Genomic DNA, 41,620 nt, shown 5'->3' with positions numbered 1-41,620 from the left:
GCTGTGAAGCCACCCGCCGAGGCCGCGTCGTGGTGTGCGGCTGCCCTATCGCCCGCGGGCCACCCGGAAGGAGCGGATGACGGTCTGGTCGACGGTGCTGCCCGCGGTGTCCGCCCCGGTGAGGCGGACCGAGACGTAACCGCCGCCCGCGGGCGGCGTCAGCTTGACGAAGCCCAGGTCGCCCACGCGCCGGACCTCGAGGGTCCTCCAGTTCCGGCCGTCGTCGAAGGAGACCCGGACGCCCAGCGACCGGGTGGCCGCCTTGCCGCCGCGCTCGGCCGCCACGGTGAAGAGGTAGGTGCGGCCGCCCGTGACCGTGCGGGAGGGGCCCACCGGGCCGCCGAGCCGGACGTTCATGAGCGGGAGGTCGGCCGCTTCCGCCCCGGCCGGGCGTGCGGAGACGAAGGTCCAGGTGGCGGACGCCTTGCTGCCGAGGTCCGACCAGCCGACCTTTCGGGTGCCGGACGAGGTCAGGGTGTAGGTGCCCTTCTCGTGCGGGACCACCGTCTGCAGCCGGCCCAGGGACCCAAGGGAGGCGATCGGCACCCCGTCGCGGTACAGGGTCGACGAGCCCGTGGTGTCCCGGGCCTCGCCGGAGTGGGTCGCGGTGTCCTCGGCGGCCGTGGAGAACAGGCCCGGCGTGAGGGACATCCGGTCCTCCAGGCGCAGGGCGTCCACCGACCGGGCGCGCAGCGGTGCCTGGTTCCAGACCGAGTCCTTGGTCACGAGCGACGAGAAAACCATATTTGATCAAGGTTGCCCAGCCGTCCGCACCACCGAGTGCGCGACGCCTTCCCTGGCCCCATGGGGTGACCCGAGGCGTTTGACCCGGCAGGCAGGCGCACCTTAGGGGTGTTTGACCCATGCACGGAACCCGGGCCGGCTGGCAGCGTGGCGGATGCAGGAGGGGCGGTCGGGCCCCCGCGGAACCCGTCGGCAGGACAGCCGGCCGGTGCCGCCCGAGCGCGGCTCTCCCGTCCCCCGGTGGGGCGTTCGCACGACCGGTGCGAACGCCGTGTCACTCGTTCACCCCGCACAAAAGGCGCAGCAGATGGAAACAGCAACAGGGGCCAACGGGCCGGACCGCGGGTCCGAGGGCCTGACCCGGCGGAGGTTCGTGGTCATGGCGGGTTCCGCCGCCGTGGCGGTCGGTGTCGGCGCGAGCACCGCCGCGGCGGCCACGGGGCCCGCCTCCGGGCCGAACGGCAAGGTCAAGGCGGCGGGCGGGATCTCCCCGCTCAACCGGGCCGAGGCGCCCAAGGGCATGTGGCTCGCGGGTGACACCCACGTCCACGACGACCACTCGTCGGACGGCAGCGGGCCCCGCCAGACGTCCCACCAGGCCCTCCCCGGCAACCTTCCGGTCGGCGACCAGATCGCGCAGGGCGAGAAGGCCGGTCTCGACTTCATGCCCCTGACCGACCACCGGACGTACGACCAGGTCTGGGACCCCCAGTGGAAGTCCTCCGAACTGCTTCTGATCCCGGGTGAGGAGGCGAACGGCTCGCCCCACGCCATCGTGCTGGGCAACGTGGACGTGATCGTGGACGGGGCCAACCCGCCCGGTTCCGCGGCCTTCCGGCACGTGCAGCAGTCGGTCTGGGACGCCCATGCGCAGGGTGCGGTGTGGTCGCAGGCCCACCCTGACGACGGTGAGTACACGCTGGCCGCCGGCCCGAACGCCAACGCCAGCGTCCAGGGCGCGGACCTCGTCGAGGTGCTCAACGTCTCCACCGGCCCGGACGAGCAGGTCGAGTACGCGGAGAACCGCTGGAACGCCGGTTTCCGTTTCGGGGTGGCGGCGGCGAGCGACTGCCATTTCCGCGAGCTGTGGGACATTGACGCACCCGGGACGCCCACCACCCACGTCTTCGCGGCCGAGCGCTCGGTCCTCGGCATCCTGGACGGGTTCCGCAGCGGGCGCACGACGGTCGCGCAGAACACCTCGGGGCCGTTCCTGACGATCGAGGCGGACGCCGACGGTGACGGCGTGTTCGAAGCCATCGGCGGCGACGAGGTGGTTCTGACCGACCGCAAGCCGCCGAAGAAGGCCACGCTGCGCGTCAGGGTGAAGGGCGGCAAGGGAACCACCGTCCACGTGTACGCGGCCCCCGGCCGTTCGGCGGGACCCCTCGCGAGCTACCGGCCGCAGCGGGCCGACGAGACGTACGAACTGCCGCTCGTGCTCAAGGGCACGGACCACGGCTGGTTCCGGGCCGAGGCCCGTTCCCCCGGCAGCCCGTCCGGTTCCGACGCCGACCCGAACCTGCCGGACCAGCTGCGGGGCGCCACCTCGCCGATCTTCGTCTCCGTCGGCGCTCCGGCCGCCCCCCGGCCCGAGATCCCGCTCCCGGCCGCCGACACCGCCGTCGACGGGGCGCAGCTCGTCACCGGCGATCCGGGCACGTTCACCGGCTTCTCCGATGTCGCGGTCGTCGGCGACATCACGCACGTCGTGGCGGAGGTGCACGAGGACCACGCGAGCAAGGTGGTCTACCGCCGTCTCAACGGCAAGGGCAAGGTCACCAAGTCCGTCACCCTTTCCGGCCGTTCGGCCACCGCGCGGTTCCCGCGCATAGCCGCCACGTCACGCGACGTATGGGTGGTCTGGCAGGACGAGCAGGGCAAGGAGCAGCCGCACCGTCCGGTGATCCTGCTGGCCCACAGTGCCAACGGCGGCAGCTCCTTCAAGGCCCCGGACAAGATCAGCAAGGGCAAGGGGCGCGCCGTCCACCCGGCGCTGGCAATCGTGGACGACACGCACCCCCTGGTCGCCTGGTCCGACAACAGCGGTGGCGCGTTCGACGTGTACGCCCGGATCGTCGGCATCGACAGGGCCGCGGTGAACATCTCCGCGGCGGGCAAGACGACCGATCCTGGTGTTCCCGGGGACGCGCGCTCCCCGCGCCACCCCGCCTCGCTGTTCCCGGCGATCGCCGTCCACGACGGCCGGCACGCCGTGATCACCTGGCAGGACGACCGCTTCGACCCGGACCCGCTGTGGACCGGTCACACCCCGCCCGCCGGTCAGCCGGCCGGCGGCGGCACGGATCCCGACAACTGGCAGGTCCTGGCGTCGGTGCGCAGGGCGCCGGGCCGTGCCTGGAGCAACCCGGTCCAGGTCAGCAGGGTCAGCGACCGCTCCGACCGGCACCCGGGCCTGACCGTGGACGAGGACGGCACCTTCGTCGCTATCTGGGAGAGCGGTGCGCTGCAGAGCTCCGGCGCCAACCTCCAGCTACGGGCCGGCCGCTCCACCGACGGCGGAACCACCTGGACGGCGTTCGAGAACGTGGCCCTCGACGCCGACGCGATGAGCCAGCGCGCCAGGCTCGGCGTCGACCCCGATGGCACGGTCCGGGCCGTCTGGTACGACTCCCGCTCGGCCGACTGGCGGTGGAAGGTCCTCACCGCCACCCTCGACCGCGCGAAGGGCTGGTCGCAGGCCACCCAGGTGAGCCATCGGGGCAACAACACCTGGCCCGCACTCCACCGCGGCGTCGTGGTGTTCACCAGCGACCGCGGTGCGACCCGTACTCAGCGCGACGAGACCCAGCAGATCTTCCGGGCGAAGCTCGTCTGAAAGAGCCGGCAACGTCCGGCACGCCCCACGCCTCACGCGCCCCGCACCCGGGACGGCCTGCTGGATGCGTGGGAACGCCCGCACAGCCGTCGGGCCCGCGCAGGCTCACATCCGGGATCTCAGGACGTCGACCTCGCAGCCCGGCGCGAACGGGTCGAAGCCGTGGTCGATCAGCCAGCGAACCACCAGCAGGCTCCGCACCGACCACCAAGCGTGGATCACTCCGAGGTCGACGTCGGTGCCGTAGCCGGCGATGACGTCGGCGAGGTGCTCCTCGTGTCCGAGCGTGAAGGTGGCGAGGTCGTACAGGGCGTCGCCCCGGCCCGCCTCGGACCAGTCGATGATGCCGGTCACTTCGTCGCCGTCGACGAAGACGTGCGCGATCTGCAGGTCGCCGTGCGTGAACGCCGGAGTCCACGGGCGGAGCGCGGCCTCGGCGACCTGGCGGTTGCGGGTGACCAGGTCGGCAGGGAGGACGCCACCGGCCACGAGCAACTCGCACTCCTCGTCGAGTTCCGCCGTCAGCGCGACGACGCTCCGCCCGGCCCGGCCGTGCCGGGGCGGCAGCGGCGCTTCGTGCAGCTTGCGGATGGCGGCGCCCGCCGCGGCCCACGCCGCCGGTGGCCCGGTCGACGGCCCGCCGAGGCGCCCGAGCGTCGCCCCCGGGACCGCGGCGATCGCGAGCACCGGCGGCTCGCGCCACAGGACCTCCGGCGTGGGGACCGGCGCGAGGGACATCGCCTCGATCTCGACGTCGATGCGGGCCTGATCGGCGTCCACCTTCAGGAACACGTCGCCGACGCGCAGCGTCGCGCGCTCGGAATGGGCGACGACGACCTCGACCTCATCCATGGGCGACCAGTATCCCGGGGATGATTGCGCACGTCGCCGGGTTTGCCGCGTGCGACCACGCGGCCGGCCACGTCCCGCTGCCCGGCGGCCTTGTGCACGAGATCGACCGCTGACGAGGTCAAGCCCGCCGTTTTCGTCAGGAGTTCCCACCCGACGGATCGTCGACCTTGAGCGCTTCGCCCGTGTTGCTGATGAAGACGACCAGCAACTGCGCCGGCTCCGTCCGGCTGGCGTTCTCCGACAGGACGTGGTGCGCGCCCGGCGGCTCGACCCAGTAGTCGCCCTGGCGATAGGTGTGAACCGGCTGGCCCGCGAGCTGGCTGCGCACGGTGCCCTTGAGTACGTAGGCGTAGACGAAGGCCTCCCCGTGCCGATGCGGGGGCGTACTGCCATCCGGCGGATAGTCGACGATCGCCGAGGTGAACGACTTGCCCTTGAGGTTCGGAAGCGCCTGCTCGAACTGGACGGACAGCTTGTCGGGCGGCCGGGTGGACGGCTGAGAGGAGACCGCGGCGGCCGGCGCCTCGCCGCCGGCGTCCTTTGCCGCGGGAGCGCACGCGGCGACCGCCGCCATGGTGAGGCCAAGAGCGAGAAGGCTTCGACGGAACGCCATTCGGGTCATGGCGGCGATCTCCTGTCCTGTTCGCGTTCTCCAAGGTGCGCCGCACAATGCGGCCGGAACGTCACGGAAGGCTTCCGGCCTGCGAATTCATCCCGCGACCGGACCCCTCGAGGATCCTAAAGCGGAATCGATCGGTCCGCTCGGGCTGCTGATGCCTGCGGGAAAGGCCCGTGCGCCGGCAAGGGCCTCTTTTGGCCCGCCGACCCCGCGGAGCGCGCCAAGACCACGTGGCGCCGCAGGCTCTAGCCGGTCAAGCCGTTGTCCCGCGCCCGGGCGGACACGGCCCGTTCGGAGCAGCCGGCCGGCGTCGCCCTGCTCGGACGGTGACATGGCAGCGTGACGCCGAGCCCCCGGCACGCACTGCCGACGTGGCCGGGTACACCGAACCCCCGGGGGTGGGCCCCGGGGGCTTGAGCGCGGCCTGTTCGCCGCCCCGCGTCAGACGGTGCTGACGACCTCGTCGTAGGCCAGCCGCGGGTTGCGGGCGAACCACGCGTCCGTCCCCGGGTTGCCGATGTTGACGACGGCGAGGACGGAGCGGTTGCCCTCAGGGAAGAACTCCTTGTTGATCGCGTCGGCGTCGAAGCCGGTCATCGGGCCCGCGGCGAGGCCGGCGGCGCGGACGCCGATGATGAAGTAGCCCACCTGAAGCGCGGCGTTGAGGGCGGCGGACCGCTCGCGGACGGTGCGGTCCGCGAAGAACATGTCCTTGGCCTGCGGGAAGTGCGGGAAGACGGCCGGCAGTTGCTCGTGGAACTCGTTGTCGGCCGCGAGCAGGGCGACCAGCGGCGCGGTCTCGGTCTTCTTCCTGTTGCCCTCGGACATGTGCTGCACCAGACGCGCGCGGGCCTCGTCGGAACGGACCAGGACCATCCGCAGCGGCTGCTGGTTCATCGAGGTCGGGCCGTACTTGACCAGGTCGTAGATCTCCTGGACCTGCTCGTCCGTGACCGGGGAGTCGGTGAAGGTGTTGGCGGTGCGTGCCTCACGGAAGAGCAGGTCCTGTGCGGCGGGGTCGAGCACGAGCGTCATGGCGGTTCCTCGGGTCGGTACGGTCGGTTCGGGTGAAGGGGGAGACGGGGGTGACGGGCGCCGGCCGGTCCCGGCCCACCGGAACTGGGCGCTCGCGCCGAGCAGGTACACCCCGGTGGCGGTGGCCCCCACCAGCGCCCACAGCAGGTGACCGGACAGGGCATGCGCCAGCAGCGCGCCGAGCACGGCGCCGAGGGCGGCCGTGGGCAGGTGAAGTGCCGCCCACACGGGCCCGGCCGGTGGTGCCGTGCGGGCCAGTGGCCGCCGCGGCCCGCCGTGGGCGGCGGCCCCGACCCCCACGTAGGTGAGCGTGGCGCCGGTGAGCAGCGCCAGCGCCTCCGTGGCGGACGGGGTGCCCCGTGCGGACACGGTGACGGCGGTCGCCGTCCACAGGGCCAGGGTGTAGCCGTGCGGTGCCGCGCCGGCCGCCACGAGGCCCTGGAGAGAGCCGCGGTATCCGCGTGCGGTCGTCATGGTCACCCACTCCCGGAACTGAGTGGGGCGGCCACCGGACCGGTGGCCTGCCCCCTCACCAGCATCGGCAGGGGGCCGTGGGCGGGCATCGCCCATTCAAGGGATCTCGGCGGCCCGCTTCGTCAGGCGCGACCGGTGCCGGCGCGGGTCCGTTCCATCACCAACCGGGTCAGTTCCACACGGGTGTTGATGCCGAGCTTGGTGAAGACGTGCTTCAGATGGGTGTTGACCGTGTGGACGGACACGTAGAGGCGGTCGGCTATGGCCCGGTTGGTGAGACCCTCCGCGACGAGCGGGACCACCTTCAGCTCGGACTCGGTCAGGCTCTCCCAGCCGGAGGTGGCGGCCGCGCGGCGGGGCGCGCCGGAGGCGCGCACTCCGAGGTCCCGCAGCAGACGGCGGACGCGCTCGTGGTCGTGGACGGCCCCGCTCGCGGCGGTGAGGCGTGCCGCTTCCTCCAGCGCCGCCACCGCCTCGTCGGTTCCACCGGTGCGATCCCGCGTCGCGGCGAGGACCGCGCCCAGGTCCTCGTGGGCCGCTGCCAGTGCCGGCAGGCGTCCCCCGAGTCGCCGCCCGGCGACGGCTGCCCGCAGTGCCGCGGGGTCGTCGTGGAGGAGCCCATCGATGTGGTCCCGTACGGCGAGGACGACATCCTGGCCGCCGTTGTCCTCGGCGACGGCGCGTACGACCTCGGCCACCGCCTCGGCCGTCGCCCGGTCCCCGCCGCGAAGTGCCGTGCGGGCCAGCGCCGGCCAGTGGCCGGGGGGCAGGGACAGCAGCCAGGCCTTGCGGTCGCCGGCGTGGAAGGTGCCGAGTGCCTCGGCCGCGGCCGCCCCGCGGCCCTGGGCGGTCAGCACGCGGGCGTGGGCGAGCGCCGTCCACGCGCCGTAGGGTGTGCCGCCGGGCGTGGCCGCCGCCGCTGCCCGCAGATGGGCCACGGCCTGGGTGACGTCGCCGCGGGCGGTGTCGACCAGTGCCAGGACGGCCCGGGCGAGGGGCACCGCGCGGGCCGTCTCCAGCTCCGCGGCGACGGTGAGGCATGCCTCGGCCTCCACGGCCGCGTCGTCTAGGGCGCCGCCCTCCAGCAATGCGACGGCCCGGCAGGCGTGCCAGTGGGGCAGTGACCAGCCGAGACCGAGGGACTCGGCGGCGCGCTGGCCCTCGCGCAGGACGCGCGCCGTCTCCTCCAGCCGGTCGGTGGACAGCAGGACGATGGCCAGCCACAGCGCGGGGATGCGCGGCGGCCGCAACCGCAGGCCGTCGGCGGTCGTGGCGGCCCGGCCGTCGGCGTGCTCGGCGAGTTCGAGGGCATGGGTCAGCCGCCCGCGGTAGAAGGCGGTCTGCGACCGGAAGACCATCGCGCTGACGACGACGGCCGGATCGGCGCTGCGGTAGGCCGCCTCGACCAGCCCGGTGTCGGTCTGCTCGGCGGCCGCGATCTCGCGGCGGTGGATGTGGGCCGTCGCCTTCGCCTTGAGCAGCCGTACGCGCAGGTCCTCGGGCAGGTCCGGCAATTCAAGTGCCCGCCCCAGATGGGTCATCGCCGCCGCGTCGTCGCCCGCCGCCTGGTGGATCTCGCCGCCGACCAGTCGCAGCGCGGCCTCCTGGGCGGGTGCCAGGCCGTCGGAGATGGTGGCGTCGACCAGCTCGAGCGCCTCGTGGACCCGTCGCGTCCAGCCGAGCAGTTCGGCTGCGTGGGTGAGCAGTTCGACGCGCCGCGGGTCATGGGCGGGGAGCAGGTCCGCCGCCTGGCGCGCGAGGTCGGCGGCCGACCCGGGAACGGTCCGCGACAGCTCCCGGACGGCGGTGGTCAGCGTGTGCACCGAGGCGTCGTCGATCGTCCCGCCGGCGAGTACGAGGTGCCAGGCGACCTCCGCCCGGTCCCCGCCGCCCTCGCGCAGCGCGTCCGCCGCCTCCCGGTGCAGGGCCACGCGGACGGGCAGCGGAAGGTCGTCGTGGACGGCCTGCCGGATGAGGTCGTGCCGGAAGGCGAACCGGCGGCCCTCGCCGACCAGCAGCTGCGCGCCCATGACGCTGTCCACGGCGGACAGCAGGGCGCCGACCGGCTTCCCGAGCATCCGCGCCACGGTGCCGAGGTCGAACGCGCGGCCCAGTACCGAGCCGATCCGCAGCAGCTGCCGGGCGTCCTCGGGAAGCCGGTCCAGCCGCTCCCGGACGCTGCGCCGGAAGCCGGCGGGCACCTCCTGGGTCAGCGGGGCCGCCGAACCGCCCTGGATCGCGACCGCGTCGGCGTCGCGCAGCGAGCGCAGGAGCTCGATCGCCAGGAAGGGGTTGCCCGCGCTGCCGTCCAGCAGCCGGGACATGGCGGGCGTCGGGGCCGCCCCGAGGACGTCCGCCGCCAACTGGCGCAGGGCCGCCGCCGGCAGCGGCCCGAGGGCCAGCGTGCGCGCCCCCCGATCACGCAGCGTCCGGCTCATCCGGGTCACTTCGGCCCGTTCGGCGCCGGAGCGTACGGCGATCGCCCACAGGACCCGGGACGCGGCCAGCCTCCCGGGCAGCGCCCGCAGGGCGAACAAGGTGGCCGGGTCCGCCCATTGGGCGTCGTCGACGAGGACCGCCACCGGGGCGCGCTGCGAGCGTTCCTCCAGGGCGTCGGTCATGCCGTCCAGCAGCCACAGCCGCCGGTCGCCCGCGGCGTCGGGGACCCGGCCGGCGGCGGTGCCGTGCCCGTGCACCGCGGAGTACAGCGCGGCCAGCGGGGCGTACTGGTCGAGCTCGTCGGCCCGCACCCACAGCACGTCGAAGCCGGCCGCGCCGGCCAGCTCTCCCAGGTGGGCCAGCAGTCCGCTTTTGCCGGTTCCGGACGCGCCCTCCACGAGCACGCACGTGCCCTCCCCGCGGAGCACCCCGTCCAGGGCCGCGCGCAGGGCGGTGATCTCGTCGTCGCGGCCCCGCAGGCGGGGGGAGCGCGTCGTCCGGGAGTCCGCATCGTGCATGCCGCAATCGTGCCGCACGGGCCCCGCCCCCTCAACGGCGGACCAGCTGTGACCGGCGGTTTCACCCGGGGTGAAGTCCCTCGGCGGGGCCCGCTCTCACCCCGTCGGGGCGCAGGCTCCGTCCCGTCCAGATCGCGTGTCCCGGAAAGGAGCACGACGTGCGTACAGGCAAGGAATACCTGGCGGCGCTCGACGACGGCCGGAAGCTGTGGGTGGGCGACGAACTCGTCGACAACGTCGCCACGCACCCGAAGACCAGGGCGTACGCCCGGCGGATCGCGGAGTTCTACGACCTCCACCACCGCCCGGACCTGCAGGACGCCATGACGTTCGTGGACGAGGACGGCGTCCGCCGGTCCATGACGTGGTTCCGGCACCGCAGCAAGGGCGACCTGAAGCGCAAGCGGCGCTACATCGAGACCGTCCTGCGCGAGCTCGGCGGCGGCGCCACCCCGCGCACCCCCGACGTCAACAACTACGTCCTGCTGACGTACGTCGACGACCCGGAGCCGTGGAGCAGCCAGGCCGTGGGCACCGGAGGCCGGGACCTCACCGAGGGGATCCGCGGCTTCTGGGAGCTGGTGCGGGACGGCGACCTCAACACGACGCCGGCGTTCGTGGACCCGCAGACCGACCGCTCCCGCGAGTCCGCGCAGGCGGACTCGCCCGCGCTGCGGGTCGTGGCCACCTCGGACGAGGGCATCACCGTGCGGGGCGTGAAGGCGATCGGCACCGGGGCGGCCTTCGGGGACTGGATCCACGTCGGCGTCTTCTACCGCCCGGGCATCCAGCCGGAGCAGGTCATCTTCGGCGCGGTCCCGCCCAACGCGCCCGGCGTCACCATCATCTGCCGGGAGAGCAACGTCCGCGACGGCGAGGACGTCGAGCACCCGCTCGCCTCGCAGGGCGACGAGCTGGACAGCGTCATCATCTTCGAGGACGTGCTGATCCCCTGGGACCGGGTGTTCCACATCGGCAACCCGCAGCACGCCGCGCTGTACCCGCAGCGCGTCTTCGACTGGCTGCACTACCAGGCGCTGGTACGGCAGATGGTGCGCGCCGAGCTGATGCTGGGGCTCACCCTGCTGATCACCGAGCACATCGGCACGTACCAGCTGCCCCCGGTGCAGGCGCGGATCTCGCAGTTCGCGGGGTTCCACCAGACGCTGAAGGCCCATGTGATCGCCTGCGAGGAGGAGGGCTTCACCACCCCGGGCGGCCTGTACAAGCCGAACGTCCTGATGTTCGACTACGGCCGGGCGTACTACCTGGAGAACATCGCCCGCATGGTCAACGAGGTGATCGACCTGGCCGGCCGCGCCTCCCTGATCTTCCCCACCGAGGGCCAGTGGCAGCGCCCGGAGCTGCGGCCCTGGCTGGAGGCACTGCAGACCGGCCCGGTCGGCAGGCCGCACGACCGGCTCAAGATCAGCCGGGTCATCCGCGACCTGTTCCTGTCCGACTGGGGCGACCGCATCAGCACCTTCGAGAACTTCAACGGCACACCGCTGCTGGCCATCCGCACGCTCACCATGAAGCGCGCCGAACTGTCCCCGAGCGGGCCGGTCGCCGATCTCGCCCGGAAGGTGTGCGGTATCGAGAACGCCGCCGAGGAGCAGGACACCGCGTACACGGCCCAGGCGGACTACGCCCGCCGGCAGGACGCCTCGTAGGCGGTGCCGGGCCCGGGACGCAGCATGCCGCACTCCCGGGCCCGGGCCACCGCGCCGCTGCGGCTGTGCGTGCCGAGCTTCCGGAAGACCGCACTGACCTGCGTCTTCACCGTGTTGCGGGACACGTGCAGTTCGGCGGCGATCTCCCGCAGCGTCAGCGGGCCGCACAGCGCGCGCAGGATGCGGCGTTCCCCGGGGGACAGGTCCTGCGCCCGCGGCTGCGTCGGCGGCAGCCGGTCGGCCGGGGCGGTCCGTTCCGTGCGCAGGCGCTCGAGCAGAGAGCCGAGCACCTCCGGAACGGCACCGCCTTCCTCCGGCGCGGGCAGGGACACGCTGCCGCACAGGCCGCGCGGCAGGCCCGAGGCGATGACGCCCGCCAGGGCCCGCAGGGGCGGTTCCCCGCCGTGGACGGTCGCCGCGAGCGCCCTCGTGGCGACGGACAGGGCCTCGGCGGCCCCGGTGCGGTCGAGGTCGTCCAACAGCAGTGCCGCCCGGCACAGATGGGCGGGTGCGGCGGCGAAGTGGCCGGTCAGCTGCTCGGCACGGGCTTCGTCCAGCGCCTGCTCCACCAGGGTGCGCGCCCGTCCCGTCCGCCCGGCCAGGTGGGCGCACCAGGCCCGTGAGCCCAGGGCGCGGACCAGCACCAGGGTGTGCCGCGCGCCGTGGGCGTCGCGGACGGCCTCGGCCAGGCGGGCGTCCGCCTCCTGCGTACGCCCCTGCCACAGCAGGGCGGTGCCCTGGGCGACACAGGCCAGCGCCCGCCAGGCGGTCAGCGCGGAAGGACCGTGGACGTCCTGGCCGTCGAGCGGGGCCGGGCCCTCCCCGCGCAGACAGCGGACGAGGGCATGGGCCACCGCCGCCGCCTGCGCGACCGTTCCCCCTTCCCCCACGGTGCCCGGCCACGACGGCCGGGCCTTCGCCACGTCGAGCCAGCGCTCCGCGGCCTCGGGGTCGCCCCCGCACAGCGCGGTCATCGCGGCCACGACGCACAGCCGGGCGTCGGCACGGACCGCGCGGGCGGGCAGCATGCCGAGCCACCGTGCGACGTCCGCGGTCCGGCCCGCGGCGAGCGTCTCCTCCCAGGCACCGAGGACGGCCATGACCGCGCCGGGGCAGTCGCCGGCCTGCACGAAGTGCCGTACGGCGGAGGCCGTGCGCTGCTGCTCGCGGTACCAGAGCGCGGCCGCGTGGTGCAGCGCCGCGGCCCCGCCGGGCTGCTCGGCGGCCAGCACCCCGGTCAGCACGGGACGCAGGGCCCGGTGGTGCCGGTAGGCCCCCTCAGCGGTGGGGGAGGGCACCAGCAGCCGGACGGTGCGCGCGAGTTCCCGCAGCAGCACTCCGGCCCGGTCGCTGCCGGTGACGGCACGGCAGGCCTCCGGGCTCAGTTCGTCCAGGACGCTGGTCCGCAGCAGGAAGCCGCGCTGCTCGGTGGTGAGCCGGTCGAGGACCTCGGTGCCGAGGTAGTCGGCGACGGCGCGGGCCCCGTCGCCGACCGGTGCACCGGCTTCGGACGCGGTGCGCGTGCGTCCCAGGACGCACAGGCCCGCCGCCCACCCCTCGGTCAGGTGGTGCAGTTCGCGCAGCGTCCGCTCGTCCGGCGCGCCGCCGGACCTGCTCGCCAGCAGGGCGTCCGCCTCCTGGCGGGTGAAGCGCAGTTCGTCCGCGCCGAGGTCGGCCGCGAGCCCCCGGGCGCGCAGCGCGGGCACCGGCGCCCCGGGGAGGTGACGGGTGGCCAGCACGGCGCGCGTGCCGTCGGGCAGCGCGGCCAGGAAGTCCCCCAGGCAGCGCAGGGCCGACCGGTCGGTGAGCAGGTCCACCCCGTCCAGTACCAGGGTGAGCGGCGATCCCTCCGCCAGCGCCCCCAGGATGCGGGGCAGCAGGTCCTCGACCCAGAACTCCAGCGTCCACGCCCCCGCGGGCGGGGGAGTGGGCAGCCCGGGCCGGAACGGTCGCAGCGCCGCGAGGATCCCGGCCCACAGCCGGGCCGGGGTGTTGTCGTACGCGTCCACCTCCAGCCATGCCACCCGGCCGCCACCGGCCGGCCGGGCACGGGCCCAGTCGGCGAGCAGCACGCTCTTCCCGGCGCCCGGCGGCGCCGAGACGACGACCACGGGTTCGTTCGCGGCGTCGAGGCGGCGCAGCAGGCGCGGCCGCGGCACGAACTGCCGTGGCAGCGCGGGCGGGTGGAGCTTGTGTGCGGCAATGGTGTGCACGGAGCCTCCCGGCGGGGCCGTTCTGTCGGGGGTCCCCCGGTGCCCGGCGGGCACGACACGGCACCGGGCACCGGGGGGACTCGAGGGGTGGTGGCTAGCTCAGGACGCCGAATCCGCCCGCGAAGTAGAGCAGCGGACGGGCCTGGCTCTTGTGCCCGAAGTGCCGGACGTCGCCGACGAAGATGGTGTGGTCGCCGCCGGGCAGGGCCTGGGCGACGTCGCAGACCACCGTGGCGATCGCGTCCCCGAGCACCGGTACGCCGTGTTCCTCGTCGACGGCCACGCCGGAGAAGCGGTCCGGCACGGGAGCGGCGAAGGTACGGGCCAGGTGCTCGCAGTCCTCGCCGAGGACGTTCACGGCGAAGCGCCCGTGCTCGGCGATCGCCGTGCGGGTGAACAGGTGGTTGCCGATGCACACGATGAGCTGCAGCGGGTCCAGGGACAGCGCGGAGACCGCGCTGGCGGTCATGCCCACGGGGGCGCTTGCGGTCCGGGTGGTGATGACGCTGACCCCGGTCGCCAGGCGTCCCATCGTGGCGCGGAAGGCGGCGGTCATGTCGAGGGTTTCAGTCATGGGAGACCTCCGGGAAGGAGTGAGCCGAGCCCTGGTGGACGTGGTGCACTGTGCGCCGCCGGCTGTTAATGCCGGGGAAACCGCACCGTGGCCGGGGGTTCACGCCTCATCGGCGCAGCCGCTCGACCAGGCGTCTCATCTCCTCGGACGGGCGCACGCCGAGGTCGGCCATGGCCCGCAGGTAACCCCGGTACAGCTCGAGGAGTCCGTCGTCGTCCCCGGCCGCCTCGGCGCCTGCCAGCGCCAGCCGCCACGCCTGCTCACGGAACGGATCACGCTCCAGCGCCGCCCCCGCCAGCTCCCGGGTCTCGCGGATCCGGCCCAGGCGCAGGGCGACGGCGCCGGCGTCGACCTGCGCCTGCGTGAACGCCGCCGCCAGCTCCTCGCGCCGGGCGTCGAGCCACGCAGTGGAAACGCCCTCGAAGTACGGGCCGCCGCCTGCCGTCCGCAGCGCCTCCAGCAGGGTGTGGAGCCGGTGTTCGCCGTCCTGCCTGCCGGCCTCGGCCAGCAGGTGCTCGAAGGAGCCCGAGGACCCCGAGACGGACGCCTCGGGCGTCAAACGGTGGACGTCACCCTCCTGCAGGAGCGCGACCCCCTCGGGCAGCACCTCGCGCAGCCGGTACACCGCCTGCCGCAGGTAGCTGCGCCCGGCGGCGTCGCTCCGGCCGGGGAACAAGGAGTCCAGCAGCACGGCGCGTCGCGCGGTCGCGGCCGGTCTGTTCAGCAGGAACGCCAGTAGTTCGGTGCTCTTGGCCAGGCGCGGCCGGACCTCCCGCCCGTCCACGGACAGCCGGACCGCCCCGAACTCCTCCAGGACCAGCCGTGGAGCGGCGGGCGTGGTCAGCGCCGCCCGGCCCGAGGAGAGCGCCGCCACCAGTTCGTGCCACGGCGAGGAGTGCGAGGGCTCGGCGTCGGCCCTGCGCACGGCGACTGCGGGGACGTCGTCCAGCGCCTGCAGCAGCAGATGGCGGCCGCCCTGGGCCGATGCGACACCCAGGGCGAGGTCCGCCGCGGCGTCCGCGGCACCCGCGTCACCGGCGCGCCACATCGCCTCGCTCAAGTAGACGGCCGCCGTGGGCAGTTCCAGCAGCCGGTCACCCGCGGTCATGGCGGCGACCGCGGCGTCCAGACGATGGGCCGCTTCCTCGTTCCGGCCCGCCAGGAGGAGTTGCAGCCCGGTCCAGGTACCGGCCAGTTCCGCGGTGAAGGCGTAGTGGCCACTGCCGCGCCGGGCGGCCTCGGTCAGCGCCCGGGTGGCCCGCGCCAGGTCACGGTCGAGCCGCAGGGCCAGCTTGGCCTCCAGCAGCAGGCTGAGGATCTCGTACACGCGTGAGCCGGTCGCCGCTATGGCGGGGCGTCCGGCCGCCAGCGCCGCCCAGGCCTCCTCGCGCCGTCCGAGGTCGGCCATCAGCTCCGCGTCGTCGATGGCCGCCAGCCACACCGGACGGGGTCCGTCCCCGAGCGACGCGCACATCTCGCCGGCCCGGGAGATGCGTCCCGTCGCGCGGAGCGCCGCGACGGTCCAGGGGGCCCCGGTCGCCCGGCGCCAGGCACCGGGCGGAGCGGGTTCGTCCTCCAGCTCGGCGAGGCGGCCGCCCATGTACGCGATCCGCATCAGCATGACCTCGACCGGGCCCGTGGCCTCGGCCCGCAGGTCCGGGAGCGGCGTGAGGGGGTCGCCGTCCGCCAGGGACATCAGGGCCGCGGCGATGTCGCGGTGGCGGCCGGGGGGCATGACGCGCAGCATCCGCCGGGCCTCGTCGGTCCGGCCCGCGTGCCAGAAGCACCACACCAGCAGCGCCAGGTCCTCGCTGCCGCCGGGCTGCCCGGGCAACCGGCCCCACCAGGACGGTCCGTGCTGCTCGGCCAGCCGCAGCCCGCGCCAGCACTGCTCGCGGCCGAACGCGACACGCAGCGCGGCGGAGGCGAGCCCCGGGGCCGGCGGACCGGGCACCGGCCGCATCCGGTCGAGCCAGCTCTCCGCGGTGGCCAGGTCCATCCGGTCGAGGACACCGGGCAGGACCTGTTCGGCGGCGCGCCGTGCCGCCGCCGACTCCCCGGCCATGAGCAGCTCCGTCACGGCGTCCTCATGACGGCCGGCCGTCTCCAGCAACCGTGCGTGGCGACGGCGCAGTTCGCGCCGGGCGGTCCCGTCCATGGCGTCCGCGCGCTTGCGCAGGTACCGGCGGAACCGTGGCAGCGCCCGTACGCGCGTGCCGTCGCGGGACCAGGCGAGTGGCAGGCGGCGGTGGCGCAGGGCGGCCATCGCCCGGTCCGGGCCGGACAGCCCGAGCGCGTTGGCGGACTCGGCGGTCACCTCGTCCAGCACACTGGTGGCGACCAGCAGCGCCACCTCGTCCTCGGTGAGCTGCCGCAGCAGGTCGGCGCAGAGGAGGTCGAGCCTGCCCGGCGCCGCCGCGGGATCGGTCGCCCACCAGTCGTGCAGGACACCGGTGACCCAGCCCTCCGTCGCCCGCACCCGGAACCGCGCCTGCCCTTCGAGCCCGGCGGGGCGCAGCGCCCGGGCGGCCTCGGAGACGTCGAAGGCGAGGTCGCTGTCGTCGAGGAAGGCCACACGATGCATGTCGCCGAGGCCGGCGATGCCCTGCGGCGGTTCCGTCCGGGTGACGAGCACCAGCCGCAGCCCCGGGGGCGGTTGCACGACGAGTGCCGTGAGCGCGTTCTCGGCGGCCGGCCGCCCCGCGATGTGCTCCAGGCCGTCGACCACCAGCACCGGCGGCCCCGTACCGGCGGTGGTCACCGCCTGCGCCAGCCGGTCGCGCAGCCCTTCGGCGGCGATGTCACCGGAGGCGAGACCGCCCAGCGGGATCCAGGCGGCCGGGCCCGGCAGGGCCCGTGCCGCCTGGAGCACCGCGGAGGTCTTGCCCGCCCCGGCGGAGGCCGCGACGACCAGCACCGGGTGCCCGGCGAGCGCCTGCAGGACACGGCGGGTCACCCGCGGCCGCGGGACGACGTGCGCCGGCAGGTCCGGCAGGTCCGGCAGGGCCGGGAGCCGCCCGTCAGGAAGGCCGCGGGTCATGAGCCGACCGTCCCGGCTCGAGCACGAAGGTGTGACGCAGCAGGGTGTACGGCTCGTCGGTCCGCGTGCCGTACGGGCCGGTGCCGGCCGGGTGGCTCGCGTACTCCGTCACCAGCGACTGCTTGACGCCGAAGACCGGGTCCCGGTCCAGGTGGAGGTCGTCGGCGGGGAAGAGCATCGTGGTCACGCGCTGGAAGCCCTCGGCGGCGATCACGACGTGCAGATGCGCGGGCCGCATCACGGACCTGCCGGTGGCCCGCATCATCTCGCCCACGGGCCCGTCGTCCGGGATCGGGTAGCTCGACGGGCGGATGGAGCGGAAGCGGAAACGCCCCTCGGAGTCGGTGCGCAGCAGGGCGCGCATGGCGGGGTCCGACAGGCCCGGGACGTCCACGTCGTAGTGGCCGTCCGCGTCGCTGTGCCAGACGTCGATCCCGGCGTTCGCGACCGGCGTGCCGTGGACGTCGGTGACCAGGCCCTCGAAGAAGAAGGGCGTGCCGGGCAGCCCCTCGGAGATGTCCGCGCCGTCGGCCGCCTGCGGACGGTCGTCGCGGAAGAACGGGCCGAGGACGCTGTTCTGCGTCGATCCCGCCGCCCGCCGGTTGCCGAGCGCGTCGACCAGCATCGTGATCCCCAGCACGTCGGAGAGCAGGATGAACTCCTGCCGCGTCGGGGTGCACTTCTGCCCCGTGCGGGTGAGGAAGTCCACGCCGCGCGCCCACTCCTCCTCGGTGAGGCCGGTCTCGCGGACGAAGTCGTGCGCGTGGCGGACCAGGGCCTCGAGGATGTCGGCGAGGCGGGTGTCCTTCGCGTCGCGGACCGTGGAGATGACGGCCTCGGTGATGGTGGTGTCGGTGAGGTCACGCATGACGGGCTCCCGTCGGGTCGTCGGAATGGCCGGAGGCGGCCCGGAGCGGCGGTTCGCCGGCCCAGGCACGGCGGAGCAGGTCGCGTACGGCGTCCCGGTCGACCGGCCGGGGGTTCCAGTAGCCGTCCCGGACGATCAGGTCGGCGGCCTCGGCGATGCCCGGCTCGGGCATCCCCAGGTCGCGCAGCGCCCGGGGGGCACCGATGCCGCCCGCGAAGTCGAAGACCGCGCCGGCGGGGTCGGGTCCGGGCAGCGCCCGGGCGATCCTTGCCATCGCCGCCCCGGCCGCCGGAGCGTTGTACGCGATGACGTGGGGCAGCACGACGGCGTGGGTCTCCGCGTGCGGCAGGTCGAAGGAGCCGCCCAGGACATGGCACACCTTGTGGTGCAGCGCCATGCCGACCGTGCCCAGGCAGGTCCCGGCCAGCCAGGCGCCGTAGAGCGCCGTGGCACGGGCCTCGGTGTCGGCGGGATGCCGGGAGATCGCCGGCAGCGCCTTGGCCAGGGCGTCGAGCGCCTCACCGGCGGTGAGGAAGGCGAGGGGGTCGCGGTCCTGGGCGTAGAGCGACTCCACGGCGTGGGCCATGGCGTTGAGCCCGCTGACCGTGGCGACGTACGGCGGCAGGGTGAGGGTCAGGTCGACGTCGTAGACGACCGTGTTGAGCAGGATCCCGGGCAGCCGCCGGGTGGTCTTCACACCGCCCTGGGTCTCGCCCAGGATCGGCGTCATCTCCGAACCGGCGTACGTGGTGGGAAGAGCGACGTGCGGCAGCCCGGTGCGCAGCGCGACGGCCTTGCCGAGGCCGATCGTCGAGCCGCCGCCGACCGAGACCAGGCAGTCCGCGCCGGCGGCCCGCGTCGCGTCGACCGCGTCCTCGGTGACCGCGACGGGTGTGTGCGCTGCCGCCCGGTCGAAGACGCCCACGGTGAGCGCGCCGAGAATCCCGCCCACCTCACCGGCCTGCTCGGTCTGCCCGGGGGTGCACAGCACCAGGGCCCGGCCGCGACCCAGTTCGACGACCTCGCCGGCCAGCCCCCCGCGCGTTCCGCTGCCGAAGACCACTTTCGTGATCTGTCCTCTGTGCACGAACGACTTCATGGCTGCCCCTCGCATGTTCCTTTACCGGAAATGGAGTCTCATCGTCCGTGCGGTGAGGCGTCAATGAATGCTTCACGCGATTGTGCGCGGGCCGGTGCGATTACCGCGTTCATGTGACGGACGCTCCGCCGCCCTTGCCCGCGGACGTGAACGGATATCACCCATATTGGTGATGCGCGCAGCGTGATGACCGTCACCGTCTTCCGGCAGGATGCGCAATTCGCGGAATGATTGGACGACGCGGCTCTTCGCGGAAGCCGGGACGGAAAGTGATTGCGGAATCCACGAATTCACGCGCGACCGCCCGCACCGCGATTCTTCATCAGGCACGGCAGGTCATCGATCGGGTGAGGGTCTGTGGCCGGAGGCCGCCGGAGGAGGCGCGGTGCGCACACGTGTACCGGACAGAGGCACGTCAGCTGCGCAACCTCGACCGGCGTCCGTCCAGCAGTCGCCGTGCCGGGCCGGCGCGCACACAGGCCCCGGCCACGACGCAGACGGCGGCCGCACCGTAGGAACACGTCTGCAGCGGGATGCCGGGCAGGAGTCCGCCCCCGAGATAGAGGACGGTTCCGGCGAGTGTGACCGCCAGCCACTCCCAGCGGCCGTCGAGCGCGACGAGGCCGACGACGAGCAGTGAATACCAGGGGTAGTTGGGCGAGACCAGCAGCAGTGCCCATCCGGTCACCAGCAGGGCTCCCCGCCACGGGCGGGCCGGGTCGCCGCGCCACCACACGTACAGGGCCAGCAGCGCGAGCAGTGCGACCGCGGTCGCACCTGCCGCGGTGTCCGGCAGCAGCAGGCGCAGCAGGGCGAAACGGTGCACGTCACCGGGTTCGTAGCCCTCTTCGCGCAGATAGCCGGGCAGGTAGCCCAGGACGTCCGTGCCGGACGCGGCGACGTACGGAACGTAGGCGAGCGCGACCACGGCGGCCGTCGCCGACACCGTGCGCAGGATACGGGCCGGACTTCGCTCCCCGGACAGCACGCCGGGCAGCGTCAGCAGGGGCAGCAGCTTCACGGCGACAGCGGCACCGAGGAGTGCTCCGCGCCGGGCGCCGGCGGTGGCGGTACCGAGGGCGAGCACGGTCAGCAGGACACCGAGGGTGTCGATGTGGGCGTTGTCGACCGCTTCGAAGGGGACGGCCGGGCACCACGCCCACAGCGCGGTGCGGGCCGGGGCCCGGTGAGGGTCACCGCGCCGGCGCAGCACCACGAGCAGGGCAAGGGTCGTTCCGAACGCCAGTACGGCACCGGCTGCTTGGAGCGGCTTGTGGCGGCTTCCGGGAGGGGAGAGGACATGGACGGTCACGAACCAGCCCTGGGCGACGGGCGGGTAGACGGTCGGGACGGTGGGGCGGTTGATACGGGTGCACAGGCCGCCGTCCGTCCGGGTGGTTCCCCAGCCGTGGCAGGAACCCGCTGCGGGGAAGAGCCAGGGGTCGCGCAGCCGGGCGAGTTCGGGTGCGGCGGGGGGATGGGCGTACGGGGAGATCCCGGCGGCCTGGACACGGCCGTCCCAGGCGTAGCGGAACATGTCGGTGCTGGTGCGGGGCGGCGCGGTGAGCCCGGCGAGCGCCACGGCGGCGGCGCCGGCGAGCACCAGTCCGGTGGCGGCCCGTGCCGGGACCTTGCGGACGGCCCGGACCGCGGCGGCGAACAGCATCCAGGCGACGGCGCCTCCGGCCAGGAGACGACCCGGGGCGCTTTGGCTGTCGCCCGCGCGCAGGGTGCCGATGACGACGGCGGTCAGAGCGGCGAGGAGGACCGCGACGACGACGGTGCGGATGCGGGCCGGTGCGCTGTGCACGGATGCCGGCGGCCGGCCGGACGGCGGCAGGGACCCGTGCTGTGCCGCAGCAGTGTCGCTCATGTTCGTCCGGGCCCTCCGGAGGCCGTGGGGTACGCGTCGCGGTGCCCGGACCGCGGGCGGTGCAGTTCCACGAACGGCCGGCCCGCGGTGGTCCACCGGCCGGCCGGGACCCACCCCGTCGCCTGGGCGGTGTGCAGCAGGACGGTGGTGCCGAGGCGGGCCCAGGGAAAGGGGCGGCCGTGCCGGCCCTGGCCGTCCTCGACCCGGACGGTGAGGCGCTCCTCCTCGTCGCGCGGCTCGGCCTCCGCCAGGAGGCGTCCCCCGGGCGCGACGAGGGAGCGCAGGCGGGTGAGGAGGGCGAACGGGTCGCCGCCGATGCCGACGTTGCCGTCCATCAGCAGGACGCTGCCCCAGCGACCTTCCCCCGGAAGGCGGTCGAATACGGAACGGTGCACGGCGGAGCCCCCCTGTTGCCGGGTCCGGGCCACCGCGGCCGGGCTCACGTCCACACCGAGAGCCCGAACGCCCCGGGCGGCGAGGGCGCAGACCAGACGTCCCGGTCCGCAACCCACGTCGAGGACCGGGCCGGTGCAGCGGTTCAGGACGACGGTGTCGGCGGGGTCGGGGGCGGCGCACCAGCGCTCGACGTCCAGTGGCAGCAGTTCTCCCTCCCCTCCGGCGCCGTCCGGTCGCGTCGGTGGTGACAGGCGGCGCAGGAAGAGCGGGCCCCGTCCGGTCCGCAGGGCGTGTGCGTAGGGGTCGTCGGACCACGGCTCGCCCGGCTGCGCGGGGAGGCGGGCGGACGGGCCCGCCGTCCGGGTCTTCCACGGGACCGCGGTCCGCGGCGTCCGCTCGGCGAGGACGGGATCCGAACCGCCCACCGGGCCGCTCACCGGCCCGCACCCGCGAGCGAGTTCAGCACGGTGGCGAAGCGCGAGGCGGGCGGGCAGCAGGCGGCGACCGCGGCGGCGTCGGCGGCCGTGTCCACATCACGCAGCACCGGCAGGTCGCCCACGCTGAGTCCCGCTTCGACGAGTCGGCACCGCTGCGTCGCACCGGTGTGGTCGGTGGACATGGGCACGCCGCGTACGAGCGCCGCGGCGCACCCCGGATCGGCGAACCCCAGCGCCCAGAAGCCGCCGTCCTCGGCCGGGCCGAACCAGGCGTCGTGGCCGTCGCGGCCGGCCGCCGCGACGTGATCCACGGTCAGTTGCGGGGTGTCCATGCCGAGCAGGAGGGCCGGTCCGCCGTCGCAGCCGGCGAAGGCGGCCGCGATCCGCTCGTCCAGACCGCCGCCTTCCTGGCGCACGACGTCGAAACCGGCCGGCAGCCATGGCCCGGGGTCACCGTCGAGTACCAGGACGCGGCGTCGAGCAGGGGCCTTGAGCACCGTGTGCAGCGTGTCGGCGAGGGCCGCTCCTGCGAGTGCGGCGGCTTCCCGTGGCGTGTAGGGAGGGGTGAGCCGCGTCTTGACCCGCCCGGGGACGGGTTCCTTCGCGATGACCAGCAGCGTGACCGGTCCCGGGGCCGGACGACGGGCGCTCATCGCTGCGGGCCGTGGACGGTCGCCGCGGACACCGGGCGGGCGGCGGGCGGCTCGGTCAGGACGGAACGCATGTCGCGTACCGCATGCCAGGTGCCGCGCCACGTGCCGGTGACCTTGGAGCGGCCCGTGCGCGGCCGGTACGGCACGTCCGTCTCCCTCACCCGCCAGCCGGCGTCGGCGGCGCGGACCACCATCTGCAGCGGGTAGCCGGAGCGGCGGTCCGTCAGATGCAGGGCGAGCAGCGACTCGCGGCGGGCGGCGCGCATCGGCCCGAGGTCGTGCAGCCGCAGACCGGTGCGCCGGCGGACCATGCGCGCCAGCTCCAGGTTGGCCAGCCGGGCGTGCAGGGGCCAGGCGCCGCGCGTGACGGGCCTGCGGCGCCCCAGGACAAGGTCGGCCACGCCGTCGAGGACCGGTCCGGCGACGGCGGGCAGCAGCGTGGGGTCGAGGGAGGCGTCGCAGTCGCAGAAGCAGACGACGTCCGCCGTCGCGGCGGTGAGCCCGGCGTGACAGGCGGCACCGAAACCGCGCCGTGGTTCACGGACCACGTGCGCCCCGAGGGCACCGGCGATGTCCGCCGAGCCGTCGGTGGACCCGTTGTCGACGACGATCGCGCGCCAGCCCGGGGGGATGCGGTCCAGCACCCACGGCAGGGCCCCGGCCTCGTCGAGGCAGGGGAGGACCACGTCCACAGGGGCGGAAGGAGAGGGAGTTGTCTCGATCACCCCACTCACCCTACGGGCACAAAACTCGCATAAGGGATCTGCTCGTCTTACGGATCCCTGACGTCCCCCACCACTCACGCCGTCGGCCGGAGGCCGGGTGCGAGACTCGACGACGTGAAACACGTACTCGTCGTGGACGACGACGCCACCGTGTCCGAGGTCGTCGTCGGCTACCTGAACCGGGCGGGCTTCGACGCGGAGGTGGCCTGCGACGGCCCCTCCGCCGTTGCGCGGGCCGCCGTCCGGGCACCCGACCTGGTGGTGCTGGATCTGATGCTGCCCGGCATGGACGGCCTCGAGGTCTGCCGCCGCATCAGGGACAACGGCCCGATTCCCGTGATCATGCTCACGGCGCGGGGCGACGAGGAGGACCGCATCCTCGGTCTGGAGGTCGGGGCCGACGACTACGTCACCAAGCCCTTCAGCCCCCGCGAACTCGTGCTCAGGGTCGAGTCGGTGCTGCGCCGTACGGGCGACCGCGCCGCCCGGGTTGCCCCGACCGGATCCGGGCTGCGCGCGGGCTCCCTCGCACTGGATCCCGGCGCTCGCCGCGTCACCCGCCACGGCGCCGAACTCTCCCTGACGATCCGCGAGTTCGATCTGCTGGAGTTCCTCCTCAGGAATCCCGGACGGGCCACGAGCCGGGAAGAGCTGATGCGGCGGGTGTGGGGCTGGGAGTTCGGCGACCTGTCGACCGTCACCGTCCACGTCCGACGGCTGCGCGAGAAGATCGAGGAGGACCCCGCCCACCCCCGCCTGATCAGCACCGTGTGGGGCGTGGGCTACCGGTTCGACCCTCCGGCCGCGGACGAGGGAGCCCACGATGGTCCATGACACTCTTCTGATCGTGGCCTACGCGGCCATCGGTGCCGCCGCCGCCGGGCTGCTCGGTACGGGCGTTCTGCGGCTGCTGCGCAGCCGCTCGGTCGCGCTGTCCCTCGCGGTGGTCGCCGTCGTCGCGGTCGCGGCGATGCTCGCCGGAACCATGCTGGTGTCCTGGGCCATGTTCCTGTCGGACCACGACTTGTGGGTCGTGACCATGGTCTGCTCCATCGCGGCCGTCGTCTCGCTCGGGGTGGCGCTCGCACTCGGCCGCGGCGTGGTCCGCGGCAGCCGGGCCCTGGCCGAGGCCACCCGAGCCCTGGGCGACGGCGGCGGTTTCACCCCGCCGGCCGCCGCGCCCACCGCGGAACTCGCCGAACTGGGCCGTGAACTGGCCGCCACCAGCGCGAAGCTCGCGGCGTCGCGGGAACGGGAGAGGGCGCTGGAGGAATCCCGCCGCGAACTGGTCGCCTGGATCTCCCATGACCTGCGCACCCCGCTCGCCGGACTGCAGGCCATGACCGAGGCGCTGGAGGACGGCATCATGGACGATCCGAGCGTGTACCACTCCCGCATCCGCGCAGAGGTCGAGCGCATGAGCGGCATGGTCGGCGACCTCTTCGAACTCTCCCGCATCCAGGCCGGCGTCCTGGCCCTGCACACCACGCGCATGTCGGTCTTCGATCTCGTCGGCGACGCGCTGGCGGGCGCGGCGGCCCTGGCCAGGGAGCACGGCGTGCGGATCGTCGGGGACGGCGTCGAGCCCGTCCCGGTCGAGGTCGACGGCCGCGAGATGTCCCGCGTACTGGCCAACCTGCTCGTCAACGCGATCCACCGGACCCCTGCCGACGGCACGATCGCGGTCTCCGCACGCCGGGAGGCGGACAGCGTCGTCGTGTCGGTGACGGACGGCTGCGGCGGCATTCCCGCGGAGGACCTGCCCCGTGTCTTCGACACCGGCTGGCGCGGGACCGACGCACGCACCCCGCCCGCCGGCGCGGGGCTGGGCCTGGCCATCGTGCGGGGGATCGTGGAGGCGCACAAGGGCCGGGCGGCGGTGCGCAACGTCCCCGGTGGTTGCCGTTTCGAGGTGCGGCTGCCCGCCGCCTGAGACCTGCGGCCGGGTGGCCGGTTCAGCCGTCGCGCAGTGGAGCGGCCGCGAACTCGGCCATTCCCTCGGCGAACGCGACCCGCGGCCGCCAGCCCAGTTCCTCGCGCAGCCTGTGCGAGGAGGCCGTGATGTGGCGGACGTCGCCGAGCCGGTACTCGCCCGTGACCACCGGTGTCCGCGTGCCGTGCGCCCCGGCCAGGGCGGCGGCCATGTCTCCCACGGTGTGCGGCTCACCGCTGCCGACGTTGTACGCCCTCGCGGTCCCCTCCGAGAGGCCGGACAGACCGTCCAGGGCCGCGAGGTTGGCACCGGCCACGTCCCGTACATGGACGAAGTCACGCCGCTGGGCACCGTCCTCGAACACACGTGGCGCCTCACCGCGTTCCAGCGCGGACCGGAACAGCGAGGCGACGCCGGCGTACGGGGTGTCGCGCGGCATCCCCGGCCCGTACACGTTGTGGTAGCGCAACGCGAGCACCCGTCCGCCCACCGCGCGCGCCCACGCCGAGGCGAGATGCTCCTGCGCCAGCTTGGTGGCGGCGTACACGTTGCGCGGATCGAGCGGGGCGTCCTCGGCCACCAGCCCGGACGCCAGTGGCCGGCCGCACCGCGGACAGGGCGGTTCGAAGCGTCCCGCCCGCAAGTCGGCGACCCGGCGCGGTCCCGGGCCCACGACACCGTGCGACGGGCACTCGTAGCGTCCCTCGCCGTAGACCACCATCGAACTCGCCAGGAGCAACGACCCCACTCCGGCCTCGGCCATACCGGACAGCAGTACCGCGGTGCCCAGGTCGTTGCAGCCCACGTAGGCGGGCGCGTCGCCGAAGTCCTTGCCGAGGCCGACCATCGCCGCCTGATGGCAGACGGCGTCCACGCCCCGCAGTGCCCGGGACACCGCCCCCGCGTCACGCACGTCCCCCTGCCGCCAGTCCACCCCTTCGGGAACGGGCGGGGGCGTGCGGTGCGCGGCGGGGAGCAGCGCGTCGAGCACGCGCACCTCGTGCCCGGCGCCGGTGAGGGCGGTGACGACTTGCGAGCCGATGAAGCCCGCACCTCCGGTGACAAGGATCAACATGCCCCGACCGTACGGCCGGCGCGCCTTTCGGCGACGAAGCGGGGCCGACACGTCAGCGGTTCGTAATCCTTCCCGCCGTACGCCTCCGCCGACGGCTGCGACGGCTGCGACGGGTACGCCGGACGGCGGGCAGGAGGGCCGCGACCACCGCTGCAGCCAGCAGCGTGACCAGCCAGTTGCGCGGATAGTCCAACGGCAGGACCGAAGGGTTGGCCGGTTTCCCCGGACGCAGCAGCACCGGCAGGGCGACCGCGGTCAAGGCACCGCCGACCAGCAACGCCCCGCGAACGGGACCGCGGGCAGCCCCGCGAACCAGCGTCGACCCGATGAGCAGCACCAGCGGAGCGATCAGCGCGTCGTGCAGCACCACCGCGCCGCCGAGCCGGATCAGGACACCCGTCACGTCTCCGGCCCCCACCAGCAGATAACCGCCCACTCCCGCGAGCACCAGACCGACCGCACCCGTGAGGCGCCGCGTCACGCTTGTTCTCACGCCAGCACCTCCAGCCTGCCGACCCACTTGGTCTGCAGCACGCCCGGCCGGTTCGGCGCGATCAGACGCACCGGGTAGCCGTGGTCCGGGGTGAGCTCCTCGCCGTTCAGGTGCAGGGCCAGCAGGGTCAGCGGGTCGCGCGCGTACGTGCGCCCCATCTCGGAGACCCGGTAGCCGCCCCGTGTCTCCAGGGAGACCGCCCGTACCCCGGCGTGCGGCGGCGCCCCCACCAGGTCCAGGAGGTCCGTCATCCGCACGCCCGTCCAGTGCGCAGACTTGCTCCAGCCCTCCACGCAGGCGATGGGCAGCTCCACCTCGTACTGCGGGAGGTCCCTCAGCTCGTCGAGTGTCAGAGTGCGGGGCCGCGGCCCGGCGACCGTCAGGCGATAGCGGCCGGCCGTGATCCGCCCGACTCCGGCCGCGGCCGCTGTGCGGTTGACCGGCAGGCCGCTCGGGCCGTGGTCCGGATGGCGCGGGGCCAGCAGGGTGAGGCTCTTCAACGGGGTGAAGGACTGGCCCACGGTGGTCACGGTGACCGCACCGACCGCCGCCGCCACCGCGGAGAGCAGCGAGCGCCGGTCGGGCCCGTCCTCCTCGGGCAGGGCCAGGGTTCCCGGCGACCGGCGACTCCAATGAGCCCGGATCTCGGGAGCCTTGACCGCGATGTGCAGCAGGACCGATCCGGCCACCAGCCAGGCCACGGCGTGGTGCACCGGGACGAAGGAGAACGGCCACGGATACCACTGCGCTGTGTTCAGCAGGCCGGTCGCCACCTCGAAGACGGCCGCCGCCACCAGCACGGCCACCGACAACCGCTCCAGGGCGTGCCGTACCGACCGGACCGGGGGCCAGGAGAACAGCCGCGGGTACACCGTCCACAACTTCGCCAGCAGCAGCGGGACAGCCGCGACACCCGATGCGACGTGCAGTCCCTGCGTCAGCCGGTAACCCCACACCGGACGGCTCGGCAGATCGGGGAACAGCCACGCGGGCGGATGCTGCAGCACATGGCTGACCAGACCGGTGACGAAGCACACCGCGAAGGCGATCCCGAGCCACCGCCCGATCGACGTCGCCGTTCGGGCGTCGTGCAGCCTGCCGTTGAACTCCGGCGGAAACAAACGCGATCTCATGCGTCCATCTCAGCCGCCACCACGTCGCCGCGGAACAGCCGAACCCCTTACGGAACAGGGACGTCCGAGCCTCGACCCGGCTGCTGCGGAGGCACCGGGGACGCCCCGGAATCTCACCGGGCAGCGTGGTGGCGCCGGTAGCGGCGGGCGACGCGTACGCGGTTGCCGCACGTCGGGGAGCACCATTCACGGCGGTGCGTGACGCCGCACCTCACACTGCGCGGACCAGGAGCAGGGCCATGTCGTCGGTGCCGGGCGTGGTGCGGGTGGCGTGGTCGATGAGGTCGTCGGCGAGGGCGTCGACGGGCCGCTCCGGGGCTCGGGCGAGTCGTCGGGCGAGCTCGCCGATCGACCGGTCGATGTCGGTGCCCGGCGTTTCGACGAGCCCGTCGGTGTAAAGGGCGAGCGTGGTGCCGGGAGGGAGCGGGATGTCCGCGGTGGTGTAGTCGGCGTGCTGCTGGATGCCCAGGAGCAGGCCGGGCGGCAGGCGGACGACGTCGGTGCGGCCGTCGGGGTGGCGGATCAGCGGCGGGGGATGGCCGGCGGTGGCCAGGTGTGCGCGGTGCCGGGCGAGGTCGAGGTGACCGTAGAGGCAGCTGGTGAACAGGCCCGGGTCGAGGTCGATCAGGAGGCGGTTTGTGCAGGTGAGGACCTCGTGTGGGGGTGGGCCCGCTGTGGCGTGGGAGTGGACGGCGGCGCGGACCTGTCCCATGAGGGCGGCAGCGCTGATGCTGTGGCCCTGGACGTCACCGATGACAGCGGCGGCGGCACCGGTGGTCTCGCAGCGGATGAGGTCGTAGAAGTCGCCGCCGACCTCCATGCCGCGGCCTGCCTGCCGGTACCTGGCGGCGACCTCCAGCCCCGGGACGCACGGCAGGCTCCGTGGCAGCAGCCCCGTCTGGAGACTGTGGGCGAGCTGCCGCTGGGTGTCGTAGAGGCGGGCGCGGTCCAGTGCCTGGGCGACGAGTCCGGCCAGGGCGGTCAGGACGGCGCGTTCCGCCGGGGGGAAGGGCCGGGGGCGGTCGTAGGACAGGACGAGGGTCCCGACGGGGTGCCCCGAGGTGATCAGCGGAAGGAAGGCCCAGGCGTCGCGGGACCGGTAGCGGACGGCTTCGGGATAGGCACGCTGGAGGTCCGCGAAGCTGGCGAAGAAGCTCGGAATGCCGCTGACCAGGGCTTTCCCGGGTGGAGTGAGGGCTGTCCACGGTGCGCCGTCGTAGCGGTTGAGGAAGCCGGTGCTGTAACCGCGGTGCCCGATGACGCGCAGCCGGCCCTCGTCCATCGTCATCAGGACCAGGCCCTGCGGTCCGAAGGCGGGCACCAGCTGGTCGGCGACGAGATCGACGACGTCCTGCGTGCCGGCGGCCTGTGTCAGGGTCGCCGCCAGGTGCATCAACTGGTACTGCTCGGCGGCCGTGGCCGACTCCGCCGTCGGCCGCCGCCCGGAGTCCCCGGTCGTCGCCGGCCCGACCCGCGCGGGAGTGATGTGGATGCTGATGCCGCGGGCGCCCGGGTAGAGCCGGAAGGTCAGCCAGCGGTCCGGTGGACGCAGGGCGGTGAAGGACGTGGGCTCGCGGCCCAGGACAGCGGCGCGGTAGAGGTCCTCGTGGACGGGATGGTCCAGCCACGGAAGCACCTCCCACGGCCGGCTGCCCATCAGGTCGGCAGCGCCGGCACCGAGCAGATCGGCCGCGGCAGGGTTGACGTACGTGACCCGCCCGTCCATGTCCAGTGCGCAGCAGCCGATGGGAAGGCGCTCGGAGAAGTCCACGGCGGCCAGGGCCGCGGCCTCGCTCTGGGTGAAGCGGCGGGCCGGCGTCAGCACCTGCGGCTCACTGCGGGGCAGTATCGGCTCGCCGCGGTCGGAAGCCTGCTGGAGCAGGAGCCCGGTGTGGCTGCAGAACGCACTGATCGCGTCCCGTTCACGGCGGCTGAGCTGCGGCTGGTGCCACAACGGCCACAGCAGTGCGATCCCGCCCCAGGCGGTGGTGTCCTGGGTGATGGGGGCGGCCGCCAGCATGAAGTCGTAGGGCACCACCAGCCCGACGTTGGGATAATGGCGGGCCATGTCCTGCCGGCTGCTCAACCACACCACACGGCGCTCACGGACGGCGTCCGTCACCGGTGTGGAGGTGCCGAGCGCGACCCGTGTCCAGGGCGCGGCGATCCGCCGGGAAGCCCCGGAGATCATCGCCAGTTGCTGTACGCGCCCACCGGGAAGGACCAGGTAGAGCAGGCCGACGGAAGCGCCGGTCGCCTGCACGACCCCGGCGAAGGAACCCTCCAGCTGCTCCAGCCCTCCGGCAGCAGTGGTCGGACGCGTCACGAGTCGCACCTCCTCCTGTGGCGGAGGGGCCTGTGCGCCAGGCGCACCCTCGCCGCTCGGCGCAGCCCGGGTTCGGCCTCCTGCCGGCGGACGGACCACCGGCGCCACCGAGGGGTCGCCTTCCGGTCTCCGCAGGGCCCACGGGCGTGCGTCCCCGCGCGTGCGCCCTCGGGCCCTTCTGGTGGACGCCTACCCGATGACCCGGTCGTGACGCCCGCGGAAACGACGGGATGGCTCCTGCGGCGTGCGGGCAGGCCGCGGTCAGTGCGAGGAGGCGTTCCTCGGAGGCGGGTCCGCGCCGTCCGGCGCCTGCCGGTGGATCCGGCCCAGCTTGAGGGCGAAGGCCAGGGCGGACAGACCGAACATCACCGCGGTGACGGCCAGCCACCGGCCGATGTAGAGGGCGTCGGTGAGCCCTGTGGCACCTTGATAGGGGGCCGGCAGCCTGAAGATCAGGGGGAACCAGACCAGGAGCAGTACTCCGGACAGGAAGGAAGGCACCCGCAGGTAGTTGATCCACGCCGGTGTCGGCATGTGCCGGGCCCGGTGCCGGAGTACCGAGCGGGCCGAGAGGTCGGCGAGGGAGTAGAGCGGCAGCAGGATGAGGTCGTGCAGGACCGCCGCCCCCACCAGCCAGATCACCACTTCGACGGGCCGCTGCTCGAACAGGCGGACGCAGGCGTAGCCGGTGACGGCGAACGAGCAGATGAGGACGAGCAGGTGGAGGGGGTTGGCGCCGTACCAGCGCGGGAACCGGGACATGATCACGTCCGGAAGGTGAGTCGGTGCACCCATTTGGTGTTGTTGACCCCGGGGTTGGCCGGCACGATGACACGCGCCGGGAAGCCGTGGTCCATGGACAGGTCCGCTCCGTTGACCCGCAGCGCGAGCAGGGCCAGCGGGTCGTGGATCTGGTTTCCGCGAAGCATCACGGAGCTGTAGGGGCCCGGCGGCTGGACGGACTCGACCAGCACGCTCGCCGCGGAGCGCACTCCGCTCAGTGCCGCCAGGTCGGCGAGCCGGAGTCCCTCCCAGCGCTGGTCCGTGGTGGACCAGCCCTCCACGCAGGCGATCGGCAGTGCCGCGGTGTACCGCGGCATGGCCAGCAACTGCTCGCGGGTGAGGACCAGGGGCCGTCCGACGCCGTGTACCTCCAGCCTCCAGGCCGGGCCGACGAGTTCGGGGGTGACGCCGACGGAAGCGGCGGTCTTGTTGATCTGGAAGCCGTTCGGGCCGCCACCCGGATCACGGTTGTGCGGCGCGAGCAGGGCCGTCTCGCGCAGTCGGCCACCGATGCTCTGCCCCGCGGTGACTACCAGCAGCAGGAGTGATCCGGCGCCGACCATGCCCACGGCGCCGCGACGGCTCATGGTGGGCTCCGCCGGGGCGACCGGGACGAGGCCGTACGGGTCGGGAGGCTCGGTCCGGGTGGCGGAGACCCCGGTGCGCAGTTCCCGGAACGGATTGCGACCGCGCAGAGCACGCGTCATCCGCCCCAGCTTCAGGCTCACGTGGACGACGAAGGCGGCGATGAACACCCAGGCGCCGTAGAAGTGCAGGGTGTAGAAGGAGCCGGGGAAGACGTAGAAGAGCTGCACGTTGAAGATGCCGGTCACGAACTCGAAGATGGCCCCGCCCACCAGCAGGAGCAGTGACAGCCGTTCGAGGGCGTGGGCGACCGACCGCAGGGGCGGCCATGTGAACAGCTTCGGGATCACCGACCACAGTTTGGCCAGCACCACCGGTACGAGGGTGACGCCCAGCGTCACATGTACGCCCTGGGTGAGCCGGTACAGCCACCGCGGACGGGTCGGCCAGTCGAAGAGGTAGAACCCCAGCAGGCCCTTGCCGGGGGTCTGGTCGTTGATCGGCCCCAGGTCCGGGTTGTAGGCGGCGTAGGAGAGCGCACCGGTCACGAACATCACCGGGATGCCGAACAGCAGCACGAGCCCGAAGACCGACGTCAGCCACGGCCCACGGATGGGACTGCGCCAGAAGCCGGGCCGGAGCGGACCGGGAGGTACGCGCGCCGAACCGATCCGCCGCCCGACCGCGGCCGCACCGAGGGACACGGACCGGACGAACCTCCCGCGGCGCCGCTGTGGGGCAGCCCGGGTTTCCTTCGGGCCTTCCGTGCCCTTCGGGCCTTCCGTGCCTTCCGGGCGTCCGGCCGATGATGGCTGTCCGCTGCCGCTCATGAACCGATCCTCCGCAGCCAGGGCGCGTACCGCGCGGGGCGGCCGCCGTGATCCAGCCACCCACTCATATCCCGAGCCCGGCCGCGGGTCGTCCCGCCGCCACCGAGGACGGGGGAATTACCGACCGAAAAGGCGTGTGAACGGTGCGAGCGAGTGACCCGTGCGGACCTCGCGGCAGGGCCGGCAGGCCGCGCAGCTCCTCGCGAGGACGTGCCTGGTCGGGGCACTCCGGCTTCCCGACGGCCGACCCGGTGCACTTGGGGCCGTCGAGGTGCGGTGGCTAGGGTGTCAGTAAGGCGTCAAGAAAAGGCGCCCGGTGTGCCGGGAAGTCTGGTCGGCGTTGTCAGGAGCCGTGTGCCCTCTGCCGTCGACACCCTGGAGGTTCGCCCCTGTGGCCACCACCCCGCCTTCCCGTCCTCCTCTGTTCCTCGGTGTGCTCCCGTGGCCGGAGCGGCGGGCCGTCGCCCGCGCCCTGCGGACGGAGACGGTCGGTGGGCTGGTTCTGCTGGCCGCCGCGGTGGTGGCTCTGGTGTGGGCGAACAGCCCGTGGAGCGGAGCGTACGAGGCGGTACGCGACTTCCACTTCGGCGTTCCCGCTCTCGGGCTGGACCTGTCGGTCGGGCACTGGGCCGCGGACGGGCTGCTGACGGTCTTCTTCCTGGTCGCCGGGATCGAGCTGAAGCGTGAACTCGTCGTCGGGGAACTGCGGACCCCGGCGACCGCCGCCCTGCCGGTCATAGCGGCCGTGTGCGGGATGGCCGTACCTGCCGGGCTGTACGTGGCGGTCGCCGCGCTCGGCGGCGGGAGCCTGCAGGGCTGGGCGGTGCCGATGGCCACCGACATCGCCTTCGCGCTGGCCGTGCTGGCCGTCATCTCCACCCACCTCCCCGCGGCCCTGCGGGCGTTTCTCCTCACCCTCGCGGTGGTGGACGACCTGGGCGCGATCCTGGTGATCGCAGTGTTCTTCACCGCCGACCTGAACCTGTGGGCGCTGCTGGGGGCGGTGGGCGGACTCGCTCTGTTCCACACCCTCCAGCGGCTGCGGGTCACCGGCTGGTGGTGGTACGTGCCGCTGGGTCTGGTGATCTGGGCCCTGATGTACAACGGCGGCGTGCACGCCACCGTCGCCGGCGTCGCCATGGGCCTGATACTGCGTACCACCCGGGACGACGACGAGATCGCCTCGCCCGCCGAGCGCACCGGATTCCTGCTGCACCCGCTGTCCGCCGGCGTCGCGGTCCCGCTGTTCGCCCTGTTCGCCGCGGGCGTCACGGTCTCGGCGGGCGCCCTGGGCGAGGTCTTCACCCGCCCCGAGCCGCTGGGTGTGGTCGTGGCCCTGTTCTGCGGCAAGATCATCGGCATCTTCGCGGGTACCTGCCTCGCCGCCCGCTTCACCCGTGCCCGCCTCAACCCGGACCTGGCCTGGGCCGACGTGTTCAGCCTCGCAACGCTGGGCGGGATCGGCTTCACGGTCGCCCTGCTGATCGGCGAACTCGCATTCCCCCCGGCCCAGGGCGAGCACGTCAAAGCGGCCGTCCTCGTCGCCTCCCTGATGTCCGCCTGCGCGGCCTCGATCCTCCTGCACCGCCGGAACCGGCTGTACCGGCGGCTGTGCGCGGAGGAGAACGCGGACACGGACGCGGACGGCATTCCCGACATCTACCAGCGCGGCGCCGGGAGCCCCGCGGTGGCGGCCGAACAGGCGGACTGAACGCCTGGCACCGGGCCCCGCACCTCCGCCGAGTGCGCGGGGCCGTCATGTGCGTGCCCGCCCCGAGGGCGTGGGGCGAGGCGGCGGGCCGGAGCCCGCCGCCTCGTCCGAGGAGCCGGCCGGTACCGGCGCCGGTCAGACGTCGGCGATGGGGGCGGGGCGGTTCTCCGGCACCCCCCGTGGTGGGACAAAATGCGACGGCGGGTGCCGGGGGCCATGCCCCCGGCACCCGCCGTGATCGGCCGGGCGGTTGGGCCTACGCGCCGAGCCGGTAGGCGCGTTCCACGGTCTGCCGGACCGTGTTGCCCGCCTTGTCGGTTGCGGTGACCCGAAGGGTCACGTAACCGCCGTCACGCCGGTCGCCCGGCCGCTCGATGGTGGCGGTGAACCGGTTGTGGCCGCGGTCCTTGACACGGACCTGGCCCTTCCAGCTCTTGCCGTCGTCGAAGGAGGCCTCGACCTTGAGCCCGACCCCGGTGGGCGCCGCGAGCCCGTCCTGGTTCCTGACGGTCAGGTCGAGGTCGTGCCGCTTGTCGCCGCCGACGGAGTTCCACAGGTCGGCGGGGACGCCGTAGTCGATCTGGAGGAGCGGCAGCAGGGTCTCCTTCGCCGCGGTGCCGGAGCGGAAGGTCCAGGACGTGGCGGTCCTCGTGCCGGTCTGCCAGTACTCGGTGTCGCGCTCGGTCGTCAGGTCCAGGCGGTAGTCGGCCGTTCCGGCGGGGACGGAGAGGTCCCGCCAGGCGTCGGCGGCCTCGCTCACCTTCTCACCGTTGCGGTAGAGGACCGCCGCCACGGTGTCGCCCTCCATGTAGGACGGATCGTCCATCGTCCCGGGCGCCCCCGTCCTTCCGCCGATCCCGCCCCCGAAGGAGGGAACCTGCTTGCGGCCCCAGTGGCCGGCCACCGCGTCGGTGTACTCCGGGATCGACAGGCTGAGGACGTCACCGTCGCGGACGGCCGGACGGTTCCAGCCGCGCGGGATGGACGGCCGGACCACGCCCTTGTACCACTCCTCGGTGGCCTTCTCGCCCGCCTTGAAGGTGCGCGGGGTGTCGCGCAGGCCGGACTGCAGGGCCCCCGCGAAGAACTGCTCGGGACCGGTCATGAAGTCGACGTCGTGCATCCACTGCGTGTCGCCGGAAGTGACGTACTCGGTACGGCTCTTGCCCGTCGGCACCCAGCGCGAGGTCTCCCAGGCGACATCGGTGTAGGGGCGCCAGCTGAAGCGCTGCTCGCTGGTCCAGTGCAGCGGGCCGTTGTTCGCGTAGGACGCCGTCACCCGCGCGGTGTTGCGGTCCGTGACGGTGTACGTGACGTCCTGCGGGATCTGCTGCCACTGCGTCGCGACGTCGTACAGGTACGGGCTCTCGACCGTTCCGGAGATGTCGACGACGGTCTTGTGCTTCTTCATGTACTGCAGCAGCTCGGCGCCGTCGGAGGCCGTCATCCGGACGACGGGCGCGGCGGAGCGGGTGTCCATCGGCTTCCAGCGGGTCCAGGCGATGAGCCCCTCGGGCAGGACGACCACCACGCCCTTGGCGCCCGCCTTCGCGGCCGTCTCCGCCAGGTCGTACCCGTCCATCGCGGAATCGTCGCGGATCACGGCGAGCTTGCCCCGCACGGTGCCGGGCCGCAGGTCCGGCTTGTCCCTCGTCCCCGCGTCCACGGCGACCAGCCGCTCGCCCCGGGGGTCGAACGGGGTGGACAGCTTGGCGTAGAACGGCCGCAGGTCGAAGCCGGCACCGCGGACCTCGGTCCTGAGCTCGGGGGCGGTCATCTCGAAGCGGGCGTTGAACTCGAAGGCGCCCTCGGTGACCTTCGATGTGGGATTCGCGTAGACGTCCACAAAACCGCCGCCGTCTTCGTAGAAGATGCCCATGGTCTGCTCGACCCCGTCGATCTTCCGGTACATCTGGTACGTCACGTTGTTGCGCCGCTCGGCCGGCTCGGGCGTGTGCACCCGCACCAGTTTGGCCTTGCGTGCGTCCAGGGTGACGGTCGTGTCCTTGGTGACCTTCACCTCGGGGTTGACGACCTGGATCAGGCGGACGCCGTCGCTGGTGTCCTCGGCCAGCGTGCCGCCGACGAGGTAGGTGCCCTCCTCGACCTCGGCGACCCCCACGTCCGTGAACCGGACCTCGGCGTCCCCTCCGTAGACGTCCAGCAGGGACCACCCGGTGGGCTGCCCGTCGGGTCCGTAGGACTCGGTGGTGAGCTTGTGCATCGGGGCGCGCACCCACAGGCTGAGGGTGGTGTGCACCGACGTGCCGTCCGCGGACGTGGCGGCGACGTAGCCGTAGAAGGAGCCGCGGCCCGCCTTCGCCGGGTCGACGCCGACCGGCACCTCGACCGTCGCACCCGCGGCGACGCGGACGGTGTCCGCGCCCAGCGTCAGCGCCTGCGCGGGGAGTTCCTTGCCGCCCTTGGCCGTCAGCGCGGCCCGCAGGCTCAGCGACACTTCCTTGTCGGAGTGGTTGGTGTAGCGGACCACGCCGGCCCGGTGCACGGGAGACCCGTCCCTGTCGAGCGGGCCCAGGACGATCGTCCCGGTGGCGGTCACGGGGGAGGTGAACGCCGCCTTGACGTCGACACGGCCGCCGCCCTGCTCGGTCGGCACCTGACCGGACACCGTGTGGGACGTGCTGATCAGCGCGTCCTTGAGCTGCTCACCCGTCCAGTCGGGGTGCTGCCCGGCCAGCAGCGCCGCCGCACCGGTCACATGCGGGGTGGCCATGGACGTACCACTGGCCGCCACGTAGTTGTCGTCGACCGGGGTCCCCATGGTCGTGCCCGCGGCGCGCGCGGCGACGATCCCGACACCCGGGGCGGTGATGTCCGGCTTGGCCGCCTTGTCACCGACACGCGGGCCACGGCTGGAGAAGGAGGCCAGTGAGTCGTCGCGGTCCACGGCGCCCACGGTGAGGGCGGCGTCCGCCGCGCCGGGCGACCCCACCGTGCTTTCGCCCAGTGCACCGGCATTGCCCGCGGCGACGACGAACAGCGCTCCGCTGCTGCGGGAGATCTCGTTCACCGCCATGCTCATGGGATCGGTGCCGTCACTCGGTTCGTCCGAGCCCAGGCTCATGTTGACGACCCGGGCGCCCTGCGCCGCGGCCCACTCCATGCCGGCGATGACCTGGGACTCGCTGCCGAAGCCGTCGTCGCCGAGGACCTTGCCGATCAGCAGGTCGGCGCTGGGCGCGACGCCCTTGCGCAGGCCGCCCGAGGCGGCGCCGCTGCCGCCGGCGGTCGCGGCGACATGCGTGCCGTGCCCGAAGTGGTCCTGGGTCGAACCGCTGTCGGAGAAGTCCTTCGCCTCGCTCACCCGGCCCGCCAGGTCCGGATGCGTCTGGTCGGCGCCGGTGTCCAGGACCGCGACCTTGACGCCCTCACCGTGGTAACCGGCAGCCCACGCGGCAGGCGCGTTGATCTGCGCGGTGCTGCGGTCCAGCGTCGGCCGTACCCTCTGGTCCAGCCACACCTTCGGAGTCGCCGAAGCGGCGCTCGCCACGGAGGCGTCCGCCCCGGGCGCGAGCTGCTTCCAGAACGCGGCCAGATCCTCGTCGCCCACCCGCAGCGCCTGGGCGTCGATGCTCGTCAGCCGCCGAGGCCCGGCCGAGCCCTCGTGGAACTTCGCGAGCGCGTCGGCCTTCTTCTCCGCCGCACGCGCCGTACCCGCCGGCGCGGAGACGATCACGGGCAGGGCGTCGGCGTGCGCCTCGTCGTACCCCTGGGCCACCAGGGCCGTCACGTCGAAGAGTCCGGCGTCCAGCCGCCCGGTGCGGACCAGCATCGCCGCGTCCGAGGGCAGCACCGTCAGGGCGCCGTCCTTTTCGACGATCTGGAAGAACACCTTCTCGCGACCCGGGGCACGCTGCACCGAAGCCGTCTTCTTCCCGTTCGGCGCGTCGCCGACGGTGACCCGGTCGCCGGTGATCAACCGCACGGTGGCCGTGCCCTCTTGCGGCGTGGGCGTCCGTGCGGCGGACCCCGACGGGGCCTGGGCGGAGGCGGGCGCGACAGCACCCGTCGCCACCATCGCCGACATGGATATCACCGCCCAGAGGCGGATCCGTCTCATTGGTGTCTGCACCCCTTCTGTCGTCCCGGGATCCGGGCAGAGCGTTCGTGAGCGGGTGTCACGACACGTCGTCGTGGCACCCCACCGCGGTTGACGGCGTGGGGACTTCGGGCCGGAACCCATGTGGGGGCGACGGCGAGCACGAATGCCGCGACGGCCCCACGTACAACTGCGGTTCACAAGCCGTTCGGAATCATGCGGTGTGCCGACCGGCCTTGTCAGCGATCGGGCCTGGCACAACTGGGCCATGTCACAAGGGCGCCACAGCGCCCCCGGGCCCGGGGCCGCGCACGGCCCGCGACCTCGGGAAATCCAGGTGACCGACGAGCCGGCGTTGCCTACGATCGGACGCTGCCCGTTGTGTCCCCGCCCGTGATCGGTCGCCCCGTGAAATCCGTGATTCCCGGCGTGCTGCGTGATGAGCCGCAGTTCGCCCGCCTGTTCATCGGGCAGTCCCTGTCGGTACTGGGCGACCGGGTGTCGTTCGTGGCGGTGCCCTTCGCCGTGCTCTCGGCGGGCGGGTCCGCGTCCGACGTCGGAGTGGTGACCGCCGCGGGGCTGCTGCCCATGCTGCTCTTCACCCTGGTGGGCGGTGTGTGGGCGGACCGCTTCCGGCGGCACCGCATCATGCTGGTCTCGGACCTGGTGCGGTTCGCCGCCCAGGGGCTCATCGCCGTGCTGCTGCTGACCGGCGTCGGTGAGGTTCCGCACCTCGTCCTGCTGATGATCGTGTTCGGCACGGCGGACGCGTTCTTCATGCCAGCCTCCACCGGGCTGCTGCCGCTGGTCGTGGCGCCCGACCGGCTGCGGGCCGCGAACGCCCTGCGGGGCTTCGTGCAGTCGTCCGGGCTGGTGCTCGGCCCCGCTGTGGCCGGCGGCCTGATCGCCCTGGCCGGCCCCGGCGGCGCACTGGCCCTGGACGCCCTCACCTTCGCGGTCAGCGCCGCGTTCCTGGCCCGGCTGCGACCTCGCGGGACGGAACCGGGGACGGGGCAGGCCGCCGGAACGACGACGTTCCTCGGTGAACTGCGTGCGGGCTGGGCCCAGGTGCGCAGCCGGACGTGGGTGTGGTCCGGCATGGCGGCCATCGCGGTCTACCACGTCGTAGTGCTGCCGTCGGTGTTCGTGCTGGGGCCCGTCCTCGCGGAACGCGAGTGGGGCGGTGCGGCGAGCTGGTCGGTGGTCGTCGCCGCCTTCGGCGTCGGCGCCATCGTCGGAGACGTCTGCGCCTACCGCCTCAAGATCGCGCGTCCGATGGCCCTGGCCGCCGCCGCACTCGCCGTGGCCTCCTGCCAGGCGGTCATCATCGGCAGCGGCGGCTCGCTCGCCCTGATCGCGGGCCTCGAAGCGGTCACCGGCGTCGCCGTCTCCCTCTTCTTCGTCCTCTGGGAGACCGCGCTGCAGACACACGTGCCCGAGGCCGCCCTGTCCCGCGTGAGTTCCTACGACCACCTGCTCTCGACAGGGCTCATGCCGCTCGGCCTGGCCCTCGCCGGCCCGGTCTCCGAGACCCTCGGCGTACGGACCACCCTGTACGCGATGACGATCGTTGCCGTCCCCGCCGCCCTCGCCCTGCTGTGCGTCCCGGCGGTACGCCGCCTCCCGGCGTCCCCGGGCGCGCAGAGCACCGTCCCCCACGCCGCCTCAGAAGTGGCCCTGCCGTGAGGCGCGCGGGGGACGGGTCCGGTCAGGAGCCCGCGGGCGGATCGGCCAGGATTCCGCGGAGCAGGCCGGTGGCCTGACCGACCTCGATCAGGTAGCCGTCGGGATCACGCAGGTAACAGCGCAGTTCGGAGCCCCGGTCCAAGGGTTCGGTCAGGAAGCGGGCACCCTTGGCGACGGCATGCGCGTGGAAGGCGGCGATGTCGGCGACCCGTACGTTCAGGAAACCGGACACGCGGTCGGTGCGCTGGGGCACCTCCAGTGTCACGTCCGGCTTGTCGGGGGTGGGGCCGCCGCCCGGGTTCATGATGAGCCAGCTGTTGGCGACCTTGACGATCGCCGGGTTCTCCTCCATCACGACCTCACCGCCGAAGACCTCCGCGTAGAAGCGGCGCGAGACCGCGACGTCCCGGACGGTCAGGAAGTGGGTCAGGAGAAGGCCGTGCTCGGGCACAGGGAGGTCGGCGGGCGATGGGCTCATCGTTCGTCATCCTTCGTCGAGGCGGGGTGGTCCCGGGTCCGCCGCCGGTACGCGACCGGACCGTGCGGGCCGTGGGCCGACGGCCGGGGAAGTTCACCGTTCGAAGTGGTCGACCGATGCGGCCGGGGTTCTGTGACACCTCGGCTGGACTTCCGGTGCCCCTTCCGCCGTCGCCGGGTGGGGTGTCAGGCCGCGGTGAGGCGGTGCGTGGTGCCGCTGCTGCTCGCGGCCCAGGCTTCGGGCATGGCCGCGGCGAGGGCGTGCTGGGCCCGCCAGCCGGTGCAGTGGCCGGGGGCGATCAGGTGCGGGCCGAGGTCCGTGAGCGCGCGGACGGTGGGAGGGATGACGGGTTCGAAGGCGGGGCCGGTGAGATGGAAGCCGCCCAGCAGGGCGTGCAGGGGGCGTACCCCGGTCAGCCGCTGCGCGTGGCGGACGATGTTGACGACTCCCGCGTGACCGCAGCCTGTCAGGACGACCAGGCCGCGGCCCTCGAGGTGCACCACCAGGGCCTGGTCGTCGATGACCTGCGGGTCGTGCTCCCAGTGGTCGCCGCGCCATGCCTGGTGCGCGGCCGGCATGCCGTGCTCGAAATCGGTGGTGCGGTCCACCTCGCCGGTGATCAGCACGCTCTGGTCGACGAGGAGGGAGGGCCGGCTGCGTTCGACGACCTCGAATCCCTCCGCGTCGAGCGCCTTCTTGCTGAGGGTGGGCATGTCGAAGGTGCTCTGCGGGGTGTGGAGGCGGCGCCGGGTCCAGGCGTGGGGGTGGACGACCATCGGCATCCTGGCGGGACCGAGCCGGGCGGCGAGGCCGCCGAGACCTCCCGCGTGGTCGAAGTGGCCGTGGCTGAGGACGATGCCCTGCGGGACCGCAAGGTCGATGCCGAGCCGGTCGGCGTTGGTGACCACGCCCGACGGCGAAAGGCCCGCGTCGAACAGCAGCATGGTCTCGCGGTCGCCGCGGCGGACCGTGACCAGGGCGGAGAAGCCGTGCTCCGCAAGCAGGCCCACGGCCGTGTGCCCCGCTTGGAACTGCCCGGCGGCGGTGTCGGCGGGCCCGAATCCGGCCCTGGCGGTGTGTTCGTCGCCGACGAGCAGGGCGTCGAAGGTGTTGTCCATCAGGACGGTGACACGGACCTCGTCGACGGGCCGGAGGGTGACCGGGTCCACGGCCCGGCCGGGCGCCGGCCGCGGCGCGGAGAGCGCCGCGTCGTGGGCGGTGGCGTGAGTGGTGTCGCACATGGCGGTCCGCAGTCAGTTCGTGCCGTGGAGGACGGGATCAGTCGTCGACGCCGGTCGGGACGGCTCCACACCGATGCTCCACCGCTTCTCCGACCTCGTCAAACGCACCGGTGCACGGGCGAGGGGGTGCGCACCGGGAACCCGGAGCGCACCCCCACCCGGGGGGGCGTGCCAACCCCAGGCGGCAGGGCCCCGCGAGGAGATCCGCACCCTCA

The 41,620-nt window shown here is 73.4% G+C and carries 29 protein-coding genes; 6 read left to right on the top strand and 23 right to left on the bottom strand.

The window, feature by feature from the left end:
- Positions 1–45: 45 nt before the first annotated feature.
- Entirely contained in the window at positions 46–726 is a 681-nt protein-coding gene (locus tag ACFW3D_RS35445) for a hypothetical protein (protein ID WP_500511559.1), read from the bottom strand.
- A 325-nt stretch (positions 727–1,051) separates the two neighbouring features.
- Between ACFW3D_RS35445 and ACFW3D_RS35440 the strand changes: the two genes are divergently transcribed.
- Positions 1,052–3,583, top strand: coding sequence for a CehA/McbA family metallohydrolase (locus ACFW3D_RS35440; RefSeq protein WP_500511557.1), 2,532 nt, complete (start codon positions 1,052–1,054; stop codon positions 3,581–3,583).
- Between the two features lie 105 nt (positions 3,584–3,688).
- On the opposite strand, the gene ACFW3D_RS35435 is transcribed toward ACFW3D_RS35440, so the two are convergent.
- The 4 genes from ACFW3D_RS35435 to ACFW3D_RS35420 form a co-directional block, all read right to left on the bottom strand.
- Complete coding sequence (locus tag ACFW3D_RS35435) at positions 3,689–4,435, bottom strand: phosphotransferase family protein (protein WP_500511555.1); 747 nt, start codon at positions 4,433–4,435, stop codon at positions 3,689–3,691.
- 136 nt (positions 4,436–4,571) lie between these two features.
- Positions 4,572–5,057 carry a cupin domain-containing protein gene (locus ACFW3D_RS35430; RefSeq protein ID WP_500511554.1) on the bottom strand — a complete coding sequence of 162 codons (486 nt, stop codon included), beginning with the start codon at positions 5,055–5,057 and terminating at the stop codon, positions 4,572–4,574.
- Between the two features lie 438 nt (positions 5,058–5,495).
- Positions 5,496–6,089, bottom strand: coding sequence for a malonic semialdehyde reductase (locus tag ACFW3D_RS35425; RefSeq protein WP_500511563.1), 594 nt, complete (start codon positions 6,087–6,089; stop codon positions 5,496–5,498).
- Positions 6,090–6,685: 596 nt separating this feature from the next.
- A complete protein-coding gene (locus tag ACFW3D_RS35420; RefSeq protein ID WP_500511552.1) occupies positions 6,686–9,520 on the bottom strand; it encodes a helix-turn-helix transcriptional regulator in 2,835 nt (944 codons plus the stop codon).
- A gap of 158 nt (positions 9,521–9,678) precedes the next feature.
- Here ACFW3D_RS35420 and ACFW3D_RS35415 point away from each other — a divergent pair, with 158 nt between their 5' ends.
- Positions 9,679–11,193 (top strand): 4-hydroxyphenylacetate 3-hydroxylase family protein, encoded by a 1,515-nt coding sequence (locus tag ACFW3D_RS35415; RefSeq protein ID WP_500511550.1) that lies wholly within the window; start codon positions 9,679–9,681, stop codon positions 11,191–11,193.
- Here ACFW3D_RS35415 and ACFW3D_RS35410 read toward each other — a convergent pair.
- The 9 genes from ACFW3D_RS35410 to ACFW3D_RS35370 all read right to left on the bottom strand — a co-directional run bounded on the left by ACFW3D_RS35410 (position 11,166) and on the right by ACFW3D_RS35370 (position 23,071).
- Positions 11,166–13,406 (bottom strand): helix-turn-helix transcriptional regulator, encoded by a 2,241-nt coding sequence (locus ACFW3D_RS35410; RefSeq protein WP_500511548.1) that lies wholly within the window; start codon positions 13,404–13,406, stop codon positions 11,166–11,168. The genes ACFW3D_RS35415 and ACFW3D_RS35410 overlap by 28 nt on opposite strands.
- 94 nt (positions 13,407–13,500) lie before the next feature.
- Positions 13,501–13,980, bottom strand: a complete 480-nt coding sequence (locus ACFW3D_RS35405; RefSeq protein ID WP_500511546.1) for a flavin reductase family protein — start codon at positions 13,978–13,980, stop codon at positions 13,501–13,503.
- Positions 13,981–14,086: 106 nt separating this feature from the next.
- A complete protein-coding gene (locus tag ACFW3D_RS35400) occupies positions 14,087–17,020 on the bottom strand; it encodes an AfsR/SARP family transcriptional regulator (protein ID WP_500511544.1) in 2,934 nt (977 codons plus the stop codon).
- Positions 17,001–17,888, bottom strand: a complete 888-nt coding sequence (locus tag ACFW3D_RS35395) for a dioxygenase family protein (RefSeq protein WP_500511542.1) — start codon at positions 17,886–17,888, stop codon at positions 17,001–17,003. The genes ACFW3D_RS35400 and ACFW3D_RS35395 overlap by 20 nt, the downstream gene beginning before the upstream one ends.
- A complete protein-coding gene (locus tag ACFW3D_RS35390) occupies positions 17,881–18,987 on the bottom strand; it encodes a maleylacetate reductase (protein WP_500511540.1) in 1,107 nt (368 codons plus the stop codon). The genes ACFW3D_RS35395 and ACFW3D_RS35390 overlap by 8 nt, the downstream gene beginning before the upstream one ends.
- Before the next feature lie 415 nt (positions 18,988–19,402).
- A complete protein-coding gene (locus ACFW3D_RS35385) occupies positions 19,403–20,860 on the bottom strand; it encodes a glycosyltransferase family 87 protein (RefSeq protein WP_500511538.1) in 1,458 nt (485 codons plus the stop codon).
- The gene (locus tag ACFW3D_RS35380) at positions 20,857–21,693 is read right to left on the bottom strand and encodes a class I SAM-dependent DNA methyltransferase (RefSeq protein WP_500511536.1); all 837 of its coding nucleotides are present in this window, start codon (positions 21,691–21,693) and stop codon (positions 20,857–20,859) included. The genes ACFW3D_RS35385 and ACFW3D_RS35380 overlap by 4 nt, the downstream gene beginning before the upstream one ends.
- Complete coding sequence (locus ACFW3D_RS35375) at positions 21,690–22,346, bottom strand: TIGR04282 family arsenosugar biosynthesis glycosyltransferase (protein WP_500511534.1); 657 nt, start codon at positions 22,344–22,346, stop codon at positions 21,690–21,692. Before ACFW3D_RS35375 ends, ACFW3D_RS35380 begins: the two co-directional genes overlap by 4 nt.
- A complete protein-coding gene (locus ACFW3D_RS35370; protein WP_500511532.1) occupies positions 22,343–23,071 on the bottom strand; it encodes a glycosyltransferase family 2 protein in 729 nt (242 codons plus the stop codon). Before ACFW3D_RS35370 ends, ACFW3D_RS35375 begins: the two co-directional genes overlap by 4 nt.
- 114 nt (positions 23,072–23,185) lie before the next feature.
- Between ACFW3D_RS35370 and ACFW3D_RS35365 the strand changes: the two genes are divergently transcribed.
- Complete coding sequence (locus ACFW3D_RS35365; RefSeq protein WP_500511530.1) at positions 23,186–23,905, top strand: response regulator transcription factor; 720 nt, start codon at positions 23,186–23,188, stop codon at positions 23,903–23,905.
- Positions 23,895–25,004 (top strand): sensor histidine kinase, encoded by a 1,110-nt coding sequence (locus ACFW3D_RS35360; RefSeq protein WP_500511528.1) that lies wholly within the window; start codon positions 23,895–23,897, stop codon positions 25,002–25,004. The genes ACFW3D_RS35365 and ACFW3D_RS35360 overlap by 11 nt, the downstream gene beginning before the upstream one ends.
- Before the next feature lie 22 nt (positions 25,005–25,026).
- On the opposite strand, the gene ACFW3D_RS35355 is transcribed toward ACFW3D_RS35360, so the two are convergent.
- The 6 genes from ACFW3D_RS35355 to ACFW3D_RS35330 all read right to left on the bottom strand — a co-directional run bounded on the left by ACFW3D_RS35355 (position 25,027) and on the right by ACFW3D_RS35330 (position 32,103).
- A complete protein-coding gene (locus ACFW3D_RS35355) occupies positions 25,027–26,079 on the bottom strand; it encodes an NAD-dependent epimerase/dehydratase family protein (protein WP_500511526.1) in 1,053 nt (350 codons plus the stop codon).
- Positions 26,080–26,131: 52 nt separating this feature from the next.
- Complete coding sequence (locus ACFW3D_RS35350) at positions 26,132–26,560, bottom strand: hypothetical protein (protein WP_500511524.1); 429 nt, start codon at positions 26,558–26,560, stop codon at positions 26,132–26,134.
- 8 nt (positions 26,561–26,568) lie between these two features.
- A complete protein-coding gene (locus tag ACFW3D_RS35345) occupies positions 26,569–27,705 on the bottom strand; it encodes a molybdopterin-dependent oxidoreductase (protein ID WP_500511522.1) in 1,137 nt (378 codons plus the stop codon).
- A 211-nt stretch (positions 27,706–27,916) separates the two neighbouring features.
- Positions 27,917–30,031 carry a SpoIIE family protein phosphatase gene (locus ACFW3D_RS35340; RefSeq protein WP_500511520.1) on the bottom strand — a complete coding sequence of 705 codons (2,115 nt, stop codon included), beginning with the start codon at positions 30,029–30,031 and terminating at the stop codon, positions 27,917–27,919.
- 261 nt (positions 30,032–30,292) lie between these two features.
- Entirely contained in the window at positions 30,293–30,793 is a 501-nt protein-coding gene (locus ACFW3D_RS35335; RefSeq protein ID WP_500511561.1) for a hypothetical protein, read from the bottom strand.
- Positions 30,794–30,795: 2 nt separating this feature from the next.
- Positions 30,796–32,103 (bottom strand): molybdopterin-dependent oxidoreductase, encoded by a 1,308-nt coding sequence (locus ACFW3D_RS35330; RefSeq protein WP_500511518.1) that lies wholly within the window; start codon positions 32,101–32,103, stop codon positions 30,796–30,798.
- Positions 32,104–32,620: 517 nt separating this feature from the next.
- Here ACFW3D_RS35330 and nhaA point away from each other — a divergent pair.
- Positions 32,621–33,940, top strand: coding sequence for a Na+/H+ antiporter NhaA (gene nhaA, locus ACFW3D_RS35325; protein WP_500511516.1), 1,320 nt, complete (start codon positions 32,621–32,623; stop codon positions 33,938–33,940).
- Between the two features lie 256 nt (positions 33,941–34,196).
- Here nhaA and ACFW3D_RS35320 read toward each other — a convergent pair whose 3' ends face one another.
- Entirely contained in the window at positions 34,197–38,021 is a 3,825-nt protein-coding gene (locus ACFW3D_RS35320) for a S8 family serine peptidase (RefSeq protein ID WP_500511514.1), read from the bottom strand.
- Between the two features lie 408 nt (positions 38,022–38,429).
- On the opposite strand from ACFW3D_RS35320, the gene ACFW3D_RS35315 reads away from it, so the two are divergent.
- Positions 38,430–39,686, top strand: coding sequence for an MFS transporter (locus ACFW3D_RS35315; protein WP_500511512.1), 1,257 nt, complete (start codon positions 38,430–38,432; stop codon positions 39,684–39,686).
- A 22-nt stretch (positions 39,687–39,708) separates the two neighbouring features.
- On the opposite strand, the gene ACFW3D_RS35310 is transcribed toward ACFW3D_RS35315, so the two are convergent.
- Positions 39,709–40,164 carry a VOC family protein gene (locus ACFW3D_RS35310; protein ID WP_500511510.1) on the bottom strand — a complete coding sequence of 152 codons (456 nt, stop codon included), beginning with the start codon at positions 40,162–40,164 and terminating at the stop codon, positions 39,709–39,711.
- A gap of 185 nt (positions 40,165–40,349) precedes the next feature.
- A complete protein-coding gene (locus ACFW3D_RS35305) occupies positions 40,350–41,405 on the bottom strand; it encodes an MBL fold metallo-hydrolase (protein ID WP_500511508.1) in 1,056 nt (351 codons plus the stop codon).
- Between the last annotated feature and the right edge of the window lie 215 nt (positions 41,406–41,620).

The organism is Streptomyces sp. NPDC058864 (genome assembly GCF_042742985.1).
In the GTDB taxonomy this organism is placed as follows: domain Bacteria; phylum Actinomycetota; class Actinomycetes; order Streptomycetales; family Streptomycetaceae; genus Actinacidiphila.
This window is presented reverse-complemented; position numbering and strand designations above follow the sequence as displayed.

Excerpts from the sequence above, each read along its gene's own strand:
- ACFW3D_RS35360 (WP_500511528.1), top strand. The coding sequence starts at position 23,895 with ATGGTCCATGACACTCTTCTGATCGTGGCCTACGCGGCCATCGGTGCC.
- ACFW3D_RS35375 (WP_500511534.1), bottom strand. The coding sequence starts at position 22,346 with ATGAGCGCCCGTCGTCCGGCCCCGGGACCGGTCACGCTGCTGGTCATC.
- ACFW3D_RS35320 (WP_500511514.1), bottom strand. The coding sequence starts at position 38,021 with ATGAGACGGATCCGCCTCTGGGCGGTGATATCCATGTCGGCGATGGTG.
- ACFW3D_RS35310 (WP_500511510.1), bottom strand. The coding sequence starts at position 40,164 with ATGAGCCCATCGCCCGCCGACCTCCCTGTGCCCGAGCACGGCCTTCTC.
- ACFW3D_RS35355 (WP_500511526.1), bottom strand. The coding sequence starts at position 26,079 with ATGTTGATCCTTGTCACCGGAGGTGCGGGCTTCATCGGCTCGCAAGTC.
- ACFW3D_RS35430 (WP_500511554.1), bottom strand. The coding sequence starts at position 5,057 with ATGACCCGAATGGCGTTCCGTCGAAGCCTTCTCGCTCTTGGCCTCACC.
- ACFW3D_RS35435 (WP_500511555.1), bottom strand. The coding sequence starts at position 4,435 with ATGGATGAGGTCGAGGTCGTCGTCGCCCATTCCGAGCGCGCGACGCTG.
- ACFW3D_RS35385 (WP_500511538.1), bottom strand. The coding sequence starts at position 20,860 with ATGAGCGACACTGCTGCGGCACAGCACGGGTCCCTGCCGCCGTCCGGC.
- ACFW3D_RS35400 (WP_500511544.1), bottom strand. The coding sequence starts at position 17,020 with ATGACCCGCGGCCTTCCTGACGGGCGGCTCCCGGCCCTGCCGGACCTG.
- ACFW3D_RS35440 (WP_500511557.1), top strand. The coding sequence starts at position 1,052 with ATGGAAACAGCAACAGGGGCCAACGGGCCGGACCGCGGGTCCGAGGGC.
- ACFW3D_RS35390 (WP_500511540.1), bottom strand. The coding sequence starts at position 18,987 with ATGAAGTCGTTCGTGCACAGAGGACAGATCACGAAAGTGGTCTTCGGC.
- ACFW3D_RS35395 (WP_500511542.1), bottom strand. The coding sequence starts at position 17,888 with ATGCGTGACCTCACCGACACCACCATCACCGAGGCCGTCATCTCCACG.
- ACFW3D_RS35335 (WP_500511561.1), bottom strand. The coding sequence starts at position 30,793 with ATGTCCCGGTTCCCGCGCTGGTACGGCGCCAACCCCCTCCACCTGCTC.
- ACFW3D_RS35345 (WP_500511522.1), bottom strand. The coding sequence starts at position 27,705 with ATGAGATCGCGTTTGTTTCCGCCGGAGTTCAACGGCAGGCTGCACGAC.
- ACFW3D_RS35420 (WP_500511552.1), bottom strand. The coding sequence starts at position 9,520 with ATGCACGATGCGGACTCCCGGACGACGCGCTCCCCCCGCCTGCGGGGC.
- ACFW3D_RS35405 (WP_500511546.1), bottom strand. The coding sequence starts at position 13,980 with ATGACTGAAACCCTCGACATGACCGCCGCCTTCCGCGCCACGATGGGA.
- ACFW3D_RS35425 (WP_500511563.1), bottom strand. The coding sequence starts at position 6,089 with ATGACGCTCGTGCTCGACCCCGCCGCACAGGACCTGCTCTTCCGTGAG.
- ACFW3D_RS35305 (WP_500511508.1), bottom strand. The coding sequence starts at position 41,405 with ATGTGCGACACCACTCACGCCACCGCCCACGACGCGGCGCTCTCCGCG.